The following is a 56,365-nucleotide window of genomic DNA, read 5'->3' as shown; positions in this document are numbered from 1 at the left end:
CACGGCGGACGGCTTCGCCTCCACCGGCGGCGGCACCACCGGCGGCGCCGCGGGCAGCACCGTGACCGTCACGACCTTCGCCGACCTGGTCAGGTACGCCACCTCGGACAGCGCTTACGTGATCAAGGTCGCCGCCGCGCTCACCGTCACGCCGTACGGCCACGAGATCCCCGTGAAGTCGAACAAGACCATCGTCGGCGTCGGCACCTCGGGCCAGATCGTCAACGGCGGGTTCTTCCTCGGCACCGGCGTCCACAACGTGATCATCCGCAACCTGACCATCCGGGACACCCGGATGACCGACGACGACCCGGACGACAAGGTCTACGACTACGACGGCATCCAGATGGACACCGCCGACCACGTCTGGATCGACCACAACCGGATCGAGCGGATGAACGACGGCCTGATCGACAGCCGCAAGGACACCAGCTACCTCACCGTCTCCTGGAACGTCCTCGGCGAGGTCAACAAGGCCTTCGGCATCGGCTGGACGGACAACGTCACCGCCCGCATGACGATCCACCACAACTGGATCCACGACACCAACCAGCGCAACCCCAGCGTCGACAACGTCGCGCTGGCCCACCTCTACAACAACTACCTGCAGAACATCACCTCGTACGGCAACCTGTCGCGCGGGGCGTCGAAGACCGTCATCGAGAACAGCTACTTCGACAACGTCGCCAACCCGTACAACATCGACACCACGGCCGCCTCGCTGACACAGTCCGGCAGCATCGTGGTCAACAGCACCGGCAAGCAGGTGACGAACGGCACGACGTTCACGCCCGGCTCGTACTACAGCTACACGCTGGACGCGGCGAAGGACGTGCCGGCGCTGCTCGCCCAGTACGCCGGACCGCAGGGCGGCATCGGGGGCTGACCCGGCGGCACGGTCCCCGGTCCCGTCGGGGGACGGGCCGGAGGAGCCGACCGGGCCCGGTGATCAGCGGGCCCGGTCGGCAGCCCCGCGGGCGGCGCCCGCGCCGTCGTGTCGGCGTGGCGGCGTGGCCGCCGTGCGGTCGTGCCGCAGTGCGGTCGTGCGGTCGTGTCGGGAGGCCCGCGTGTCGGCGTACCGTCGGGCCGTCGAGAACCGGCCGCACCGCGGCGGCGTGTTGATGCTCAGCGGCACCGTCCGGGCCGTGGGTCGGGGAACGGAGCCGGGGCTGTGACGGAAGTGGCGAAGGCCGTGCAGGAGGCCGGGGCGGAGACGGGCCGTCCGGGCCTGTGGCGTCAGCGGGACTTCCTGCTGCTCTGGAGCGGCCAGACCGTCAGCGAGATGGGCTCGGCGGTCACCCAGGTGGCCCTGCCGCTGCTCGCGGTCGTCTCGCTGCGGGAGAGCACGTTCCAGGTGGGGCTGCTGACCGCGGCCACCACGCTGGCCTTCGCGGTGATCGCCCTGCCGGCCGGGGCGATGGTGGACGGCCGTGAGAAGCGCTCCGTCATGATCGTCTGCAACCTCCTGCGCCTGGTGATCATCGGCTCGGTCCCGGTGGCGGCGGCGTTCGGCGTCCTGACGATGGCGCAGCTGTACGTGGTCGCGGTGGCGGCGGGTGTGTGCTCGGTGTTCTTCGACGTCTCGTACCAGAGTTACGTGCCGTCGCTGGTGCGCAGCGACGACCTGATGAGCGCCAACGGCAAGCTCGGCACCACGCAGGCGTTCGCGGAGCTCGGGGGGCCGAGCGTGGGCGGCGGGCTGGCCTGGCTGGTCGGCGCGGCGGGCGCGATGACGGCCGACGCGGTCTCCTACGCGGTCTCGGTGCTGTCGATCCTCGGGATCAGGACGCGGGAGGAGCCGCCGTCGGCGCGGCTCGCGGAGGAGACGCTGCGGCGCCGGATCGCCGAGGGGCTGACGTTCGTCTTCGGGCACGGCATCCTGCGCAGGGTGGTGGCGTGCACGGCCACCGCGAACCTGTTCAACGGCATGACGTCGGCGCTGGCGATGGTCTTCCTCGTCCGGGTGCTGCACGTGCGTCCCGCGCTGACCGGGCTGGTGCTGGCGGGTGCGGCCGTCGGCGGGATCGTCGGGGGCGTGTTCGCGGGCCGGCTCGTGAGGAGGATCGGTTCGGCGCGGATCATCTGGGTGTCGATGCTGGTGTTCGGCGCGCCGCAGGTCGTCGCGGCGGCCGCCTGGCAGGGCTGGGGGGTGCTGCTGTTCCCGCTGGGCTGGGGCGTCGCGGGCTTCTCGGGGATGGTGTACAACGTCGCGCAGCTCAGCTACCGGCAGTCGGTGACGCCGCCGGAGCTGATGGGCCGGATGAACGCGGCCGTGCGCTGGGTCGTGTGGGGCACGCTGCCGGTCGGCGGCGTGCTCGGCGGGGTGCTCGGCACGCTGGTCGGGGTGCGGCCGGCGCTCGCCCTGTCCTTCGCCGGTGCGTGGGCGGCCGGCTGGTTCGTGTTCTTCTCCCCGCTCCGCCGCCTGCGCGACGTTCCGCCGCCCGCACCCGCACCCGCACCCGCACCCGTACCTGCGGCTCCCGGTGTCGTGCGGTGACGGTCGGCGACGACCCCCCGGGGGCGGCTCAGGGGCGGCGTCCCCAGGCCGTGATCAGCCCCGGCGACAGGTCGTCCGCGGTGCCGGAGGCGAGGGCCTCCTGCGCGGCGGCGAACTGCGCGGCGTCGACGAGCCCGGTGGCGAGCATGGCCTCACGGGAGCGGGCCCAGGTGTCCAGCCAGAACGCGGCGATCGGGCTGCCCGCGGCCAGCGGGGGCACGTGGACCTCCGCGGCGACCCCGGTCAGGCCGGCCCCGCGCAGCAGCCGCGGGTAGCCGGGCGTCCAGTCGACGTCGGTGCCGATGGAGGTGCGCAGCGCCCGCCACATGGCGCGCATGGCCAGCCGGTAGGGGGAGTCCGGGGGTGCGGCGGTGGTCAGGTCGATCGCGTCGCCGAGGACGAGGTGGCCGCCGGGCACCAGCAGGTCGCGCAGGCGCGCGATGGTGCGCTGGGGGTCGGGGAGGTGCATGAGCACGAACCGCGCGTGGATCAGGTCGAAGCGGCCCGGGTCGAAACCGGGGTCCGTGACGTCGGCGGCGAGGGTGCGCAGCGCACCGCCCGCGTGCGGCTCCAGGAAGCGGACGTCGCGGTCGACCGCTAGGACGTCGCCGGCCCCGGCCTGTCCGGCCAGCCAGCGGGCCACCGTGCCGGTGCCGGCGCCGATGTCGAGGCAGCGCGTGTCCGGTCCGACGCCGACGGCCCGTAGCCGGGCCCGGGTGACGTGGTCGTACGCGAGCGAGCCGAGGTCGATGCGGTCGCCCTCGCCGGGTTTCCACGGCTCGAAGAGGGACTCCCCGTAGCCGCCGGTCCCGTCCGGTCCGGCCGCCGTGCGGTCTGCGGGCATGGCGTCCTCCTGTCCGTCCGCCTGTCCGTGCGTCGTCCGTCCGTCCTCCGCGGCCGCTGGGTGGTGCGCGTGGTTCGGGACGGACGTTCCGAGCGTATCGACGATCCCCCGGACCGGCGCCCTCGGCTCTGTCCGGCCGATCTCGGGCTGTGGGAGGATGCCGTCCATGACGTGCATCCGAAGGGGCCGTGCCTCGTAGAACACCGGCTTCACTTCGGCCGCGGGAACACGGCCGGGGCAGACCCTGGGTGCGGTATCGCGATGTCCCAGGTCTGTGGGGAGCGGCGAACGCCGCTGTGCGCGTGCTCGAACGGGAGCGGTTGTCTCCGGGCATCGTGGCGGTGGCGCTGAGCGTGTGGTCCGTGCGCGTCCACGGCACGAGGCGCCGGTGGAGGCAGTGGGAGGCGGAGTTCACCTGCGCCTGCTGCGGCGACAGTTGGGCCCGGGACAGGCTGCAGGATGCTCTGTTCATGCTTCCGCCGAGGGCCGCCGGCGAACTCCGGGTGCAGGTCGAGCGCCTGGACGCGGTGCTCCTCGGGCGAACGCATCACGAGCCGACGGAAGACCCGGAGTCGGCGTGGTGGCGTCGCAGATGCTGACCGTACCCGTGTCGCCCACTGGTTCGCTGCTTCCTGCGTGACCGGGCGGGGGGATCCGACAGGGGCGGAGTGGCGACGTCTGGAGCCGCTCCTGCCCGCGGGCGACAACCGCTGCGCCGCCCTCAGGCCGGGTCGGCGGGCGGAGCTGCGGACGGGCGGGCTTCGACTCGCATGACCGTCTCGGCGACGTGGTCGAGGATTTCGTCGCGCAGTTCGCCGGCGAGCGGGCCGTTCTCGTAGGCGGCCTTCGCCTCGCCGCTGCGGAACACCCGGACGTGCAGCATTATCTTGCGCCCGCGGACGGGTGAATTCCGTTCGGCTGGAGGTAGCTTCGGCAGCCTTCGAGCACCGCACGGCTGCCGGGGCACGGGCCTGCGGACACACGGCGGCCGCCCGCGGCCCCGCGTCGCGCTGCCCGTCAGCACCACGGCCCACCACCACCCGGGATCGCGGCCGCCGTCGCCGTCGCTCCCGCCCTCCTGCCAGAAAGGCCCGGCCCCATGCCTGCTTCCGTCCCCCCGCGGAGAGCACTCGCCGCCGCCGTCGCCGCCGCCGCCCTGGTGCTCGCCGGCTGCGCCTCCCGTCCGGAGAGCACCGGCTCCGGCCCGCTGGTCCTGGGCTTCGTCAACGGCGCCGACACGGAGTTCCACAGGTGTCTGCAGAAGGCCGTCGAGCAGACGGCGAAGGCGGAGGGCGTGCAGGTCGTCACGGCCAACTCCGCACAGAACCCGGCGACCGAGCAGACCAACGTCGAGGACATGATCGGGCGCGAGGTGGACGCGCTGATCGTGCAGACCGTGAGCTTCGACGGCCTGGTCGGTGACATCGCCGCCGCCGAGGACGCGCACGTGCCCATCTTCCTGACCTCGGTGGTGCCCGACGACACCACGGGAATCCTCGGCGCCGCCGTGGTCGACCTGCAGAAGGTCGGTGCCCTGGACGCCGGGTGGATCGGCACCGACGCCCACGGCCGGCAGGTGCAGGTCGCCGTGATCTCGGGTTCCCCGGGGGCCGCCTCCACCCTGCTGGTCAACGGTTTCATGGCGGCGCTCCCGTCCAACGCCAGGGTCGTCGCCAACAAGCGGGCGATGTTCAACCCCGCGACCGCCCGGGAGGTGGCCGCGGACATGATCAAGGCGTACCCCGGCCTCGGGTACGCGTTCGTCGCGAACGAGGGGATGGCCCTCGCCGCCCGCACGGCGTTCGACGCCGCCGGGGCGAAGAACGTCAGGATCGTCACCGTCAACGGCACCGACGCGGGCCTCGCCGCCGTGAAGGACGGCCGGCTGTCGGCCACCGTCTCCAACTCGGCGCTGTCCACCGGGCAGTTGGCCGTGCACCAGGTGCTCGACCTGCTGGCCGGGGAGAAGACCGAACCGATCGTGCAGAGCCCGGTACTGCTGGTCACCGAGAAGAACGTCGCGCAGGCCCCGCCCTACTGCCCCTGACGGGCGGTACCGCTCCCCGCCACCGCCGAGGGGAGGCCGTCAGGTGCCCGCCGCGCCGCCGCCCGGCCGGCCGCGTCGTGTCCAGCCCGGTTCGACGGCGGCCCATTCGGCCTCCCACGCGCGGTCGGCGGCCCGCTCGATCGACCTGCGGCGGAGCATGTACGCACCCGCCACCGCGCCCGCCATGCCGGTGAGCGCGGTGAGCCCGTACACGCCGGCGGCGAACTGCATCGCGGTGTGTCCGCGCGGCGCGGAGGCCCGGACGCCGGTGTCGTCGACCCAGATCGGGACGGCCGTGCCGGCCGGGGCGCCGCCGGGCACGCCGATCGGGCCGCTCTCCCGCTGTCCGGCGGGGTACTGCCAGACGGCCTGCGCCTGGGCGGGCCGGATACTCCGGCCGGGCGTGTCGACCGCGTCGGCGACCGTGGTCGCGGTCACCCGGTGCCGGTGCAGCGCCGTCTCGGCGGCCTCGGTGCGGATGCCGTTCAGGAGCACCACGGCGACCACCACGGCGGCCGCCAGCGAACCGGCCACGGCGACGAGCACGGCCAGCCGGAGCCGACTGCGCGCCAGATCGAACCGGCGGCAGAGCGGGTTGTGTTCCAGACCGACGGCCCGCCGGACGAAGTCCAGGGCCGAGACGTGCGGCAGCGGCCGCCCTCGCGGTGCGGACGGAGCCGACATGGCGCGCCTCCTCGGCCGGGCACCCGCGCCCGCCCACCGTCGCCGGCGGGGTGCCCCTCCATTCTATTCGGGCGTGGCGGCCCCGCCCGGGCCCGGCGGCGGGACGGTGGAGAGCCGCCCCGGCCGGGCCCGCGGAGAGCCGCGCCCCGGTCGCGCGGTGTACGGCGTGCGGTTACGGCCGGTAGGTGACGTCGGCCGCGGTGTAGAGGCAGGACGTGCCGTCGGGGCCGCTGCCGGACTCCTTGGGCTCACCGCTGGTGACACCGGTGAAGCGCTGGCAGACGGTGATCTTCTTGCTGGTGTCGCCCACGATGGTGAGGCGGGTGATCTTCGCGGTGTCGCCGAGGTTGGAGTTGATGCCGACGATCTTCTTGCCGGGCACGGTGGCCATGACGTTGTCGATGACGACGTGGCGGGCGTACTGCGTCTTGCAGTTGCCGCAGGAGCGGTAGAGCTTGCCGAAGTCATCGACCCGGAAGTTCTTGATGACCATCGTGCCGGGGCCGTTGTGCTGGAAGACCTTGTCGTCGGCGCCGCGTGCGCCACCGCCGTCGATGGTCATCACCTGGGAGGCCGAGGTGCCCTTGAAGGTGGCGGCGTCCTCGCCGACGTTCTCCCACCAGACGTTCTTGAGGGTGCAGGTGCCGCCGCAGTGCACACCGTCGGCTGCCGGGTCGCCGAGCACGACGTTCTGCAGCACGGCGCCGTCGGCGAGTTCGAACAGGGCGGGCTGGCTCTCGGACTGGTCGCCGCTGCCGAGCGCGCCCTTGCCGACGTAGCGCTTGCCGCCGCCGTCGAAGACGCCCGTCACCTTCTGGGTGGCGGTCAGCGGAACGTCCACCGTCGGCGTCGGCCAGGCCGAAATCGATCCGGTCGCGGTCGCGGTGGCCGATGCGGTGGCGGTGGGCTTCGCCGTCGCCGTCGCCGTGGCGGTCGGCTTGGCGGACGTGCTCGGCGTCGCGGACGCGGTGGCCGTGGCGGTGCCGCTCGCGGTCGGTGCGGCGGTCGCGGCGGCGGCCTTGAGCGCCCAGCGCTTGGCCGGGGCGGAGTCGCAGGAGTTCTGCTGCACCGGCGTGCCGGGCGCGGCCGAACCGTCCTTGACGGCCAGGCACTTGCCGCTGCCGCCGTTGACGAGGCGGTAGCCGCCGTCGACGGCGGTGAAGGTCCACGTCTGCGCGGGTGCGCCGGTGGTGCACGCCTCCTGCTGCACCGCGGCACCCGCGCCGGTCTTTCCGTCGCGCACGGCCGCGCACTTGCCGCTGTGCGCGGCCACCAGCGTGAAGCCGCTGCCCGCGGCGGTGAGCCGCCAGGTCTGCCCCGCGCCGCCGCACGCGTGCTGGGCGAGTTGGACACCGTCCGCGCTGCTGCTCCCCGGCACGTCCAGACACAGGCCGCCGACGGCGTTGACGAGGGTGTAGGTGCCCGCGACCGGGGTGGGCGCGGCCGCGTCCGCGCTCGCCCAGATGCCGCCCGCCACGCCGGCCGCCGCCAGGGCCGCCGCACTGCCCAGGGCCACGATCCGGCCGCGCTTGGGGCGTATGGCTCGCTTGCTCACGTCTCACAGTTCCTTACCGCTGCAGGGACAGGGAGCGGGGCCGCCCGGAAATGCCGGGGCCCGCCCGAGCGCGCGGCCTGCGGGATGACGACCCGTCGGCCCCGTGCTCGTCCCCTGGTCGCCGCCCGGCGGAGGAAGGTTGCCGCGGTCGCGGAAATTTCTTTTCCCGGGCCCGGGACCGCCGTGCGGGGGCGCGCCCGGACCGACGGAAGGTCAGCCCAGCGGATCGGCCAGACCCCAGCCCCGGGCCAGCAAGGTGTCGACCTCGGCGAGTGCGGCGGCCAGCCGGGCGGCCCGGTCGCCGCGCAGTTCGCGCCAGGGTGTGCCCGAGGCGGCGAGCACCTCGCGGAACCGGCCGGTCATCCACGGCCTCAGGTGCTCGCCGTCGCGCAGGCCGTCGTCGGCGAACGCGACGTCCTCGTGCGAGGTCAGCAGGTAGAGGGCGCGGGGCGGCACGGCGGCGGCCAGCCGGTGCACCGGCCCGGTGGCCCGGCCGGTGTAGCGCTCCTGCCAGACCGTGGTGGCGAGGGTGTCGGTGTCGCACACCAGCACCGGCCCGCCGTCGCGGGCGGCGCGGTCCTCGGCCTCGTTCTGGCACCGGCCGACGGCGGTGAAGTCGGCGTCCGTCCAGTCGAGGTCGTGGACGGTGGGCGGGGGCCCGTCCGGTGCGGCCAGGCCGCGGGCCACCGCGAGCTTGGCGACCGTCAGTTCGCGGCCGTACTCGGGCACCCAGCGGGTACGGGCGTGCGGGCCGCCGCGTCCGCGCAGGGCGGCGGCGAGGTCCCGGGCGAGCGTGGTGGTGCCGGTCGACTCCGCGCCGAGCACGACGACGCGACGGGCCAGACCGCCGCGCACGGGCGGTTCGAGCTCGTCCCAGTACGCGACCGGGTCGGCCCGCACCTTGGTGCCGGAGACGGCGAACGTGTCGCGGCCGGTGTCGAGCAGCACCGGGGTGGCGCCGAAGCGGCGGGCCAGTTCGGCGCCGTACGGCTCGGAGCTGAAGGCGGCGTCGACCGGCGGGGCGGGCGGGCCCGCGGCGACGGCCTCGCGCATCAGCGCGACGTGCCCGGCCCAGGCGTCCTCGCTGTCGTAGTCGACGGGGAGGTCGTCCGCGATCCCGACGACGGCGACGTGCGGCTCGGCCGACCAGCGCTCGCGTATCCAGGCGACGCGGTCCGCGAGCGGGACGGACTCCTGCGAGGAGGCCATCACGACGACCGTCACCCGCCGGCAGGCGTCCGCGGCGGCGCGGATCAGGAAGTGGTGGCCGGAGTGCGGCGGGTAGAACTTGCCGATCACCAGGCCGTGCGCGAAGGCGCCGCTCATGCGGGCACCCCCACGGGTGCCGCCGGGCGGTCGGCGGCCGTCTCGCGCCACCAGGCACGCAGTCCGACCAGGCACATGCCCAGGAACAGCGTGTAGACGACGGCGGTCAGTTGCAGCCCCTTGGCGGCGTACAGCGGGATGTAGACGAGGTCGGCGGCGATCCAGAAGTACCAGGTCTCCACCTGCTTCGCGTTGAGCAGCCACTGCGCGGCGAGCGAGAGGGCGGTGGTGAGGGCGTCCCAGAACGGCGCGCTGTCGTGCGCCCGGGTGAGCAGCAGGGTGAGTCCGGCGGTCACCGGCACCATGAGGGCGAGCAGGACGAGCAGGGTGCGGGTCGGGGCGCGGCGGACGGGCCGGGCCGTCAGCCGGTCGCGGCCGCGTGCCCAGCGCAGCCAGCCGTGCGCGGCGAGCAGGAGGAAGACGACCTGGAGGGCGGCGTCGGCGTAGAGGCGGGCGCTCCAGAAGAGGACGAGGAAGAAGACGTTGTTGGCGATCCCGACGGGGAAGTTCCAGGCGGTGGCACGGACGCAGAGCCAGACGCAGACGGCGCCGGTGGCGAAGCCGAGGAGTTCGGCCCAGGTGACGGCGTCGTTGCCGAGCAGGAACAGCTGGTGGTTGAGCGGCTCGACGAGCCCGCTGAGTGTGTCGGCGATGGACACGTGGTCCCCCTTCGCGATTTGTGTCAGAGTGACGATAATCGGCGGAAGGGAGCGGCGCAATGGCGTTGAGCTGTGGATTTCCCGCCGCACGGCAGCTCGGGGCACGGCCGGCGGGCCGCACCCGCCCGGGCCCGACCGGCGGCGCCGCCCGCCGCGCGCCGGGGCCACCGGCCCGCGGCCGCCGCACCACTGCGGCAGACGCGGTTGTAGGCCCGAATACCGGCCGCTACGCTGCTGCGCATGAAGCAGCTGAACGTCAGGCTCGACGACGACGCCCACGAGGCGCTCGCGCAGCGCGCCGAAGCGGCGGGGATGACCCTGCCCGACTACGCCCGCTCGGTACTCGCCGAGGAGGCCGACGAACGCCGGCACCGCTTCCTGACCGCCGCCGCGCACTTCTCGCAGGCGTGGGGCCCCGCCTTCGAGGAGGAGTTCGGCCCGTACGCGGCGCGCACCACCACCCGCGCCCAGCGGGACACCGCCGCGTGATCCTCCACATCGACCGGGCCTGGCTCCTCGACATCGCCCACGAGTTCCTGCCGCACGACCCCGACGTCACCGACTACGGCTCGCTGGCCGCGGCGGTCGCCCGGCACGCCGACGCGGTCATGGAGGTGCCCGTCTACGGCGCCCCGCACCAGCGGGCCGCCGCCCTCATGCACCAGCTCGTCCGGGTGCCGGCACTCGACCACGGCAACGAGCACTTCGCGGCCGTGGTCGCCGCCTCCTACCTCGCCGCCAGCGGCGAGATCGTCACCGCGGAACCCAAGGCCGCGGTCGAGCTGGCCCGCCGCATCCGCGACGAGGCGCTCGACGTGCGCAGCACGGCCGTCGCGATCCGCGGCTGGCACCGCTGAGCCCGGGGCGCACGGCGCCCCGCGGCGGCACCGCTCTTCCCGGGCCCCGGGCGGGCGGGACCGGATCGCCGCGCCCGTCCCGCGGGTGGGGCGGTCAGTAGTCCACGGTTGCCGCTGTCCCGCTGCCGGCGTTCGGAGGCGTACACCTCGCCGCCGGTGGCGATCACGCGCAGCGCGGGCAGTCCGAGGGCCCGGGCGACGACGTCGGTGAAGGCGCGTGAGCCCTCGTCGGTGATCTCGACGCCGGGCGCACGGGCGCGCAGTCGCACGGTCACCCGGACGGAGCGAGAAGGTGCGGACCGCGTCCATGATCGTCGGGTAGCGGGTGACGATGTCGCGGTCGGCGAAGGTGAACACCGTGTCGAGGTGCATCCCGGAGCCGAGCTCGGGCATGCCCGCCACGATCACGTGCTCGGCGGCGCCCCGGGCGCGGGCTCCGCGCGGAGGGCCGGGTCAGGGCGGCAGCGGCGCCGAGGCCGTGGGGACGAGATGGAACCAGACCCACTTGCCCTCCCCCACCGCGAGGCACCCCCAGTCCTCGCTCAGCGTCCGGATCAGTGCCATGCCGCGGCCGGACTCGGCCAGCCCCTCGGCCGGCACGTGCCGCTGCACCGGACGCGCCGGCTCGGCGTCGAACACCGCGGCGAAGAGCCCGCCGGTCCGCTCGTCGCGGGCGAGCACCACCTGGAGGTGCGTACCGGAGGCGTGCTCGATGGCGTTGGCGACGGCCTCGGTGACCAGCAGGTGGCCGCGGTCCGCGAGGTCCTGGTCCTCCAGGTCCATGGCGCTCACCACGCGCCGGGCCTGCCCGGCGGCCTTGGGGTGGCGCGGCAGCGTGAGGTCCGCGGCGAAGTCGGAGCGGGGTTCGGTCATCAGCATGGGGATTCCTTCCACGGTGGCGGCGCCGCATCGACGGCGTGGCGGATGGCGGGTGCCGGGCCCGGGCCGGTGCGGCCGGGAGCCGGGAGCACGCGGGGCGGGCAGGCACGGGCGGGTGGTGCTGCCCGTGCCGCTGCCCCCACGCTACGGAGCGCCTCGCACCGGACGTATCGGCCGCGCAGCCATCGCGCACCGGCCGAAAGGACGAGTCCCGCCGTCCCCCTCCCCGCTCCCCGCTCCCCGCTCCCCGCTCCCCGGCGCCCGCTACCCGGGCTCGTGCTGCTCAGGCTCGGGCTCGTCGGGCTCGTCGGGCTCGTCCGGCAGGCCGCTCGCCCAGGCCCAGGCCGCGATCTCCACGCGGTTCCGCGCCCGGAGCTTGGCCTGGACGTTCGCGAGGTGCGACTTCACGGTGGAGAGCGACACGAAGAGGTCCGCCGCGATCTCGGCGTTCGTCCGTCCGTGCGCCAGGCGCCGCACCACGTCGCGCTCGCGCCCGGTGAGCGGCTCGGACGGCTCCCGCGGCCCGGCCCGCCGCGCCGCGGGCCGCAGCTCGCGCAGCAGCCGTACGGTGATGGCCGGGGAGATCAGGGCGTCCCCCGCGGCGGCCGCGCGGACCGCCTCGACGAGCATCGCCGCGCTGGCGTCCTTGAGCAGGAAACCGCCGGCGCCGTCACGCAGCGCGGCGGCGACGTACGCGTCCAGGTCGAAGGTGGTGACGATGACGATCCGCGGGGTGTGCCCGCGTCCCGGCGCGTTCAGCCGGCGGGTCACCTCCAGCCCGTCGACCCCGGGCATGCGGATGTCGAGGAGCAGCACGTCGGGCCGGAGGCGTTCGGCCGCCTCCAGCGCGGCGACGCCGTCGGCCACGTCGGCGAGGACCTCGATGTCGTCCTGGCTGTCGAGGATCATCCGGAAGCCGGCCCGCACCATCTCCTGGTCGTCCGCGATCACCACCGAGATCGCCATGGCCGCCGCTCCTTCCCCGCCGCCGGCGCTCCCGCAGGTCCGGCACAGGCCTCTTCATCGCAACGGACGGCCTGCCGGCCCGCAACCCCGGGCCGCGGGGGCAGGGGGTGCGGACCGGCGGTTGCGGGGCCGGTGGGCGCCCCGTCCCATGGGAGGGCCGGTCCGTGCGCGACCGGGCGCGGACCGGGACGGAGGAGGGCCACGATGACGCCGTGGAGACGCCCGCGGGCCGGGGCCGCCGCCCGGACCGCCGCCGCCGCGCTGCTGGTGACCCTGGTCAGTCTGGAGGGGGCGCTGCTGGCCGGCCAGCCGACCGGGCCGCACGTGCTCGTGTGGGTCTGCGGCGTCCTGGTGTGCTGCTGCGCGATCCCCCTCGCCCGGGTGCCGCTGACCGTACGGGCCGGCGCGGCCGCGGCGCTGTCGTGGTCGGTGACGCTGACCCTGCTGCTGTGGGACCCGCCGCTGTCGGTGTGGGGCGCGGGCGAGGCCGCCGCGCTGCTGGTGCTGCTGGCCGAGGTGCTGCGCGCGGCCCCGCCCCGCACCGCGGCGCTGCTGGGTGCGGCCCTGGGGGCCGGTGCGGTGGGCGTACCGCTGCGCGACGAGGACCCCGGACCGTTCACGCTGGTCTTCGCCGTCCTGACGGCGGCGGTCACCGCCGCGTGCCTGCTGCTGCGCGCGCAGGACGGCAAGCGGCTGCGTGACCTGGCCGCCGTGCGCGAGGCGGAGCGCAGGGAGCTGGCGAGGGAACTGCACGACCTCGTCGCGCACCACGTCACCGGCATCGCGGTGCAGGCGCGGGCCGCACGGTTCGTGAGCGCCGACGCCGGGCAGGCGCAGGCCGCGCTGGCCGGGATCGAGGCCGCGGCCGACCGGGCCCTGGCCTCGATGCGGCGGCTGGTGGGGCTGCTGCGCGAGCAGGGCGCGCCGACCGCGCCCGTCGCGGGGCTGGCCGAGGTGCGGGCGCTGGCGGACGCGTTCGCACGCACCGGCCCGCCCGTCCGGCTGCGGATCTCGCCCGACCTGCCGGATCCGCTCTCCCCCGAGCTCGCGGCGGCGGTGCACCGCATCGTCCGGGAGTCCCTGACCAACGTGCGCAAGCACGCGGCCGGAGCGACCTCGGTGTCCGTGGCCGTGGAGGCCCGCGCGGGTGCGCTGGAGGTCACCGTGACCGACGACGGCGCGGACGCGGCGGCGCCTCCGACGGAGGCCGGTGCCGGCGGCGGCTTCGGCCTGGTCGGTCTCGCCGAACGCGCGACCGTCCTCGGTGGCACCCTCACGGCCGGTCCCCTTCCGGAGGGCGGCTGGCAGGTCACCGCGCGTCTGCCACCGGCCGCCTGACCGGGCCGGGCCCCGCGCTGCTCCGGGTCCCGGGCCGGACGGCGGGTGGTGCCGGGCCGGACGGCGAGTGGTGCCGGGCCCCGCGCTGCTCCGGGTCCCGGGCCGGACGGCGAGTGGTGCCGGGCCCCGCGCTGCTCCGGGTCCCGGGCCGGACGGCGAGTGGTGCCGGGCCGCGCGGTTCAGATCCGGCGGGACGCCGGCGAGAAGAGTCCGACGAGGGCCACGGCCGCCACGGCCATGCCGAGGCCGGCGGCGAAGACCACGACCGCCAGGGAGACAACCGCCACGAGCACCATGGATCCGACCTCCTGTCGCCGGCGCCGACCGAGTGGCAGGCGTCCCGTTCGGGTCGCCGTCTGCCCGCGCCGGTGCGGGCCACACGCAGCGGGTGGCCCGCGCCCGGGCCGCGCACGCGGGGGGCGTCCCTGCGCCGTCCCCGTCCGCCCCGCCCGACCGGGCTGAAACGAACATCGCCGTAGACAACTTGTCACAGACCGATCAAATCTGACGTTTCGTCACCTCGGCTGCGCGGGGCGTACCCCGGGCGGCCCCATTGCGCCGGAGCGACCTGGCCGACCACGCGCCCGCGCGGCGCGGACGGCGGTGAGGCCCCGACCGAACCCGGCCCCCCGGGGCCCGGGACCAGGCCCGGAAGGCATCGCGCGGCTGGTCACCGGTCGCGCCCGGGGTGCGCGGAGTCCCCCGGAGCACCGCGCACGAACAGGGCGTGACGGCACCGCACACGTGCGCCCGGGCCGCGCCCTGCCCGGTGGACGACGGCCGAACCTAGCGTTCACCTCGGCGGAAACCGGACCGGCCCGGAGCACGAACGGCCGGCGGCCCGCCCACGGACCCACCCCTACGGCCACGTTGCGGGGCTCCACCGCCCCCGGGGAACGCGCCGCCGGCCCGGCACCCCAGCACCCGCCCACCTCGGACACACCTGCCTGCACGGCGCCGGACGTCTCCGGTGCCGGCGCCGCGATGCGCCGGGCACGGCACCCGATCCGCCACCCCACGCGACCTCTGGAGGGTCCTGATGGACATGCGATACGAGGCGTACTCCTACGCCGACAAGCTGTTCTACGACTCGCCGGTGCGATGGGCCGCCCTGGAGGAGTTCTCCGCGGCGGGAGAACCGGTGCCGCCCGGATGGGTGCGCAACGTCCGCGAGGTGTGGGTGGGCTTCCATCCGGCCGCCGAGACCCTGCCCGACCAGGGCTGGAAGATCCACGTCTCCGCGTGCCTGGACAACGCCGAGCACATCCTCGCCGTCGTACGGGACCACTGCCTCGGACAGCGGGTCGCGTTCAAGTTCCTGCGCAGCCCCGCGCTGGTGCAGACCCAGAACGCCAAGTACGCGTCACGGGGTTCGAGCGGCAAGTTCATGACGCTCTACCCGCGCGACGACGCGGCGCTGGAGCAGTGCCTGCACGACCTCGACGCGGCACTCGACGGCGCACCCGGCCCGTACATCCTGAGCGATCTGCGCTGGCGGAACGGGCCGTTGTACCTGCGCTACGGCGGTTTCACGGAACAGTTCTGCCGTTCGGAGACCGGGGAGCTCGTGCTGGCCTTCCGGGAGCCTTCGGGCCGGCTCCGCCCCGACGTGCGCCGCGCCGTGTTCGAGGTGCCGGACTGGGCCCCCGTGCCGGACGTCCTGCGCGAGGCGCTCGCCGGATCCGCCACCACCAGCACCGACGCCTTCCCGTACACCGTCGAACGCGCCCTGCACTTCTCCAACGGTGGCGGCATCTACCTCGGCCGACCGTCGGGCGGCGGCCCGCAGGTGGTGCTGAAGGAGGCCAGGCCGCACGCCGGCCTCGACCAGCGCGGCGAGGACGCCGTGCTGCGCCTGGGCCGCGAGCACGACGTGCTCCGGCACCTGGAGGGGGTGGACGCCGTACCGGCGGCCCTCGGCCATCTCACCGCCTGGGAGCACCACTTCCTCGTGCAGGAGTACGTCGAGGGCGAGCCGCTGCACCGCTGGTTCGGGCGGAACTACCCCCTGATCCACCCCGATCCCGCGCCCGGGACGGTGGCGGCCTACCGCGAGGACGCGCTGCGCATCATCGACGGCGTGGAGCAGGGACTGCGGGCGATCCACGCGCGGGGCATCGTCTTCGGCGACCTCCACCCGCGCAACCTGATCGTCCGGCCGGACGGCAGGGTCGCCTTCGTCGACTTCGAACTCGCCTCCCCCGTCGACCGGTTCGTCCGCCCCGCGCTCGGCGCGGCCGGGTTCGCGGCGCCGCCCGAGCTCACCGGCACCGCCGTCGACACCTACGCGCTGGCCGCACTGCGGCTCTGGATCTTCCTCCCCCTGCTGCCGCTCTCCGCGCTCGCCCCCGGCAAGGCGGAGGCGCTGGCCGCGGCAGCCGAGGAGCGGTTCGGCCTGCCCTCCGGGGCGCTGCGGCCGGGCGGAACCCCGGCGGCGGGCCCGTCCGCGCCGCCGTCCGAGCCGCCGTCAGCGACACGGGCGTCAGCGCCGACCGCAGCACCGTTCGCGGAGCCGTTCGCGGAGCTGCTCGACGGTGACCCGACCGGCTGGCCGGACCTGCGCGCGGAGCTCGCCGCGGCCGTCGCCGCGAGCGCCTCACCGGAACGCACCGACCGCCTCTTCCCCGGCGACCCGGGGCAGTTCACCCACGACGGGCTCGGCCTGGCGTACGGCGCGGCCGGGGTGCTGTGGGCCCTCCACGCCACGGGTGCGGCGGTCGACGAGGAGCACGTGCAGTGGCTGCTGGACGCGGTCGCCCGCGAACCCTGCCGACCCGGCCTGTTCATCGGCGGGCACGGCGTCGCGTACGTCCTGGACCTCCTCGGACGGCGACCCGAGGCGATGAACCTGCTCGACCGCCTCCTCAAGGACGACCCGGAGGGCCACGGCCCCGACCTCGCGGGCGGCCTCGCCGGGATCGGGCTGACCCTGCACCACTTCGCCCGGGCCACCGGCGACCACGCCCTGCACCTCGCCGCCCTCGACGCGGCCGAGCGGGCCGCGGCGAAACTCGGGCTGACGGCGGGCGGCACCCCGGCGGCCGCCCCGGGCGCCCGCGCGGGCCTGCTCCACGGCGCCTCGGGGACCGCCCTGCTCCTCCTCCACCTGCACGGGACCACGAGCGACGACGGACTGCTCGACCTCGCCGGTCAGGCCCTCGCCCGGGACCTCACCCGCTGCGTGACCGCCGAGGACGGCACCCTGCAGGTGGACGACGGCACCCGGGTGCTGCCGTACCTGGAGTCCGGCAGCGCCGGCATCGGCGCGGTGCTCCACGCCTACCTGCGGCACCGGCCCGACGCGCAGGCCGCGGAGCGGCTCGCGGGCATCCGGGGCGCCGCCGAGCCCGAGTTCATCGTCCAGTCCGGCCTGTTCAACGGACGGGCCGGTCTGATCGCGCTGCTCCGACTGCTGCAGGGTGACACCGCGGCACACGCCGACCCGATCCGCCGCCACGTCCGCCGGCTGGCCTGGCACGCCGTCCCGTACGAGGGCCGCCTCGCCTTCCCAGGGGAGCAGCTGCTGCGGCTCTCGATGGACCTCGCGACCGGCTCCGCCGGGCTGATGGCCGCGCTCGGGTACGCCTTCGCCGGCACCGACCCGCTGCCGTTCTGGCCCGGCCCGGCGACCGCGCCGCCCGACCGCCGTCCCTGACCCCTCCACCCGCCGGCCCCGCGCCGGCGGCCCCCACCGCGGCGGGAGGACCCGCCGCCCACGAGTTCCGGCAGACCGCCGGGAGCACGGTTCCACGACCCGATGGGAGTTCACCATGTCGATCCTGAGCCTGCAGGCGCTCGAGACGCCCGAGGAGACCACCGAGTACCAGTCGGTCCTCAGCTCGCTGAGCGCCGTCAACTGCACCAACAGCACGGTCAGCACGCTGCTCTGCCTCTGAGCGGCAGCGGGTCCGCCGGTCGGCGCGCCGACGGCTGACCCCTCGTAGGAACCGGCCCGGGCGGCAGCGACCGCCCGGGCCGGCCTGCACGTCCGCCACCCGCACGCCCGCCCGCCTGTCCGCCTGTCCGCCCGTCCTGCCGCCCACGGCGCCCGTGCGCGGCCCGCCGACGTATCCGGAGGACCGCATGGCCGCAGGACGCCACGCTCCCGGTGCCGGGCCCCGGCCTGACCCTGGAACCGACACCCACACCCACACCCATACCGGCACCGGCACCGGCATTGGCACGACCGCGCGGCCGGCCGCGGACCGGCGCCGCCTGCTGCTGCACGGCCGCCGCTGGTCCGCAGTGCTCGCCCTCGCGGTGGCCGGGAGCACCACGGCCACCCTCCTCCTCCCCGCGGCCCTCGCCGGCGCCGTCGACCGGGCCCTCTCCGGCCACGGCGCGGCGGCCGCCGCCCCGCTGCTCGCCGTCCTCGCCCTCCTGGCAGGCGCCGAGTGCGCGGGCCAGTACGCCGGGCCGCGCGCCACGGCCGACGCCACCGCGCACCTGCGTGCGGCCATGGTGCGCCGGGTCGTCGCGGCCGGCGCCCACCCCGCTCACCGGCTGCCCGCGGGCGACCTGGTGGCGCGCCTGACCGGCAGTGCGCCGGAGGCGGCTCTCGCCGCACCGGCCGTGGTCTGGTCGGCGGCCCAGCTGCTGATGGCGGTCGGCGCCGTCGCCGCCCTGGCGCTGCTCGCGGTGCCGCTCGCGCTGGCCTTCCTGGTGAGCGCTCCGGCCGCGCACTTCCTCGTCCGTGGTCACCTGCGGCGCACCGCACGCCTCGGCGAGGGGTACCAGCGGGCGCAGGCGGCGGTCGCGGCGGGCCTGGTGGACGCGCTGAGCGGGGCCCGCAGCATCGCCGCGTCCGGCACGGCCGACCGGGAGATCGAGCGGGTGCTGCGGCCCGTCCCGGAGCTGTCGCGGCACGGCCGCGCGCTGTGGGAGAGCCAGCGGCGCGTCGCCTGGGCCACGGCCCTGCTCGCCCCCGCCACCCAGCTGGCCGTCCTCGCGACCGCCGGAGCGGAGCTCACCGCGGGCCGCCTCACCGTGGGCGGGCTGCTCGCCGCCCTCGGCTACACCGGCATCGGCCTCAGCGGCTTCGGGACGGCGCAGAGCCTCCTCGACCTCTCCCGGGCGCGCGCCGGGGCCGCCCGGGTGCGGGACGTGCTGGAGGCCCCGGTGCCCGCGGCGGGCACCCGTCCGCTGCCGGACGGCGACGGCCGCCTCGACCTGCGCGGCATCGTGGTGCGACGGTCCGGTGCCGCCGTCCTCGACGGGCTCGCCCTCACCGTGCCCGGCGGCGCGTGGGTGGCGGTGGTGGGGGTCTCCGGCTCGGGCACCTCCCTGCTGGCCGCCCTGGCCGGCGGCCTGCTCACCCCCGATGAGGGCGAGGTGCTGCTCGACGGCGTCCCGCTCCGGGAGATCCGCCCCGAGGCCCTGCGGACCGCCGTCGCCCACGGCTTCCCGGACCCCGTGCTGCCGGGCCGCACCGTCGAGGACGCGATCGGGCTCGGCCCGGTCCCCGTGTCCGGCGGGGTGGTGCGGCGGGCGGCGGAGGCCGCGCAGGCCGACGCCTTCGTCCGCCGCCTCCCGGCCGGCTACGGGACGGCCGTACCGCTCGTCCCGCTGTCCGGCGGGGAGCGCCAGCGCCTCGGCCTGGCCCGCGCGTTCGCCCGGCAGGCGCGGCTCCTCGTGCTCGACGATGCCACCTCCAGCCTCGACACGGCCACCGAGACCGCCGTCCTGCGCGCCGTCGCGGACGGGCGCGCCGGGCACACCCGGCTCACGGTGACCCGCCGCGCCTCGACGGCGGCCCGCGCGGACGCCGTCGCCTGGCTGCACGAGGGACGCATCCGCGCTCTGGCCCCGCACAGGGAGCTGTGGCCGGACCCGGCCTACCGGCGCCTCTTCGGCGGCCCGGCCGACACGGACGCCGCCCCCTGACGTCCGGGCACCGCCCTGCGGAGCGAACGACACCCCGACCAGTGGGAGGACACCCCGGATGCCCCCAGCCACCACCGGCACCACCGACACCAGCGACACTGCCGGCACCACCGACACCACCGACCCGGCGGACGCGACGGCCGCCACCGGCAGGGCGGGAACGGCAGGACCAGCGGGAACAGCAGGCCCGGCGGGAACGGCAGGCCCCGGTGCGGCCGACCGGCCGGCGGCCGGGAAGCCCGGTGCCGCACCCGGCCGGGCGGCTGCCCGGCTGCTGCGCTCCGCCCTCGCCGACAGCCGCCGCGCCGCCCTCCGGCTCGCCCTCTGGACGATGCTCTCCGCGGCGCCCGCCCTGGTCTCCGGCAAGGCGCTGGCCCTCGCCGTCGACCGCGGCTTCCTCGGCCACCGGCCAGGCCAGGCGGCACTGTGGCTGGCCGTCTTCGCGGCCGTCACCCTGCTCGGGGCCTGGGCGTCCCGGCAGACCTACCCGTGGCTCGCCGAGATCGTCGAACCGCTGCGCGACCGCCTGATGCGCGCCGTGGTGACGGGCACCCTGCACCGGACCGTCGCGGCCCGCGGCCGCCGGGACGGCTCCGCCGCCGTGGCCGTCGCCCAGCTCACCCGCCAGGTGGAGGCGGTCCGCGACGCCGCGGCCGGGCAGCTGCTGGTCGTCTCGCACTTCGCCCTCACGGCGGTGGCGGTCGTGGCCGGCACCGCCGCGCTCGCGCCCGCCGCGGTGCCGCTGGTCGCCGGGCCGCTGCTGGGCTCGCTGCTGGCGTTCGCCGCGCTGGCCCCGGCCACCGTCCGGCGGCAGCGGCGGGCGTTCCTCGCGGAGGAGGAGCTGGCGCGGCTCTGCGTCGACACCGTGCAGGCGCTGCGCGACCTCGTCGCGTGCGGGGCCCAGGGGCGGGCCGAGCACGAGCTCGTGGCGGCCGTGGCGGCGAACGCCGCGGCCGGGCGGGCGCTGGCCCGGGTGGCGGCGGTCCGCCGCCTGGTCGTGGCGGCGGGCGCCCACCTGCCGCTGCTGCTGGTGGTGCTGGCCGCTCCCGCACTGGTGCGCCGCGGCATGACCGCGGGCGAGGTGGTCGGCGTCCTCGCGTACGTCACCGGCACGCTGGAGCCCGCGCTGCGGCTCCTCGTGCAGGGCGTCGGCGCGTCCTGGCTGCGCATGGCGGTGGCCGCGGAGCGCCTCGCCGACGCGGCCCGCCTCCCGGAGGCGGAGGGCCTGGAGGCGGAGGAACGGGCGGAGGGCCTGGAGGCGGACGGCCCGGAGGCGCGACCGGCGGACGGCTCGGTCGTACTCGCCGGCGTCACGTTCGCGTACGGCGCGGCACCGGAGCCCGTCCTCGACGGGCTCGACCTCGCCCTGGCGGACGGGGAGCACCTCGCCGTGGTCGGGCCGTCGGGGATCGGCAAGTCGACGCTCGCCGACGTGCTGTGCGGCATCGTGCCGCCCGGGCGGGGCCGGGTGCTGCTGGGCGGGGTGCCGCCCGGTGCGGTCCCCGAGGCGGTGCTGGCCCGCAGCCGGGTGCTGCTGCCGCAGGACGCCTATGTGTTCGCCGGTCCGCTCGGCGAGAACCTGCGCTGGCTCGCCCCGGACGCGTCCGCGGGGGCCGTCGCCGCGGCGGTCTCCGCGCTCGGTGCGGACGCTCTGGTGGCGCGGGCCGGCGGCCTCGACGGACAGCTGGAACCCGCCGCCCTGTCGGCGGGCGAACGGCAGTTGGTCGCCCTCGTCCGGGCCTACCTCTCACCGGCCCGCCTCGTGGTGCTGGACGAGGCGACCCGCCACCTCGACGCGGCGGCGGAGCTGCGGGTCGAGCAGGCGTTCCGCGGGCGGCCCGGCACCGTCGTCACCGTCACCCACCGGCCGGGGCCGGCCCGCCGCGCCGACCGCGTCCTCCTCCTCGACGGCGCGGCTCCACACCTCGGCACGCACGCGCAGCTGCTCGCGACGGTGCCCGCCTACGCCGACCTCCACGGCGGCCCGGCCGGTGACAGCAGGCCGGATGGCGGCGACGGGCCGGACCACGACGGGCCGGATGGCGGCGACGGGCCGGGCGGGGTGTGGCGCCCGGTCGGCGCGGTCAACAGCCCGGACGGATCATCAGATCGCTGAGCGTGCCGTCCCGCGGCAGGTCGAGGGCGGTGGCCACCGCGGCGGCGACCGACTCCGGGCGGATGCAGGTCCGCGGGTCGTAGGGCAGCCCGAGCCGGTCGTGGAGCCTCGCCTGCATCGGCGTGTCGACCTCGCCCGGGTAGACGGTGGTGACCCGCACACCGTGCCGGTGCTCCTCCGCGCGCAGTGCCTCGGCCAGCGCTTTCAGGGCGAACTTCGACGCCGCGTACGCGACCAGGCCCGGCGGGGCGTGCAGGCCCGCACCGGAGTTGAGGAACACCACGTGCCCGCCCGCGGCCCGCAGCGCGGGCAGCAGCAGCCGGGTGAGTTCGGCGGGCGCCAGCACGTTGACGGCGAACGTCTCCTGCCACGGGCCTGCCGCCAGGTCGGAGACCGCGCCGGGCTCCATGACGCCGGCGACGTGCAGCAGCGAGTCGAGTCGGCCCGGGCGCTCCTGGCCCTGCAGGGCCGCCGCCAGACCGTCGGGCGCGGCGAGGTCCGCGACGAGCGTCCGGCTGCCGGGGTACTGCTCGCGCAGCTGTGCGGCCCGCACCGTATCCCTGGCCAGGAGCCAGAGTTCGTCACCGCGCTCCGCGAGCAGACCTGCCGTCGCCGCGCCGATGCCGGAGCCCGCGCCCGTGATGAGATGTGTGCCCATGTCATCGCGTGTACCCGCAGCGGTGGCGCACCAGAGCCGATTTCCGGCCGACGTGCACCAGGCCGTCCCGTACCCGGACCGTCCTGTACCGGACCGGCGTGCACCCGGTCCGCCGTGGGCCGCACCGGTGGGGCCGGGGGCGGAGTCCACAGGGTGCCGACAGCACGGAGCGCCCGGGACTACCCTGTCCGCATGACGAAACCCGATGGGCTGCTTGTCGACATCGCCGCCATGGTGGAATCCGGGGGAAGCAACCAGATGCCCCTCACCGTGGTCGTCCCAGGCGCCGTCATCACGGGCAGGCTCGCGCCGGAGTCCGTGTGGCGGCAGCGGGTGGCCGAGGTGCTCGAAGCCTCCGAACATCTCAAGCCGTTCGCCTCGCTCTTCGCAGCGGACGCCACCGGACCGAACGCCCGCACGGCACCGGGCGCCGGGCCCACCTACCTGCACCTGCACGTGGCGCGGATCCTGCAGGGCAGTTTCGGCCTGCCCCACACCGGCGGCATGTACCGCATCGCGATCGCCGACATCAGTAGCTGGACGGTGGGCGACCTCAGCTACTCCGACCAGTGACCGCCCCCGACCCCCGCTGACCGGCCTCGGCTGACCGACTCCCGATGAGCTGACCGACTCCCGCTGACCGGCCTCGGGCCCGCCGCTGCTTGCGGCGGGCCCGAGGCCCGATCCGGGCGACTACGCGGTGCGGGTGGGGCGACGGCCGCCACGGCTGCCGGCCGCGGCACCGCGGGCGGGACGGCTACGGCGGTCGCGGCCCGGAGCGGCACTGCGGCGCGGCCGCTCGACCACCGGGTCGGCGATCACGACCGGCACCCCGGTGGGCACCCGGGCACCGGTGATGCGGGTCAGCTCCGCGTCGCCCGGCTGCACCCGCGCGGTCGCGGGGGTGATGCCGGCCGTCGCCATCATGCGGCTCATCTCACGGCGCTGGTTGGGCAGGACGAGCGTGACCACGGTGCCCGTCTCCCCGGCCCGGGCGGTACGGCCGCCACGGTGCAGGTAGTCCTTGTGGTCGGCGGGCGGGTCCAGGTTGACGACCAGGTCGAGGCCGTCGACGTGGATGCCGCGGGCGGCGACGTTGGTGGCGACGAGCGCGGTCACCCGGCCGGTGCGGAACTGCTCCAGGGTGCGGGTGCGCTGCGGCTGCGACTTGCCGCCGTGCAGCGCCGCTGCCTTCACGCCGTTGGCCAGCAGGTCGCGGACCAGGCGGTCGGCGCCGTGCTTGGTGTCGGTGAACATGATCACGCCGCCCTCGCGGGAGGCGATGTGCGCGATCGTCGCGTCCTTCTCGTGGCTCTGCACGTGCAGCACGTGGTGCTCCATCGTGCTCACCGTGGCGGCGGACGGGTCGACGGAGTGCGTCACCGGGTCCTTCAGGAACCGGCGCACGAGCCGGTCGACGTTCCGGTCCAGCGTGGCCGAGAACAGCATCGTCTGGCCGCCCACGGCGACCTGCTCCAGCAGCTCGGTGACCTGCGGCAGGAAGCCCATGTCGGCCATCTGGTCGGCCTCGTCGAGCACCGTCACGGCGACCTCGCCGAGCCGGCAGTCACCGCGCTGGATCAGGTCCTTCAGCCGGCCGGGCGTGGCCACGACGACCTCGGCACCGCGCTTGAGCGCCTGCGCCTGGCGGCCGATCGACACACCGCCGACCACGGTGGCGAGCCGCAGCCGCACCGAGTGCGCGTACGGGGTCAGCGCCTCGGTCACCTGCTGGGCCAGCTCACGGGTGGGCACGAGCACCAGCGCCAGCGGCTCGCCGGGCTCGGCGCGGCGGCCCGCGGTGCGGGCCAGCAGGGCCAGGCCGAAGGCGAGCGTCTTGCCGGAGCCCGTGCGGCCGCGGCCGAGCACGTCACGGCCGGCCAGCGAGTTCGGCAGCGTGGCGGCCTGGATCGGGAAGGGCTCCGTGACCCCGTGCCGGGCCAGCGTGGTGAGCAGCGCGGCGGGCATGTCGAGCTCGTCGAACGCCTCGACGGCGGGCAGCCCGGGCGTGGTGTCCACGGGCATCGCGAACTCCTGGCGGCCGGCGGGCGCCTGACGGCCCCTCGACGGGGCCGGGCGGCGGCCGGAACCGCCGGAACCGAAGGAGCTCGCGCCGGAAGCGGGGCGCGAGCGGGTGTTCTGGTACGGCGAACGGCTGGAACGGTTCATGCGGAGACCTTCCTCGGGGCGGCACGTCGCAGGGAAGGCTCCGCGGGCCACGGCCGGACGGAGTTGCCAGAACGAACCGGGGGACGGGCGCCCGGCACGGACGGTGGAACCGTCCGGGGCACCCCCTTGCGGTGGGCAGCCGCCGGCGTACGGGCGCGGGCCCGCGGACCGTGTGCGACCTCGCACGGCCCCGCGCACCGCGGCCACCGGGAGTGCCCGGCGGTGCACGGTGCGCGAACACGCTGTGGGCCCCCGCACGGCGGGGGCCCACAGCGACAGGACTAGAGCGGACGGATGTTCTCCGCCTGCAGGCCCTTCTGGCCCTGCACGACGTCGAACTCGACCTGCTGGCCCTCGAGCAGCTCACGGAAGCCGTTGGCGTTGATGTTCGAGAAGTGGGCGAAGACGTCAGCGCCGCCGTCCTGCTGCTCGATGAAGCCGAAGCCCTTTTCCGAGTTGAACCACTTCACAGTGCCGAAAGCCATAAAAGAAATCTCCTTCGAGGGGGCTATGCCGAGGTGCGCACCACGCGCACCACGCGTCGCCGAGATGATGGCCCACCCGGAAAGAGCCGGGAAAAAACAAGACACCCGCGAGTAATCAGCAGGCGCACACAGAGTTCATGGGAACCACAACTGCAACTGCATCGACTGTAGCAGGCAGCGGCCCCGCACCCTCACCGTCCGCGCCGGTCACACCCTGTGCCGACCGTCACGCGACCTGCCGGAACGGCCCCGTCACAGCCCGTGGCGGGCGGGCGCGGACCGGCTGCGGAGCGCGTCCGCAACGCCCCGTCCCTCGGTACCGGCGGCATCGCGGGGCCGGGTGGACACGGCGGCGGACACCGGATCGCAGGACCGCGGAACCCGATCGGATGACGGGCCAATCCACGCGGTGTGCTGCGTCGAATGCGGGGTGCAGTCGGGCGGGTGTTTCTCAGGCAGGCGCCGGACTGCGGGGCGGAACCGTCGGCACGCGGGTCGTGGCGGGCGGTTCCGCCTTCAGCTCTGTCGGGGACAGGGCTTCAGGTCGTACGGGCGGAGCGGGTGGAGCGGCTCGCTCGCGCCGTCAGCGGCGCGGGCGGGAACGGGAACGGGCGGGCGGGCGGGGCGTTCAGTCCTGGCCGATCGGTACGGCGATGTCGACCACCCGGTCGTCGGCGCCGAAGGTGCCGAGCGCCACGGCACGGCCGGTCAGGACGTCGACCCGGTAGAAGGACCGCTGTCCGTCGACGCCCAGCGCGGCGTAGCCGTGGTTGCTGCCGTGGCTCGCCGAGTAGTAGACGTCGAAGCCCGCGTCCGGTCCGGCGTCCACGCCCAGGCGGCCGGTGGGGGCGAGGGTGCCGGCGTTGGCGGGCGACTGCAGGGAGATGCGGTCGTTGGCGGTGTCGAGGGCGAAGAGGGTGGTGGCGGTGGCCGGGTCGAGGTCGTTGTTGGTGTAGGCCGCGCCGGTGACGCCGGTCGCCGTGGTGGGGGTGGTCGCGGGCGGGACGGCCGGGTTGCCGAGCACGCCGTCGACGGCGGTGGTGCCCGCGGCGGGCGCGCCGTTCGGGTCGTCGATGTTGTGGCGGAGGTTCTGCCCGGTGTCCGAGACGATCCGCAGCCGGTTCGCGGCGGGGTTGAAGTCGACGCCGAAGTACGTGCCCTGCAGGGCCACGGAGAGCTGCGAGACCTTGGTGGAGCAGCCGCTGGTGTCGTCGATCGTGTAGATGCCGCCCTGGTCGCCGACGCCGTAGAGCATGCCGTTCTGGACGCGGTAGTCGATGCCGATCAGGCGGGTGTCGCCCTGCAGTCCGTCGACGGCGCCGATCGTCCGGGCCTGGTCGGGGTGGACGACCGGGAAGGCCACGAGCCGCTGGTCGTCCGTCAGGCCGACGGAGCGCAGGTCGTCCCGGACCTTGCCGTCGGCCGGCCTGGCCGGGCGGTGCGCGGTGGATCCGGGGACGGCGGCGCCCGGCGCGGCCGCACCGTGGGCGGGCAGGGCGGCCACGGCGGTGGCGGCGAGTACGAGCGTGGTGGTGAGCAGTGTCCTGCGCAAGACGACTCCTGTCGGGGTCCGCGGCGCCCGGGTGGCGACCGCTGACCCAAGGAACACACACGCCGGCACCGGACGAACGTTCGCAACCCCGGGGCCTCACCCGCACGGCGCAGGAGTTGACGCGCCGTCGGCACGGACCGGCGGCCCACGCCGGGAACGGCCTCTACGGCGGACCTCCCCGGGCGCCTGTCGCGGACCTCCCCCGGGCGCCTGCGGCGGACCTGCCGGGGCTGGCCGCCCGGGGCGGCCCTTGCCGCCTTCGGGCGGAGCCAGTAGGTTCTCGCATCATCCGTTTCCCGTGGCCCTGTGGAGGCGCCCATGGCCGACGGTGCACCGGGCGGTCGCGACGGCTCGCCCGTCCTGGTCGGACGCGCCGAGGAACTCCACCGCCTGACCGAGGCGCTGAGGTCCGCCCCGGCCGTGGTCCTGATCGAGGGCGAAGCCGGCATCGGCAAGACCCGGCTCATCCGCGAGGCCCTGCGGCGCCCGCGGGACGGCGCCGTCCCGCAGCGCGGCGCCCGCGCCGGGGGAGTCCCCCGGGCGGCCTCGGGGTGGTGCTCGCCGGGGCCTGCCCGCCGCTGCGCGAACCCTTCCCGTACGGGCCGTTCTTCGACGTGCTGCGCACGCTGGAGGGTGCGCTGCCGCTCGGCCTCAACCCCGTCTGCGGTGCGCTGCGGCCGTACCTCCCCGAGCTCGCCCACCGGCTGCCTCCCGCACCGGAGCCGCTCGCCGACCAGGCCGCGCACACGCACCGGGTGTTCCGCGCGGTCCGCGAACTCCTCGGCGCGCTCGGGCGGGTCACCCTCGTCGTGGAGGACCTGCACTGGGCCGACGACGGCACCCGCGACCTCGTACGCTTCCTCGTCGACGCGCCACCGCCCGGGCTGGTCACCGTACTCAGCCACCGCCGCGAGGAACTCCCCCGCGCCGGGATGCCGTTGGGCCGCGCCTACCGCCATCCGCCCGGTGTCGCCTCGGTGGTGATGCCGCTACGGCCGCTCGACGCCGAGGGCGTCCGCTCGCTCACCGCGGCGCTCACCGGCCGGCCCGTCGGCCCCGCGCTCGCCGCCCGGCTGCTGGACCGCACGGCGGGCATCCCGTTCGTCCTGGAGGAGACCGTCCGCGCGCTCCCGCGGGACGGCGACGGGCCCGGACCCGTCGGCCTCGACACGATGGCCGTGCCCACACTGCTGCAGGAGGCCATGGCCGACCGCATGGCCTCCCTCTCGCCGTCCGCGGTCGACGTCGTGCACGCCGCCGCCGTGCTGCGGGTCGCCGCCGACGACGACCTCCTCGCCCTCGTCTCCGGCCACCCGGGCGAGGCCGGGCTGGACGCACTGAGCGAGGCCCTGCACGCCGGAGTCCTCTACGACCACGGCGACGACCGCTACGGCTTCCGGCACGGCCTCGCCCAACAGGCCGTCCACGACCAGTTGCTGCGGCTCGACCGGCGCCGCCTGCACCGCCGGGCGATCGACGCCCTCGCCGCGCAGGAGAAGCCGCCCCTCGTCCAACTCTCCTACCACGCACAGCAGGCGGGCGACCTGCCGGCCTGGCGCGAGTACGGCGAGGCGGCGGCCGAGGCCGCCCGCGCGCTCGGCGACACCGCGCTCGCCGTCGAACTCCTCGAACGGCTCCTCGACGACGCGTCCCTGCCCGACGCCGACCGCGGACGGCTCGCCGTCCGGCTCAGCCGCCTCGCCATGATCGGGCTCACCCACCGCCGGTCGAGCCGTCTCCTGCGCCGCATCGTCGACGCGGGCGACCTCCCCGACGCCGTCCGCGGCGAGATCCGGCTCAACCTCGGCCTCCTCCTCAACAACCAGGCGGGCAACCACGAACAGGGCCGGGCCGACACGGCCGTCGCCGTCGAGGAACTGCACGAACGACCCGACCTCGCCGCCCGCGCCCTCGCGAGCCTGGCCATGCCCACCTGGGGCACCGACCCGCAGCCCGTGCACCAGGAGTGGATCCGCCGCGCCGAACGGCTCGCGCGGGCCCACGGCAGCGGCGCCCTGCGGCTCGCCGTGCGGGGCAACCACCTGGCACTGCGGCTCAGCGCCGGCGACCCGGCGGTACGGGCCGAGGCGGAGGCACTCCTCACCCGGCCCGCAGAGCCCGCCGAACGCCTCGAACTCGCCCGCATGTGCGCCAACCTCGCCGACCAGGCCGCCTGGCTCGGCCTCCAGGAGGACGCCGCACGCTACGCCGACGAGGGCCGCCGCCTCGCCGCCGCCAACCGGGCGCCGTTCCTCGCCGGCATCATCGAGGGCACCGCACTGCGGCTGGAGTGGAGCCACGGCCGGTGGCCCGGACTCGCCGAACGCGCCTGGCACACCGTCGACATCGCCGAGGGCCCCTCCGACATCCGCTCCGACGCCGGGCTCGTGCTGGGCCTCCTCGGCGCCGCCCGGGGCGAGTGGCAGGAAGCCGCCGACCACTTGGAGGCCGCCGCCCTGGCCGACCCCGACAACGCGCCGACCCCCCTGCTGGCCGCGGCGTCCGGCGCGATGGTCCGTATCCTGCTCGCCCGCGGCGACGTCCCGGCAGCCTGCGCCGAGGCCGAACGCACCGTCGCCCGGATCCGCCGCAAGGCGCTCTGGGCCTGGGCCGCCGACCTCGTCCCCGCCGCGCTGACCGCGCTCATCAGGGCCGGTCGCACCGCCGACGCGACCGCGCTCGCCGACGAGTTCGCCGCCGGAGTCGACGGCCGCGCCCTCCCCCTGGGCCTGGCCGCCGTGCCCGTCTGCAACGGGCTGCTCGCCCGCGCCGCGGGCCGGGACACCGACGCGGCCGAATGGTTCACCCTCGCCGAGGCACGCTACGCCCGGCTGCCCAAGCCGTATCCGGCCGCACGCTGCGCCGAGGCGGCCGTCCGGAGCCGCAGGGCGGCCGCCCCCGAACCCGGTGGCCCCGGCGCGGGCGTGCCCGCCGCCGATGACCTCGACCGACTGCGGTCCCTCATCGAGGAGTTCGACGCGCTCGGGGCGGTGCACGACGCGGCCCGGTGCCGCCGTACGCTGCGCGCCGTCGGCGTGCCCACCCCCTCGCGCCGCGGACGGCGCGGGTACAGCGGCCTGCTCTCGCCGCGCGAACAGGAGGTCGCCCGGCTGGTCGCCACCGGCGCGACGAACCGCGAGATCGCCGAGACCCTGTTCCTCTCGCCCCGCACCGTCGAACAGCATGTCGCCAAGGTGCTGCGGAAGTTGGACGTGGCCGGCCGCGGCGGGGTCGCCGCAGCGCTTGCCGTGGTGCCACTGCCGGACGAGGTGCCCGCGGGGCACGCCTGATCTCCGGCCGCGCCCGACCCCACGCCGCGCCCGACCCGACGCCGCGTCCCACCCGACGCCGCGCCCGGCCTCCCGCCGCGGGCCCACGCTACGCGGCGGACGCCGGCCCCCACCAGGCCCGGCGGTACGTATCCACCCGGCCGCCGGGCCGTACGCACGAATGCGTACGCCTACCCATGCCCCTACGGATTGTTCCGGCACTGCACGGGCACCGAGGCTGATCGGCGTCACCGCGGCGGCCCCCGATTCCGCCGCCGCGCAGCACCGGTGACGTCCCGAACAGAACAGCACGGTCCCTCGACGGGCCCGCGCACCCCCACGCCCCAGGAGCACGAGCATGCGAACGCCCCCCGCACCGACCCCCACACCACTGCGCGCGATAGGCACCGCCGCGCTGGCGGCCCTGCTCACCCTCACCGGTGCGGCCGCCGCGACGGCCGCCCCCGCCCCGACACCGGCCCTCGGCGAGATCCGGGGCGTGCAGGACGCCGATGCGGTGCCCGGCCGCTACGTCGTCGCGATGGACGGAACGCCCTCCCCGGCGGCCGCCGCCTCCGACGTCCGCAGTCGCGCCGCCGAGCTGGTCGCCGCGCACGGCGGCGCCGTCGGCCAGGTCTACTCCAGCGCGCTCCGCGGATTCGTCCTCTCCGCCACGGAGGCGCAGGCCCGCCGCATCGCCGCGGCGCCCGGCATCCGGTACGTGCAGGCCGACAAGACCGTGCACCTGACGGGCAGTCAGGCCAATCCGCCGTCCTGGGGGCTGGACCGCATCGACGGTGCGAAGGACAGCACGTACACCTACCCCAACGACGGCTCCGGCGTGACGATCTACGTCGTCGACACCGGCGTCTACCTCCAACACCCCAGCTTCGAGGGCCGGGCGACCTCGGGCTACGACTTCATCGACAACGACTCCGACGCGAGCGACTGCCAGGGCCACGGCACCCACACCGCCGGCACCACGGGCAGCAAGGAGTACGGCGTCGCCAAGAAGGCGAAGATCGTCAGCGTCCGGGTCCTCAACTGTTCCGGCACCGGTACGAGTTCGCAGATCGCCGCCGGCATGGACTGGGTCGCACGCAACCACTCCGGCCCCGCCGTCGCCAACCTCAGCCTCGCCGGCAGCGCCGACACCGTGATGGACGACGCGGTGACCGGCGCCATCAACGCCGGTGTGACCGTGGCGATCGCGGCCGGCAACGACAGCAAGGACGCCTGCTCCACCAGCCCCGCCCGGGTCGCCGCCGCCATCACCCTCGGCTCGACCGACAGCAACGACGCGCGCTCCAGCTTCTCCAACTACGGCAGCTGCCTCGACCTCTTCGCCCCCGGCGGCAGCATCGTGTCGACCAAGAACGGCGGCGGATCCGCCACCATGAGCGGCACCTCGATGGCGACGCCGCACGCCGCGGGCGCCGCCGCGCTGTACCTCTCGGCGCACCCCGGCGCCACCCCCAAGCAGGTCCGTGACGCCCTGGTCGCCGCGGCGGCCTCCGGCGTGGTCACCGGTGCGGGCAGCGGCTCGCCGAACAAGCTGCTGATCGTCAACGGCCTGGGCGGCACCACGCCGCAGCCCGGCAACCCGGTGGCCGACTTCACCGCCACGTGCGCGAACTCCGGGCTCGGCTGCGCCTTCGACGCCTCCGCCTCCACCGACGCGGACGGCTCGATCGCCTCCTACGCCTGGGACTTCGGCGACGGCACCACCGGCACCGCGGTCAAGCCCTCGCACACCTACGCCGCGGCGGGCACGTTCACCGTCAAGCTGACCGTCACCGACAACAGCGGCCTCACCGGCAGTACGTCCAAGCAGGTCACGGCCGGCAGCACGCCCCCGCCCACCGGCAACGCCCCGAAGGCCTCCCTGGTGGCGTCCTGCTGGTACCAGGACTGCACCTTCGACGCCACCGGCAGCACCGACCCCGACGGTGACATCGCCTCCTACAGCTGGAAGTTCGGCGACTCCACCGGTGCGACCGGGGCCACCGTCTCCCACCGCTACCCGGCCGGGCAGGGCACGTACACCGCCCAGCTGACCGTCACCGACCGGACCGGCCTCACCGGCACGACCACCCGCAGCATCGCCTGCTACCCCATGGGCGCGAGCGCCCTCTGCTTCGCCGGCTGACAGACGGCGGATCGGACGACGCGCCGGGCGGCGGGCCGGACGACGGACGACGGGAGCGGGCCCGGTCACCACGACCGGGCCCGCCCTCGTATGTCCGGACGACCGCTCCGGGCCGCGTCGGGCCGCCCCGGGCCGCGTCGGCGGCTGTGTCAGTGCGCCCGGGTGAGCCTGCCGGGCTTGAAGCCGTCCTGGGAGCAGGTGACGCTGCCGTCGGGGTTCAGCTTCAGGGCCACCTCGACCCCCACCAGGCCGTTGCACCCGTTGCTGCTCGCGGGCCACGACTCCGAGACCACCAGGGTGTCGGGCGTCGCGGAGATCAGGATCCCGGTGCCGCCGCCGCAGGTGATGCTCATGCTGGGAAAGGCCGTCGTGGCGCGGCTGACCGTCTCGCCGATCCGGCCCTGGAACAGCTGGACGCGGTAGGTGAGGGTGTTGCCGGAGCCCTTGCCGCGGCTGGGCACCACCGTCCCCTCCCAGGTGCCCAGGAACACCGCGGGGACGGCACCTTCGGCGATCGGCTGAGCCGTGGGGGAGGGTGACGGGGACGGTGACGGGGACGGTGACGGCGAGGCGGACGGGGACGCGGACCGGGACGCCTCAGGCGCCGCGCCCGGTGTCCCGCCGCCGGCCGGGGAGCCGGACAGCCACAGGGTCAGCCCGGCCGTCGCGAGGACGGCCGCCATCCCGGCCGCGACCGGCACCAGCCGGCGGCGGGCGGCGGGGCCCGGTGCGGCGACCACGTCCGCGGTCGCCGCGGCGGCGGCACCGGTGCCGCCGGTGCCGCCCGGGTGAGCCGTGTCGGCCACTGCGGCCGCCGGTGCCGGATCGCCCACGGCCCGTACCGTCCCGGGCGCCGTGGGGGTGCGGCCGTCCGCGCCGTCGTCCCGTGCGGACGGCATCGCGCCGCCGCCGTCCCCGGCCGGCCCCTGATCGCCGTCGGCACCGCCCGGGCCGTGCGGGCCGCCCGGTTCCGCACCGTCCGGTTCCGCACCCTCCAGGTCGAGGCTCAGGAGGTCGACGGCGAGCCGGGCGACGGACTCGGAGACCGCCGCCGGCAGCCAGCCGCTCCGGCCGAGCCGCACGGTGCCGCCCTCGCCCGCGCGGAGGCGCTCCCGCAGGGCGGCCGGGGTCGGCCGGTCACCCGGCGCCTTCGCGAGGCAGTCGAGGATCAGTGCGCGCAGCTCGCCGTCGAGCTCGCCGAGCTCCGGCGGTTCGTGCAGCACGCGGTAGAGCAGGACGGCCGCGCTGACCCCCTCGCCGAACGGTGCGATCCCGGTGGCGGCGTACGCGAGGACGGCGCCGAGGGCGAAGACGTCGCCGGGCGGTCCGGCCGGGCGGCCCTGCGCCTGCTCGGGCGACATGAAGCCGGGCGAGCCCACGACGAAGCCGGACTGCGTGAGCGCCGTCGCCGCGTCGAGGGCCCGGGCTATGCCGAAGTCGATCAGCCGGGGGCCGTCGAGGGCGAGCAGCACGTTCGACGGCTTGATGTCGCGGTGCACCAGGCCCATGCCGTGCACGTGCTCCAGCGTCTCGGCCAGTCCCGCGCCGAGCGCCCGGACGACCGGGGCGGGCAACGGCCCGAACTCCCGGACGGCGGAGGAGAGCGGCGGCCCGGCGACGTACCCGGTCGCGACCCACGGGTGGTCGCCCTCGGTGTCGGCGGCCAGCACGGGTGCCGTCCACCGGCCGCCGACCCGCCGGGCCGCCGACACCTCCTGCCGGAAGCGGAGCCTGAACTCGCGGTCGGCCGCGTACTCGCCGCGCACCATCTTCACGGCGACCGTCCGGCCGCCCGGGTTGCGGCCGAGGTAGACCTCTCCCATGCCGCCCGCGCCCAGCCTCCGGAGCAGCAGGTACTCCCCCACCTGCCGCGGGTCGCCCGCTCTCAACGACTCCATTGCCCCACCACTCCCCCACCGTGCCGGCGCCACCGTTCGGGCCGACCGTACCGGGTGCCGGGCCGCGCTGACGATCCGTCCGGCCGCCGGACCCGCCGGGAGCGGCGCGCGGACCTGCGGAGCCGGCGGTGGGCACGGCAGTGCGGGTGGGGTGACCGGGCCGGGACCGGGGCGGCCCCGGGTCAGCCCAGCCAGGCGGAGCTCTCGGTGTCTTCCGGGCTTCGCGCGGGCACCGGGCGCAGCTCCTCGGCCGCGGGCGGCCTGCGGAGCTCGTCCAGGGCCTTCTCGGCGGCGGCGATCACCCGGGCGACGGCGTCGAACGCGCCGTCCCGGTCGCCGCGCCGCCAGCAGTCGAGCGCCGTCGCGGAGAGGTCCGGCAGGGCGGCCAGCCCTGCGGGGGCGTCATCGGGCAGTACGTCGTCGAAGCGTTCGTCCATTCGACCACCCTGACCCGCGACGCCCCCGCTGCACCAGTCGACGGGCCGTGTCCGCCCGTGATACGGCCGAACGGGGCACCGCAGCACCCGTCCGCCCCGGCCCGTACGGCCGCGGCTCAGCTCCGGGGCGTCAGCACCGGGCTGTTGTGGTAGGCGGCGATCAGCCAGCGGCCGTCCCGCCTCTCGAAGACCCAGGTGGCGTTCACCTTGCGCGGCTCCGGCACCTCGGTCTCGCCGGCGAACAGGATGCCGGATTCGCTGACGACGATCGCGCCGTCCTCGCCGATGAAGCGGATGCCGAGCTGCCTGTTGCGGGTCGAGCTGCCCTTCAGCGGCCCTTCGAAGTTCAGGGCCATGCTCCGGCGGATCGCGTCACGGCCGTCGCGGAGCGAGCCGGTCATGATGGCGGTCGCGTCCGCGGTGTAGTCGGCGACCATGGCGTCGGCGTCGCCGGCGTCCCACGCCTTGTAGGACTCGACCAGCACGGCCTTGATCGCGGCCTCGTCTTCCGCACGCCTGTCCGACATCGGGTTCTCCCTTGTGAACGGTCCGCCCGGGGTGTTCCGGCGGACTCGTCGATACATACCGGCGGGCGGGCCGGAACTCATCGCGCCCGCGGTCGGGAAACGGCGCGGCCTACCGGACGGGCCCGTGCCATGCCGGCCGGGGCGTCCCCGTGCGGGCCGTACGTGCCTCGGCGAACCGCCGCGAACTGTCAGACACGCCCCAGGACCGCCCCGAACACGGCGCCCGCCACGAGCGTGCCGAGGGCGGTGCCCGTGACGACCTGCGAGAGCGTGTGTTCGCGGACGGTGACGCGGGCCCAGCCGACCGCCGCGACGAGCGCGAAGCCGGCGCACCAGCGCAGGTCGTAGGCCTGCGCGAGCATGGCGACGCTGCCGGCGGCGACGGCCGCGTGCACGCTGATCTTGTACGCGGCGAGGACGGTGACGGGCCAGATCGCGGTGATGGTGGCCCACATCGCGGCGGTCATCGCGAGCAGCGGCCGCGGGGCGCCGGTGGCGGCCAGCAGGGCGAGCCCGACGGCGACCGACGTGCTGATGACGGGCAGCACGGTGATCCGCTGGCGGCGCTCGGTCAGGTGGCGTCCGGCCCAGCCGGCCTCGCCCGCGACGCGGACGATGTACGTCATCGGCAGCACGGCGGCGAACACGATCGCGACGACCGCCCAGCCGAGGCCCTTCCAGCCGTGGAGTCCGCAACCGATCACCAGGCTGACGCCGACGATGGTGTTCTTCGGGTCGACCCAGTCGGAGAGCCGCCGGGCGATCCGGTGGGCGGTGCGGTGGGCGGTGCGGTGGGCGGTGCGGTGCGCGGCGTCGCTCGGTGCCGGCGTGGTGGTGGTCATCTGCGGGCCTCGGTCGGGTGGCGTACGACCGTCGTCGCCGGCGGGGCGCCGGGGGTACGTGGTCGCTCACGGGTCGGCCGCCGTCCACCGGGTGCGGGTCCGTCGCTCCGCGGGTGGACGGCCTTCGGCCGGGGCGGGATGCCCGGCGGTCAGCGTAGCGGGTCGTGATCTTGCGGCGGGCGTCCGGTCCCGGTGGCCGTGGTGCCCGCACGGCCCGGGGCACGGGTCGGCGGATGCCGCGGGCGGGGAATGCGAACGGCGGCGGAGCGTGGTGCTGCTCCGCCGCCGTGGGCGCACGCTCGGCACCCGGCCGCAGCCGGGTGCCGGACCGTCACGCGGAGGCCGTGCCCGCCTTCGCCGCCTGCTCGGCGGCCGCCAGCTTCACGCAGGTCGCGACGCCCCGCATCGCCGTCCGCACCTCGTCGACCGTCGGGAAGGACGGGGCGAGACGGATGTGGCTGTCCCGCGGGTCGTGCCCGCCGGGGAAGGCGGCGCCGGCCGGGGTGAGCGCGATGCCGGCCTCCTTGGCGAGTCGCACGACCTCGGAGGCGCAGCCCTCGGGGACGTCCAGGCTGACGAAGTAGCCGCCCCGGGGGGCCGTCCAGGTCGCGATGCCCAGCGGGCCGAGTTCGCTCTCCAGGGCCTCGTAGACGGCGGCGAAGCGCGGGGCGAGCAGGGTGCGGTGACGCTCCATGTGGGCGAGCACCGCGTCGGTGTCGGGGAGGAACCGGGCGTGACGGAGCTGGTTGACCTTGTCCGGGCCGATGGTCTGGGCGGCGGCGAGCTTGGCGTACCAGGCCATGTTGGCGGCCGAGGAGCCGAGGAACGCGACGCCCGCGCCGGCCAGGGTGATCTTGGAGGTGGAGCCGAACACGAACACGCGGTCCGGGTGGCCGGCGTCGGCGCAGGCCGCGAGGACGGGCAGGATCTCGGACTTCTCGTCGGCGAGGTGGTGCACCGCGTACGCGTTGTCCCACAGCACGCGGAAGTCGGGGGCCGCGGTGGTCATCGCGGCGAGGCGGCGGACCGTCTCGTCGCTGTACGTCTCACCGGTGGGGTTGCTGTACTTGGGCACGCACCAGATGCCCTTGATCCGCGGGTCGGCGGCGACGAGCTCCTCGACGACGTCCATGTCGGGGCCCTCGCCGGTGAGCGGCACGGGGATCATGGTGATGCCGAACCGGTCGCACAGGGTGAAGTGCCGGTCGTAGCCGGGCACGGGACACAGGAAGCGGACCTCCTCCTCCTGGGCCCAGGGCCGCTCGGCGCCCGGGAGGGCGGTCAGCATGGCGTGCGCGATCACGTCGTACATGACGTTGAGGCTCGCGTTGCCGCAGGCGAACAGCTGGTCGGCGGGCACCTGGAGCAGTTCGGCGAAGGCGCTCCGCACCTCGGGCAGGCCCTGCAGGCCGCCGTAGTTGCGGACGTCGGTGCCGTCCGCCGCGCGGACGTCGCCGGGCTGCAGGATGGTGAGGAGGTCGTCGGAGAGGTCGAGCTGCTCGGACGAGGGCTTTCCGCGCGTGAGGTCGAGGCGCAGGCCGAGGGCGAGGAGCTTCTCGTACTCGGCGCGTGCGTCCGCGAGATCCACGGGGTGCTGTCCGACTGCCTGTGACGACGACGACACGACGGGTACTCCTCCGATGAGATGCGGCGCCCATGCGCGGCGCCACGGCACCTGCCAACCTACCAGCGCCGCCGCATCCGTCCGCGGGCCGCCGGTACCCGGGACACGGCGGCGCGCGGCCGGGCCGGGCGGCGCCGGGGTCAACTCCGTTCCGGGCCTTTCGGGTTCGCCCTTCCAGCAGGTCGGCGCGCGGCTGCCGCCCCGCGGGTGCGGCGGTGGAGTGCCGTTGACGGACAGCCCGGGCGCGCCGTGGACGGTCCTCCCCCGAGCACCACCTCACCGCCGGTCGACGCCGCCTCGGGGCACAACTCCCCCGGGCTGCGGCCGCCCTGGCCGCCCTGGCCGCGCTGGCCGTCACCGGAGGCATCCCCCGCGGCACCGCGCCTGCGCCGGTCACCGCCGGGCTCCGAGTGACTCATCCTTCCTCTTTTCTCCCCATCAGTCCCCATCATGGGGAAGGATGACGTACGATACGGATCGATGGATACCACTGATCGCGAGCTGTACTCGGTCGGCGAGGTCGCCGAGCTGCTCGGACTGCACGTACGGACCGTCCGGAGCTACGTCCGCGACGGGCGGCTGAAGGCCGCCCGGATCGGCAAGCAGTACCGGATCACCCGGGCGGACTTCGAGGCCCTGACGGGCCGTCCCGCCGCACCGCCCGCGGCGCCGCCGGCCCCGGCCTCCGCCCGGGGGCACGTGGAGGTGTCGAGCATCGTGCAGATCGACGGCATCGACGCCGGGGCGGCGGCCCGGCTGAGCACCCTGCTCACGGCGGGGGCGCAGTCCCGGCAGGCCACACCCGACCCGTTGCGCATCCAGACGATCCACGACAGGGAGCGTGCACGCATGAAGATCGTGGTCCTCGGGCCCGCCTCCGCCACCGCCGACCTCCTCCTCCTGCTCGACGGCGTCCTCGGAGCGGACAACGGCATGACCGGCCCCGCCGGACGGGAGCCGGCACATGGCTGACCGGGTGGACGAACTCCACGGCGTGCCGGTGCTGGTCTGCGACGCCGACGGCGCGCCGATCGCCACCGAACAGGACGCCCTCGACCACCTGGTGGGCGTCGCCTTCGGGCGGGCCGAGGTCGTGGCGGTGCCGACGGGCAGGCTCGACGGGCGCTTCTTCGACCTCAGCAGCGGCCTCGCCGGGCAGGTCGTGCAGAAGTTCGCCACCTACCGGCTGCACCTGGTGGTCGTGGGCGACATCTCCCGTGAGCTCGCGGCGAGTTCGGCCCTGCCGGACCTCGTCCGCGAGTCGAACCGCGGACGGCACGTCTGGTTCGTCGCCGACCTCGACGAGCTCGCCGCCCGGTTCGCGTAGCGCCACCGGCACGGCGGAGGCCCGCTCCCGGCGGCGCGTCGGGGGTGACGCTCCGCGGAGGCGGGCCGTTGTACGGACCGGCGTGTCAGCAGGAGAAGTTGATGAGCCGGAAGGTCACGTAGTGGTCCGAGGTGTAGTAGTCCTCGTGGTAGACCTTGCCGGTGACGATGCGGCGGGCACCCCTGGTCGAGGAGCCCGGGGTGACGACGGTGTACTCGTGGTAGTAGCCGGTGGACTGGGCGGGCAGCACGCCCTCCCGGTTCTGGAAGACGGCGCCGTCCTGCGAGTAGGGGTAGGGGCCGCCCTTGGCGATCAGGGCGAGGGTGGTGTCCGCCTGGTCCGGCAGGACGGAGAGACACACGGTGCCACTGACGGTGGCGTGGGCCTCGGTGCCGTTGACCACGGCGGGGGCCAGGGTCAGCAGGGCGACGGCGGCGACGGTGGCGGCGCGGGTCTTCCACGCGCGTAGAGTGTTGGCCATGCCCAGCAGTGTGACGGCCTGCGGGGCGATTCCGAAAGTGACATGACAAGACTTCATCTGTCGGTAACTGACATGGAACGCACCCGACTTGCGCCGTCCGCCGACCACCCGCGCGCCGCCCGGCCCCGCCCCGGCCCGCCCCGGCCCGCCCCGGGCCGGGCGCACGGCCCGGCCCGGGGCGGCAGGCGGACGCGGTCTCAGCCGACCGTCACCGGGTGCCTGACGACGGCTCCGAAGAGGTACCCCTCCCGGTTGAACACCGCCGTGTCCGGCTGCGTGTGGCCCGCCCGGTCGGTGGCCCGCGCCAGCAGCTCGTACGGGCCCGGCGCGGCCGGCCGCCAGTCGAGGCTCCACCGGGTCCAGCCGTGACGTCGCGGCACGTCGCGCAGCCGGGCGCGCCGCCAGACCTGGCCGCCGTCCGTGCTCACCTCCACCTCCCGGACGGGCGCCGTGCCCGACCACGACCTGCCCTCCAGACGGTGGACACGGTCCGGTGCGAGGACGGCACCACGGCCCAGCTCGAACGCGCTCTTCACCACCTGCGTGGTGAGCGGCGCACTGCCGCCCTCCGGGTGGTCCGGGCCGAACAGCCGGTAGAAGTCGGTGTTCCACGGCGAGTACAGCGGCTGGTCCGACACCTCGATCTCGCCCAGCCACTTGATCGACGCGATACCCACCCAGCCGGGCACCACCAGCCGGGCCGGCGCACCGTGGTCGGCGGGCAGCGGCGCACCGTTCATCGCGTACGCCACCAGCACGTCGTCCACGGCCTTGCCGATCGGCAGCGGCCTGCGCACCCGCCCGAGACTCACGCCGTCGGCCCCGCGGTACTCCGCGTCGAGCCCGGACGGCATCACGTCGACGGCCCCGTGGGTGAGGCCGGCCCGGCGCAGCAGGTCGCCGAGCCGTACCCCGCGCCACTCGGCCGATCCGACGCCGCCGAGGGTCCACGGCGTGCCCGGCACGGCCTGGCCCTGCTGGGAGGCGTAGAAGCTGCGGCCGTTGCCCGCGCACTCGACCAGGGCGCTCAGCCGGTGCGAGGGCAGCCGGTGCAGGTCGGCGAGCGAGAACTCCGCGCCGCCGCCGCGGAGCCCGCTGCCGTGCACCCGGAGCCGCCAACTCGCCTGTTCTATCAGCGGGGTGGCGGTGTGGTTGCGGACGAAGAACCGCTCGTTCGGCGTGTGGAGTCCGGTGCCGGGCACGGCGTCCCACCGCATCTCGGCGTTCGTTCCGCGCGGCACGAACCACTCGGCCGGCAGCGGCTTCACGATCCCTGGCACCGGCCCGGGGGCCGCCGGGGCGGTCCCCCCTGCGGCTGCGGCGGTGGCCGCGACGGCGCGGGTCGGCGGCAGCAGGGCGGGTGCGGCCACCACGCCGGCGGCGGCCAGCATGCGCAGCAGTGTGCGGCGGTCCACGCCGTCGGCGCGGGCCTCGCCCGCGAGCCACTGGCGGCGGCGCAGGCGGTCGTAGGTGAGCTCGTTCATGGTGCACCATCCGTTCGGCAGGAGGGTGCGCACGCCGGGACCGGGCAGAGCGGATGCGGCCGTGACCGCCCGCGGCCGGGCGGACGGGCGCACCGGCAGGGTCAACGGCAGTACGGGCGACACGGACAGGTGGCACCGGCGCAGGGGCGACGGGTGCGGCCGTGCTGCGATGCGGACGGCGCCAGGAGTCCGGTCATGCCCGGCATCCTAGTGTTCCGACCGCACGGGTTCGGCGGGTTCGGCAGGTTCCGCGGTGCAGGGCCCCGGGGGACCGGGGCCGGGGGCCGCGGACGGCCTACGGCGTCGTGCTCTCCCGGACGACGAGCCGGTGGCCGGCGTGCCGCACCTGGGCGGGTGACGTGTCGCCGCCGATCCGGCGGAGCAGCGCGTCGACCGCGAGGCCCGCCAGCTCGTGCTTGTCCGGCGCGATGCTGGTCAGCGAGGGCACCGAGTACTGCGCCTCCTCGACGTCGTCGAAGCCCGCGACGGCGATCCGTCCCGGCACCGCCACACCCCGGTCGGCGGCCGTGCGGAGCGCCCCGGCGGCCAGCAGGTCGTTGAAGCAGAACACCGCGTCCGGGGGCTCCGGCAGATCGAGCAGCGCCCGCATGGCGTGGGCGCCGTCCGCCCGGTGGTAGGCGGTGACGTACGGGGCGAGCGCCGGGTCGAAGGGCACCCCGGCCGCGTACAGCGCCTCCTGGTAGCCGCGCATCCGCTGGTGGGCGGTGGCCGCGGCGATGCCCCGCTGGTTGCCGACCGCGGCCACACGCCGTCGGCCGAGCGCCAGGAGGTGGGCCGTCACCTCGCGGGCGGCCGCCACGTTGTCGATGAGCACGTGGTCGGCGGCGAGGTCGTACTCGCGCTCGCCGAGCAGGACGAGCGGCACGCGGCGGCTGCGGCCGAGGAGCGCGGCCTGGTCGAGGTTGAGCGGGCTCAGCAGCACGCCGTCGATGAGCGGCTCGCCCAGCCCGGAGGCGATGCGCAGCTCCTCGGCCGGGTCGCCGCCGGTCTCGTCGATCAGCACGGTGCAGCCGCGCGCCTTGGCCGCGGCGATCACGGCCGCGGACAGCTCGGCGAAGTAGGGGGCGCTCAGCTCGGGCAGGGCGAGGGCGACGATGCCGCTGCGGCCGGTGCGCAGGTGCCGGGCGGAGGCGTTCGGGCGGTAGCCGAGCTCCGAGACGGAGCGCATGACCCGCTCGCGGGTCGACGGGGCGACGGCCACCTCGCCGCGGACGACGTTGGAGACCGTCTTGATCGAGACACCCGCGTGCTCCGCCACGTCTTTCAGGCGCACCGTGTCCATCGCCGTCTCCACTCCGTCCCGCCGGGGGGATCAACCTACCTCCCTCCCGTTGCAGGTCGGCGCCGGGTCCCATGCCCGCCGCACCGCCGCCCGCCCCGGCCTGCGGGGGCGGGCCGGGGCGGGCGGGGGTCGACGGTCGCGAGGGGCCGGAGGCCGGGTCAGCGCACCGCGTAGGCGTCGGTCACGGTCTGGGTGACGGAGGCGCCGTCGGCGGCGGTGAGGGTGACCCGCAGGCTGACCTTCCGGCCGGCCGCGCCGGTGTGGTCGGGGGTGGCCGTCCAGCCGGCGGCGGTGCGGGCGGTGGGGGCCTTCGTCCAGGTGGTGCCGCCGTCGTAGGAGTACGAGAGCGTGGCGGCGGTCAGGGCGGCCGGGGTGTAGCCGGCCTGGCCGGTGGCGGTCAGGGTGATCCTCGGATGCCCGGCGGCGACGGTGTTGGCACCGTCGACGTCGAGGGCGTACGCGGGGAACAGCAGCGGCAGCGCCTGCGAGTACGCGGCCGGGTCGCCGTGCGAGCGGAAGGCGAACGCCGTGGTGACGGCCGTCGAGCGCTGCCACAGGTCGAGGTGGTGGAAGCGTTCCTGGTCGAGCGTCAGCACGTACGCGTGGTCGCCGGCCGGCAGCTCCCAGACGTTGAACGGGCCGTACCAGGAGGCGCCGAGCGAGGTGCCGTCGGCGGCGAGTTCGACGGTCGCGCCGTCGCCGAAGTAGGACTGGGTGCCGGTGTGGTCCGGGTCGGCGTCGCTCCACAGGGACTGCGAGAAGTCCACGCCGATCAGGTCGGCCTGGCGCTCGGCGACGAGCGGCGCGGAGCCGTCGGCGGTGAGGCCGGCGGTGGGCCGCACCACGCCGCGGTACCACTCCTCCGTCCGCCGCTGCCCCGGGCTGTAGGTGCGGGTGCGGTCGAGCTGGAACTCGGCGAACGGCCAGCTGCTCTGGGCGGAGTGCGTCCAGGCGGTGCCGTCGGCGGTGTAGTAGGAGGTGCGGGTGCCGGGGGTGGCGACCAGGCCCTGCGCCACGGGCACGGCCGCGGCGGCGTTCCACGGACGGCCGGCGTCGACGTACTCGGACATGCGGGTCGCGGTGCCCATGGAGTGCCACTGCTCGGTGGTCCGCGCGAGGTCGGCGTCGCGCACGGTGCGCGACTGGCGGCCGGCCACCCTGCCGGTGTCGTGGTAGGCGAGGTTGTAGACGTACGGGCTGTCCGGGGTGGACGTCCAGCCGAGGGTGACGGGCCCGGCCGCGAGCTTCGCGGTGAGCGCGGCAGCCTCGTCGCGGGTGATCTGCAGGACGGGGGCGGCCTGCGAGATGTCGTTCTTGCCGAAGCTGCCCGGTGTCGGCCGGTAGGTCAGCACGCCGACGGCGCCGGCCTCCTGCGCCCGGGTGGAGACGGTGTTCGCGCTGGTGCCGTCGTCGGGTACGAGCACCAGTCGGCCCTTCACCCCGGCCGCGGCGAGGTCCTCGGGCGTGGAGCCGCGCGCGGCGACGAGCCGGGCCGACCCGTTCGCGGGGAGGTGCGCCTCGTCGGCGTAGGCGGAGTAGTGCGGGCGCAGGGTGACGCCGGCGCCGGTGAGGACGGCTTCGGGCGCACCGAGCCGCAGGTAGGTGTCGGCCTCGAAGCCGCCGGTGGTGGCCTTGCCGTCACCCCCGAGGTAGAGGTCGACGGGCTGGCTGCCGACCCTGGCGCCGATCGAGTCGACCCACTTCTCGCCCCACCAGCGGCCGAGTTCGAGCACGCCCGCCTGCCGGGCGAGCGGCCGGTCGCCCTGCACCTCGACCCTGGCGGCGCGGCGGGCGTCGAGCGTGATCACGGTGTCCTCGGTGAGCGTGAACTGCGGCCTGGCGAGGGCGGTGACGGAGAGCGGGGCCGCCTCCCCGGTCGTGTCGCGGGCGTCGGGCGTGACGACCAGACCGGTCAGCGAGAACACGCCGGGCCGCAGGCGGTAGACGATCTCGCCGTTGGCGTCCGGGACGTCACGTGTGCCGGTCGACTGGCTGATGTCGATCATGTCGACGGAGCTGCCGCTGCCGGCCGTCGCCGGCCGGCCGTCACGGTCGATCAGCCGGACCCGCACCGCGAGCGACTCGGGCTCGACGTACGCGTTGAACGGGGTGCTGACGGTGGATCCGTCACCGGCGGTCGCGACCACCCGGCCGGTGACGTCGCCGTACTGCGCGCCGGTGAGCCGCGCGGTCGGGTCGAAGGTCAGCGGCACCTGCACGGTGGCTCCGGCCGCCACGGTGACGCGGTCCGCGCCGAGCCCGGCGATCGTCGAACGGACCGCCGAGTCGTCGTCGCCGTCCGTGCGCTGCACGGCCAGGGTCAGGGTGACGGGCCGCGATCCGGTGTTGGTGTAGGGCAGTTGCACGGTCCGGGCGTCGGCCCGGCGCTGCGGCCACGCGAACGTGCCGAACTGCGCGGCAGGCGTACCGAGGACGCGTTGGGTGACCGCCGCGTCGGCGCGCAGCCGTCCGCCGCCGGTCTGCTGGACGTCGCCGGGCACGGACGGCAGCGCGGAGGAGACCAGCGCCGCCTTGAGTCGGGCGCCCGTCCAGTCCGGGTGCTGCTGCTTGAGCAGCGCCGCGGCGCCCGCGACCAGCGGGGTGGCCATCGAGGTGCCCGACATCGAGGTGTACGCGTAGACCCCGCGGCCTCCCGCGGCGGCACCGGTGACCTCGACGCCCGGCGCCGCGATCTCCGGCTTCAGCGTGTGCGCGACGGTGACCGAACCGCGGCTGGAGAAGGAGGCCGTGCGGTCGGCGGAGTCGACGGCGCCGACGGTCAGCACGTCCGGGGCGCAGCCCGGCGAGGAGACCGACTGGTAGCGGCCGAGGTTGCCCGCGGCGACGACGAAGAGCGCCTTGCCCTCCCGCGCCATCGACTGCGCGGCGACCGACATCGGGTCGGTGCAGTCGGTGGGCTCGGCGCTGCCGAGCGACATCGAGACGACGTCGGCGCCGGAGTCGAGCGCCCACTGCATGCCCGCGATGATCTGCGAGGTGCTGCCGGAGCCGGAGTCGTCCAGCACCTTGCCGACGAGGAGCTGCGCCGAGGAGGCGACGCCGCGCTGCGCACCGCCGGAGGCGGCGCCGCTGCCGGCGATCTCGGAGGCGACGAAGGTGCCGTGGCCGACGGAGTCGTGCACGTCGGCGTCGGGTGTCTCGGCGGTGAAGTTGCGGGAGTCGACGACGCGTCCGGCGAGGTCCGGGTGGTCGGCGTCGACCCCGGTGTCGAGGACGGCGACCCTGACGCCCTGGCCGCCGAGGCCGAGCGCCCAGGCGGCGGGGGCGCCGATCTGACGGGTCTCGCTCTGCAGCGCGGCGCGGACCTTCTGGTCGAGCCACAGGCCGGTGAGGCCGGAGCGTCCGTGGCCGGTGCCGTCGACCAGGGTGTCCCAGGTGCGGGCCGCGGCCTTCTTGTCGGTGCGGAAGGCGACGGCGTGGGCGGCCTTCAGGCTGCGGGTGCCGGCGGCCCGGCTGCGGGCGGGCGGGCTGGTGTCGGCTGCCTGCTGGTCGCGGTAGACGGCGATGACGGGAAGGGCGGCGGCGGCCGTGTCGTCGTAGCCCTGGCGTATGAGGGCGCTGATGTTGAACAGGCCGGTGTCGACGGCTCCGGCCGCTATCGCCGCGTTGGCGCGCTGCGGGAAGACGTACTGGTCACCGTTGACCTGCCGGGTGAAGTAGACGGGGACGGCGCCGTGTTCGTCCGGCCGCAGGGAGACGCGGGTGCGTCCGGCGGCGTCGGTCACCACGTCCACGGTGTCGCCGGTGATCAGGGTGACGGCGTGCCGGCCGGCCGTGGCGGCGGTCCGGTCCGCCGCCGAGCCGGTGATGGGGGCTGCACTCGCCTGGGCCGGCGTCAGCGCGGTGGCGCCGAGCAGGCCGACGGCTGCCAGTGCCATCGCGGCGCGGATGCGCGTCGACGATGTCATGGGCACCTCCGAGAGTCGGGTATCTGGCCGGTGAGCCTGGCAGACACGGCGGCTGACCGGCCATGACGTCGGCTGGCGGAGATCCGCCTGGGCAGCAAACCGCCAACTCCCCGGCCGGGCCACGGCTGTGCGGGCCGGATTGTCCGACCCCGGGAGGAGGATGCCGGGTATGGAGAAACCCACGATCGTCTCCGCCGACGAGTGGCGGCTCGCCCGGGACGAGTTGCTCACGGCCGAGAAGGAACTCACCCGCGCGCAGGACGCGTTGGCGGCCCGGCGTCGCCGCCTGCCGATGGTCCGGTTCGACACCGCGTACGCCTTCGCCACACCCGACGGCACGAAGAGCCTGCCGGACCTCTTCGAGGGCCGGAACCAGCTCGTGGTCTACCAGTTCATGAAGGGCGGCGCCGACCACATCTGCCCGGGCTGCACGCACTTCACCGACAACGTGCCCGCGCTCGCTCCCGGCCTGCTCGCCGGTACCGGCGTGACCTGGGTGACCGTCTCGGACATGCCGCTCGACGTGATCGAGGCCCATGTCGCCCGCAGGGGCTGGACGCTCCCGTTCGTCTCGTCGCTCGGCACGTCCTTCTCGGACGACTGCGGCGTGGGCGGCGGGTTCCAGCTCAGCGTGTTCCTGCGCGACGGCGAAGAGGTGTACCTGACCTACACCACCGGCTCCCGCGGCGTCGACCGGCTCCTGTTCACGCACAACGTCCTCGACCTGACCCCGTACGGCCGCCAGCAGGACTGGGAGGACTCCCCGCCCGGCTGGCCGCAGCGGCCGACGTACGGGTGACCACCGCACGCGTCACGGCGGTTCGGCGGCTCGCGGCACCACGCGCCCGGCCCCCGTACGGGCTGTCGGCGGCCCGTGCCACAGTGGCGCCATGCTGAAGATCACGGTGGTGGCGGAGCGCGGCCCGCGACGGGTCGGGGTGAGTGCCGAGGAGCTCGACGGACTCGTCCGGCGGATCGGGGACGAGGGTGACCGGTTCCTCGTCGTCCAACGGATCCCCGACCTGCCGGACGTCTTCGTCCAGGTCTGGCACGAGGCCGGGGGCGACTACACCCTGGAGTACCGCGACGGCGCGCCCGACCGGCACTTCGAGACGCGCCTCGACGGCCCCGGCCCCGTGGTCGCGGCGATGGCGGGCTGGGCGCGCCAGGAGGACCGCTGGCAGGACGGCCCGGTGTGGACGGCCCTCGACCTGGGCCCGCTCCCCGCCCCCGTCCCGGCGCTCGACCTCGCGGACGACGATCGCGCGGCGCTGGAGGCCCGGGTCCGCGAGGTGCTCGTCGCCGGCTACGCCACCCGTGCGGAGCTGGCCGAACTCGCGGAGGAGTACCTCGTCTCCGACGGCCACCGGCCGGTCTCCCCCGAGCAGGCGCGGCTGCTGGCCGACCGGCTGTGGCTGGACCGCGTCGGGGAGGAGCACGGGTGGGAGGGCGAGACGGACCCGGAGCGCCTCACCCGCGCCTTCGCCGCCCTGGAGGCGTCCGGCATCACCGCACGCGAGAACTTCACCTGCTGCCGCACCTGCGGGCAGGCGGAGATCCGTTCGGAAGGTGCCGCGGACGCTCGCGGCTTCGTCTACTTCCATTCCCAGTGCACGGACTCCGCGGCGTCCGGGCAGGGCCTGATGCTGCTGTACGGCGGGTTCGACGGCACCTCGGCCACCACTGCGGCCGTCGGCCGTGAGGTGGTGGCCGCGCTCTCCGACGCCGGACTGCCGGTGGTGTGGGACGGCGACCCCGACCGGGCCGTCACCGTCACCCCGCTGGACTGGCGCCGCCGACTCGTCGGCTGACGGGTCGGCGGGAAGCCCGGGGGGCGCCGCCGGGCCGGAGCGTCAGCCGGAGATGCCGCGAAGGTGGGCGAGGTAGGCGGCTGCGTCCGGGTAGGGGTGGTCCTGCGCGCCGTGGCGGTGCAGGGTGAGCCGGCCGTCGGAGTGCAGGCGCAGGGTGGTGGTCGCCCGGCGCCGGGCGGACGGCTCCACGGCCGGGCCACCGGCCGCGGCGGCCTCCCGCGTACTGGACTCCGGCACTGCGGACTCCGGCGGTTCGGCGACGGCCAGCACGGCTGTGTCCGCGCCGAAGACGGCGACCGCCTCGGCGGTGTCGGCGGCCGGCGGGTGGCCGGTGCGGTTGGCACTGCTGACGTACAGCACCGGGAACGCGTCGAGGAGTGGGCGCAGCGGCTGCCACCGGGCGCCGAAGAGCAGCGTCCAGCCGTCCTTGCTCGCCGGGGCCAGCCACGCCGGCCGGCGGGCGGCCGGGCGCAGCGGCACCAGCAGGGTGAGGAGTTCCTCGGTGAGCAGGTGCCGGGCGCGTGCGAGGGCGGTCCGGTCGAGGTCCAGGGCGTCGGCGACGTCGGCGAACGTGTCGGGGTGGTGGGCCCAGAGGGCGACGGGCTGGTCGGCGGGGCGGTGTTTGGCGCCGTTGACGGCGGCAGGGTCGGTTCCGGCGACGACGCAGGTGAGCGGCGCCGGGTTCGGCAGCACGACGGCGGTGCCGGCGGCGAGGGCCTGCCGGGCCCCGGCGAGTCCGACGGTGCCGGTCGGCCTGCGGTCGGCGTTCACCGGGCACCGTCCGCGGCCGAGGCGGTCAGCGCCGTCGGGGCGGTCGAGGCGGTCAGCGCCGTCGGGGCCGTCGCGGCGGTCAGGTCGGCGTGGGCGGCCGCCGAGGTGAGGCCGTCGAGGTAGGCGCCGAATGCCTGGTCGTCGACGACGGCCCGGCCGGTGCGGTACGCCTGCGTCTTCACCCATCCCATGGCGGCCCGGGCCTGTCGGCGGTCCAGGCGGTGGCCGAGGCGGCCGGCGACGGCGGTCACGACACGGGCACTGGCGAGGTGGGTGAGGACCACGCCGGGTGCGAGGCCGAGCAGGGCCTCGGGGTCGTAGGGCTGGAAGAGGTCGGGGCGGACGAAGGGGGTGCCGGTGGAGATGGTGGCGACGCCGGTGCCGACGATCGGCGTCGTCACGGCGAGGGGCACGCCGGTGCGGTCGGACACCTCGCGGGCGATCCCGGGCAGCCGGGTGAGGTCCGGGGGCGTCCACCAGAGGTCGTCGCCGGTGCGGCTGCCGGTGAGTTCGCCGGTGCGGCCGGGGTCGTGGGCGAGCAGGAAGAGCAGTTGCTCGGTGGCGGCCAGTCCGGCGCGTTCGGCGATGCCGAGCCAGGAGGTGGAGACCACCCTGGTCCCGGCCTTGAGGGCCTCCAGGTTGTTGGCCAGGCCGAGTCCGAGGTCGTTGTGGAGGTGGGCGCCGAGCACCACGCCGTCGCCGGCCAGCGCGGCGACCCGGCTGAACATCTCGGCTGCCTCCCCGGGAAGTTGACGGCCGACGGTGTCCGCGAGGATCAGCGTGCCGGCGCCCGCGGCGGTGGCGGCGCCGGCGTGGTCGGCCATCAGGGCGTGGTCGGCCCGGGAGGCGTCGGCGAGGCAGACGTCGACGGCCACCGCGTCGTCGAGGTCGCGGGCCCGCTTGACCAGGTCGACGCCGCGCGCCAGGGCCTCGCGCGCGCCGCTGCCGACCATGACGTACGCCATCGCCTCGGAGGCGGGCACGACGACCATGACGCGGGCGTGGGCGCTGCCGCGTACGGAGGCGACGGCCTGGCGTACGTCGTCGGGGGTGGCACGGCAGACGGCGGCGACGCCCACGGCTCCCTCGGCCTCGACGGCGACGCGGCGTACGGCCTCGAACTCCTCGCCGCAGACGGCCGGGAACCCGGCGGCGAAGACCACGTGACGCGGCCCGTCGGCGCCGAACATCCGGCCCTGCGCGCGGGCCAGTCGCACCCGGAACGCGGCGTCCATCAGCGTCTTGGCCTGTGCCCCGTCCCGCGCGGACTCCTCCCACACCACCAGCCGGCCCGCCGCCGCGGACTCGCGCACCAGGTCGCCCGTCACGGGTGTTCCCATCGTCTCCCCCTCCCTGGCACACCGCCCCGTCGGGGCCGTGCACCGCTGCCGGATCACCGCCGGTGCGCCGGGGCGCAGGGCAGGCGTAGCGATCGTTCCAAGGCCGGGGCTCCCGGGTCAGGACTCCGCCCCCGGATCACTCGTTCGGGCGGAACGCGGCGTCAGATGCACCGTGGACGGCGGACACGGGAGATAGTCACCCTCCGCCGTTCCGGATGTGCCGGGCACGGACTTGTCGGCGGCACCTCCCAGGCTCGGTGTCCGCCACCGTCTCCGCCGCACGCCGAACGGGCGGGCCGGGGCGGCTGCGGGAGAATCGTCCGGTGACCCGCCCCCCGGACCGCACCCGCTCGCTCGACGAGCTCGAAGGCGCCTGGCCCGCCCCGCTGCCCGGGGCGACCCGCCTCGTCACGGCCGTGCACGCCGCGCGGCGACGGCCGGTCGGCGACCTGTCGGTCGAGGAGCTGCGCGTGCTGATCGGCCAGAACGTCGGCCTGCCGTACGTCCTGCCGCTCGCCGTGGCGGTGCTCCGGGACGACCCGACCGCGGAGGGCGACCTCTACCCGGGCGACCTGCTGTCGGCGGTCGTGACCAGGCACCCGGCGGTCTGGGCGGCGTTCCCCGATCTGCGGCACACCCTGCGGCTGGCGCTCGCGAGTCCGACCGCCCCGCTGCCCGCCCTGCCGCCCGCCCTGCGGGCCGGGGTCGACGAGTTCCTGACACCGCGACACCTCTGACCGGGCGGGCAGCACCGCCTGCCGGGCGTCCGACCGGGCATCCGACCCGGGCGTCCACGACGTCCACGACGGACACGACGTAGCTGTCCGCGGTCCGATCCGCGGTTCGATCCGCGGTCCGACGAGGGCCCGCCCCGCGACGGCGGCGACGACGCGCTCCCGGAGAGCGCCTCCGCACGCGGCTGCGGCTGCGACCTGGGGTCCGCGGCGTCGTGCTGCCTCTTTGACATGAATGGAATCCTGTTCCACCATGGAACTGGAACGACATTCCATAGCAGTCCGGCCGGAACCCACCGGACGCCCCAGCCCCGAAGGAACCACGATGCGCACTCCCGTCACGATCATCGGCGCCGGCCTCGGCGGCCTCACCCTCGCCCGCGTCCTGCACGTCCACGGCATCCCCGCGACGGTCTACGAGGCGGACGCCTCGGCGGAGGCCCGTACGCAGGGCGGACAGCTCGACATCCACGAGCACAACGGGCAGCTCGCGCTCGAAGCCGCCGGTCTCACGGAGGAGTTCCGCGCGATCATCCACGAGGGCGGCGAGGCGCTGCGCGTGCTCGACCGGCACGGCGCGGCGCTCTACGACGAGCCCGACGACGGCACGGGCGGGCGTCCCGAGGTGCTCCGCGGAGACCTGCGCCGGATCCTGCTCGACTCGCTCCCGGCCGGCACCGTCCGGTGGGGCCACAAGGTCACCGGCGTCCGGTCCCTCGGCGACGGCCGGCACGCGCTGGCGTTCGCCGACGGCACGACCGTGACCACCGACCTCCTCGTCGGCGCCGACGGCGCCTGGTCGAAGGTCCGCCCGCTGCTCTCCGACGCCGTGCCCGAGTACGTCGGCACCTCGTACGTCGAGACCTACCTCCTCGACGGCGACACCCGCCACCCGGCCAGCGCGAAGGCGGTCGGCGGCGGGTCGCTGTTCGTGCTCGCGCCGGGGAAGGGCATCCAGGCCCACCGGGAGAGCGGCGGCACCCTCCACACCTACGTGGCGCTCTCCAGGCCGCAGGACTGGTTCGCCGGTATCGACTTCGCCGATCCTGCCGCGGCCTGCGCACGGATCGCCCGGGAGTTCGACGGCTGGGCGCCGGAGCTCACCGCGCTGATCACCGACGGCGGGACGCCACCGGTCCTGCGCCCCCTCCACACCCTGCCGACCGACCACCGGTGGGACCGGGTGCCGGGGGTGACCCTGCTCGGCGACGCCGCCCACCTCATGATCCCGTCCGGCGAGGGCGCCAACCTGGCCATGTACGACGGCGCCGAACTCGCCAGGGCCATCGCCGCGCACCCCGACGACGTCGAGGCCGCGCTCGCCGCGTACGAGCAGGACCTGTTCCCCCGCAGCGCCGCGGAAGCCGTCGAGGCCGTCGGCCTCCACGCGCGCATGTTCGGCGCCGACGCGCCCCACAGCCTGGTCGCCATGTTCACCGGGGAGCAGCAGGCCCCGTGATCCACGGGTCCCGGAGTCGACCCGCCCGTGCCGCCACCTGCGGGGACCACCCTCTCCGTCACCGGATACCGTGGCGGCCGGAGGACGGCCCGGACCGCACGGCGCCGGTCCCCGTCCACATGCGCTGGAGGAACCGGTGACGGGCTGGCGGCGATTCGAACTCCCCCATGGGCCCGGGTCCGGGTACCGGGAGATACGCCAGGAGGGGATCCGCTGCTTCCTCCGCTGGGGTGCGGCGACCACCGGCGGCAAGGGGAGCACGTCGACGCTGGACGACGAACGGCATGCCCGCCGCCACGCTTCCCGCAAGGTCGACGCATGGCTCCGGAAGGGCTTCGTCGAGGTCGACCGCCCGGCCGACCCGGCCGAACTCGACCGGCAGACGCCCGTCCTCGACGTGATCAGGGCGGGTGCACGGCCGCATGCGCCCGTCCCCGCCTACCTCCCGGTCGACGGCTTCGACGAGACGTACCACCGCAGCCATGCCCCGGATCACCCGAGGGGGTTCCACGAGTACTTCGTGCTGCGGGACGAGGGACGCGGCGCCGTTCGCTTCACGGTGCGGGAACAGTGCCACGACCCCGCCGCCGTGTCGTCGTTCCTGGCCTTCCTCGCCGACCGGCGCGACCTGCCCTTCGACGGGCGGTCCCACCACAAGGTGCCGCTGCCGGAGCCGGTGGGCCCCTTCGGGCACGCCCTGTTCTGCTCGCCGGCGCTCGGGCGGTCCTGCGTCGCGTATCCGGCCGTCGCGGCGCGCGTCGCGACAGCCTTCCCGATCTTCGACTGCGAGATCGGCGACGCGGATCCGGAGGTCCTCGTCGACGCACGGATCCACGGCCACGGTGCACTGCCCCACAGCGGCTGGAGCCGGCAGCCGCACCCGGTCGTCGACCTCAGGTTCGACGTCCAGCCGTCCTTCTACCGGCGGACGCCGACCTTCAAGGTCTTCGGATCCGCGGACCTCCGGATGCTCCTGGACGTACTCCCGGCCGCGGCAGCGCAGAGCTGGCTCGAAGCCCGCTCCTTCCGGGGCGAGACCAGGCGCTTCACGCCCGGCACGGCCGCACCGTTCGCCGAGGTCTCCGCCTTCCTCCACGGCTGAGCCCGCTCCCGGCCCCCTCCGCCACGCGCGCCCGCCTGCCCGCCTGCCCGTCTGCCAGGCGACCGCGGCGCCCCGGTGGACCCCGCCGGTCGGTCTACGCGTTCTGGATCGCCCGGACGAGTCCGGCGACGAGGTTCGCCCGCTCGGCCATGGCGTCGACCACCAGGTACTCGTGGTCGGCGTGGGCGCCGCCGCCGACCGCTCCGAGGCCGTCGAGGGTCGGCACGCCCAGGGCGGCCGTGAAGTTGCCGTCGCTCCCACCGCCGACTGCGACGCCTTCGAGGCCGGGCAGCAGCTGCCGTGCCACCGCGAGGAGCCCGGCGGACGCCGACTCGGGCATCGGGGGCCGGCCGACGGCGCCCCGGACGGCGATCTCCGCCCCGTCGAGGTGCGGGGCCAGCGCCGCGAACGCCGCTTCGACCCGCGCCTTCTCGCTCGCCGACTCGACCCGGACGTCGACGACGACGGTCGCCTCCGCGGGGACGACGTTGTCCAGCGTGCCCGCGGACGCGACGGTCGGGGTGACGGTCGTGCCGATGTCGGGCCGGCCGAGCGCGGCGATGTCCAGCACCTGGTGGGCCGCCTCGATCAGGGCGTTGATGCCGGCCGCCGGCTCGAGGCCCGCGTGCGACGCCCGCCCGGTGACGGTCACCTGGAACGTTCCGCAGCCCTTGCGGCCGGTCTTGAGGGCGCCCCCGTCGGCGGCACCTTCGAGGACGAGGACGGCGCCGCAGGCGAGGGCCCGCTCCTCCAGCAGGGCCCGGGAGGTGCGGGAGCCGACCTCCTCGTCGGCGGTGACCAGGATCTCCACGCCCGTCCGGTCGTCGAGCGTCGCGAGGCCGTGCACGGCCTGCACCAGACCGCCGAGCATGTCGAAGACGCCGGGGCCGGTGGCACGCCCGTCCTCGACCGCGAACGGACGGCGTTCGAGGGTGCCGAGCGGGAAGACCGTGTCGTGGTGGCCGAGGACGAGCACCTTGGGCTCGCCGCCACCCGACCAGTGGACGTGCGGCCCGGCCTCGCTCCCGACGAGGACGGCCCGACCGCCGAGGCGGCTCTCGACGACCTCGGCGACGACCTTGGCCGATGCCGTGAGGGCGTCGGCGTCACGCGACGGGGACTCGACCTCGACGAGCGCCTTGAGGTCTTCGATCATCGCGTCAACGCTCAACGGCGCGGTCCTGGGCATCGGCATGGTGCGAGGGTAGCCCGCACCCCGGGGCTCCGGCGGGACCGCCCCCGCACCGGGCGGTGGCGGGGAGTGCCCGTCGCCGCACTCCGGGGAGCAGCCCCGGCGGAGTGCGGCGCGGCCGCGCACCCGGTCCGCTGCACGACCGACACGACGGGCGGGGTCGCGGACGAACGGCGATGATCGGGAGGTCCCGCGAGCGGCTGCGGCGCCCGGTCCCGTCCAGGGCGGGCCTGGCTTCGAACTACCTGTACGGGGCCCTCCCGACGCCCCGTCCGCGAACCGTCCGCGAACCGTCCTCCCCCATTCGCCGCCCGCCGCCCGCCAGGAGGTGCCCCCGTGTCCGCCGCATCCGCGCCCCGCCGACCGGCACCCCGCCGACACCGCACCCGCCCGGACGCACCGCGCGTCCGCGGGCCCGTCCGCGGGCACGTCCCCGGGCCCGTCCGCAGGGGCTGCACGCGGAGGGCCGCGCGATGAGCGATCCCTGCCCGGCACCGGCCCGCCGGCCGGACGACCACCGCCTCCGGGAGCTGATGGCCGAGGTCGCCGTCGGCGACCACGACGCCTACCGGCTGGTGTACCGGTCGGTGGCCGGTCAGGTGTTCGGCCTGGTGCGCCGGATCCTGCGCGACCCGGCGCAGTCCGAGGAGGTCGCGCAGGAGGTGATGCTCCAGGTGTGGCAGGCGGCGGCGCGCTACCGGCCGGAGCGCGGCGAGGTGGTCGCCTGGGTGCTGACGATGGCGCACCACCGTGCGGTCGACCGGGTCCGTCAGGCGCAGGCCTCGGCGGAGCGCGAGGCCCGGGCCGCGGCGCACCAGCACACGACGGCCTTCGACGAGGTCGCCGAGAAGGTGCAGGACAGCCTGGAGCGCGAGCGCGTACGGCACTGCCTGAAGGCCCTGACCGAGGTGCAGCGGCAGTCGCTGACCCTGGCGTACTACCGCGGGCTGACGTACCAGCAGGTGGCCGAACTGCAGCACGCGCCGTTGAGCACCACCAAGACCCGGATCCGCGACGGGCTGATCCGCCTCCGCGACTGCCTGGGGGTGGGATCATGAACGACCCCGACCTGCATGCGCTCAGCGGCGCCTACGCCGCGCACGCCCTCCGGCCGGAGGAGCGGCTGGCCTTCGAGGAGCACCTCGCCGGCTGCGAGGTGTGTGCGGCGGAGGTGGACGGGTTCGCCGCCACCCTGGCGCGGCTGGCCGCCTGCGAGGCGTCCGCCGTCCCGCCCGGCGCGGAGGACCGCGCGCTGGCCGCGATCGGAACCCTCCGCCAGTTGCCGCCCGCCGGGGCGGCCGTACCGTCCGGGACGCCGAGGCGCAGGCTCGCGCACCCCCGGCGCTGGACCGGGCTCGCCCTGGCGGCCTGCCTGGCGGCGGCCGCCGTGCTCGGCGGGGTGGCCGTCCAGCAGCACGACGAGGCCCGGCAGAGCCGGGCGGAGGCCGGCCGCCTGCACACCGAGCTCGACCGGTTCAGCGCCCTGCTGACGGCCCCGGACGCCCGGACGGCGACCACGACGGCCGCCGACGGCGAGGGCACCGGCACCGCCGTCTGGTCGGAGAGCCGCAACCGGGCGGGTTTCCTCACGACCGGCCTGCCGGCGCTGCCGTCGGGCACGACGTACGAGCTGTGGTTCGCCGACGGCGGCGACTTCCGCCCGGCGGGGCTGATGGCGTCGGCCCAGGGCGCCCGGCTGCTGGACGGCCCGCTCGGTCAGGCCACCGGCATCGGTGTCACCCTCGAACCGGCCGGCGGCTCCCCGCAGCCGACGAGCGACCCGGTGCTGCTGGTGCCGGTGAGCTGACGGCGGCCGTCCGCCCGGCCAGGGCCGACACGGGCCGACACGGGCCGACACGGGCCGGGCAGGACGGGCCGGGGCGGCCGCCGGTCAGCGTTCCTCCTCGGGCCGGCCGTCGAGCTCCCAGCGGGTGTGGAAGGTGCCCTCCCGGTCGGTGCGCCGGTAGGTGTGGGCGCCGAAGAAGTCGCGCTGCCCCTGCACGAGCGCCGCGGGCAGGCGCCGGGCCCGCAGGCCGTCGTAGTACCCGAGGGCGGTGGAGAAGCCCGGGGTGGGCACGCCCAGCTGGGCGGCGGTGGACACCACCCGGCGCCACGCCGACTGGGCGCCGTCGAGCGCCGTGCGGAAGTGGTCGTCGGTCAGCAGGGTGGGC

The 56,365-nt window shown here is 75.6% G+C and carries 47 protein-coding genes and 2 pseudogenes (2 of these 49 cut by a window edge); 23 read left to right on the top strand and 26 right to left on the bottom strand.

The features are described 5' to 3' along the window. Together OG335_RS39620 and OG335_RS39615 are read left to right on the top strand one after the other, a co-directional pair. Window positions 1-886, top strand: partial view of an RICIN domain-containing protein gene (locus OG335_RS39620; RefSeq protein WP_405009004.1) — the 3' portion only. It extends 569 nt beyond the left edge of the window; the window shows 886 of its 1,455 coding nt (coding positions 570-1,455); its start codon lies beyond the left edge, outside the window; it ends in the stop codon at window positions 884-886. Between the two features lie 285 nt (window positions 887-1,171). Further along, the gene (locus tag OG335_RS39615) at window positions 1,172-2,497 is read left to right on the top strand and encodes an MFS transporter (RefSeq protein WP_405009005.1); all 1,326 of its coding nucleotides are present in this window, start codon (window positions 1,172-1,174) and stop codon (window positions 2,495-2,497) included. Between the two features lie 28 nt (window positions 2,498-2,525). Here OG335_RS39615 and OG335_RS39610 read toward each other — a convergent pair whose 3' ends face one another. Together OG335_RS39610 and OG335_RS39605 are read right to left on the bottom strand one after the other, a co-directional pair. Next, window positions 2,526-3,341 (bottom strand): class I SAM-dependent methyltransferase, encoded by an 816-nt coding sequence (locus OG335_RS39610; protein ID WP_405009006.1) that lies wholly within the window; start codon window positions 3,339-3,341, stop codon window positions 2,526-2,528. A 721-nt stretch (window positions 3,342-4,062) separates the two neighbouring features. Continuing rightward, a complete protein-coding gene (locus OG335_RS39605) occupies window positions 4,063-4,224 on the bottom strand; it encodes a hypothetical protein (protein WP_405009007.1) in 162 nt (53 codons plus the stop codon). Between the two features lie 216 nt (window positions 4,225-4,440). Here OG335_RS39605 and OG335_RS39600 point away from each other — a divergent pair, with 216 nt between their 5' ends. After that, window positions 4,441-5,388 (top strand): sugar ABC transporter substrate-binding protein, encoded by a 948-nt coding sequence (locus tag OG335_RS39600; RefSeq protein WP_405009008.1) that lies wholly within the window; start codon window positions 4,441-4,443, stop codon window positions 5,386-5,388. Between the two features lie 39 nt (window positions 5,389-5,427). Here the strand turns inward: OG335_RS39600 and OG335_RS39595 are convergent, their stop codons facing one another. From OG335_RS39595 to pnuC, 4 genes are all read right to left on the bottom strand, one after another. Next, window positions 5,428-6,072 (bottom strand): hypothetical protein, encoded by a 645-nt coding sequence (locus OG335_RS39595; protein WP_405009009.1) that lies wholly within the window; start codon window positions 6,070-6,072, stop codon window positions 5,428-5,430. A gap of 172 nt (window positions 6,073-6,244) precedes the next feature. Further along, window positions 6,245-7,627, bottom strand: a complete 1,383-nt coding sequence (locus OG335_RS39590) for a pectate lyase (protein WP_405009010.1) — start codon at window positions 7,625-7,627, stop codon at window positions 6,245-6,247. Between the two features lie 213 nt (window positions 7,628-7,840). Beyond that, window positions 7,841-8,953: an AAA family ATPase gene (locus tag OG335_RS39585; protein ID WP_405009011.1), complete on the bottom strand. Its 1,113-nt coding sequence runs from the start codon at window positions 8,951-8,953 to the stop codon at window positions 7,841-7,843. After that, on the bottom strand, window positions 8,950-9,612 hold the full coding sequence (gene pnuC, locus OG335_RS39580) for a nicotinamide riboside transporter PnuC (protein WP_405009012.1): 663 nt from the start codon (window positions 9,610-9,612) through the stop codon (window positions 8,950-8,952). Before pnuC ends, OG335_RS39585 begins: the two co-directional genes overlap by 4 nt. A 240-nt stretch (window positions 9,613-9,852) precedes the next feature. On the opposite strand from pnuC, the gene OG335_RS39575 reads away from it, so the two are divergent. After that, the gene (locus OG335_RS39575; protein ID WP_405009013.1) at window positions 9,853-10,101 is read left to right on the top strand and encodes a hypothetical protein; all 249 of its coding nucleotides are present in this window, start codon (window positions 9,853-9,855) and stop codon (window positions 10,099-10,101) included. Further along, complete coding sequence (locus OG335_RS39570; protein ID WP_405009014.1) at window positions 10,098-10,469, top strand: fic family toxin-antitoxin system, toxin component; 372 nt, start codon at window positions 10,098-10,100, stop codon at window positions 10,467-10,469. Before OG335_RS39575 ends, OG335_RS39570 begins: the two co-directional genes overlap by 4 nt. An 86-nt stretch (window positions 10,470-10,555) precedes the next feature. Here OG335_RS39570 and OG335_RS39565 read toward each other — a convergent pair. From OG335_RS39565 to OG335_RS39555, 3 genes and pseudogenes are all read right to left on the bottom strand, one after another. After that, window positions 10,556-10,898 (bottom strand): annotated as a pseudogene (locus OG335_RS39565) (arginine deiminase family protein); the annotation flags it as partial. A 24-nt stretch (window positions 10,899-10,922) separates the two neighbouring features. Further along, window positions 10,923-11,348 carry an ATP-binding protein gene (locus OG335_RS39560; RefSeq protein ID WP_405009015.1) on the bottom strand — a complete coding sequence of 142 codons (426 nt, stop codon included), beginning with the start codon at window positions 11,346-11,348 and terminating at the stop codon, window positions 10,923-10,925. Between the two features lie 264 nt (window positions 11,349-11,612). Continuing rightward, window positions 11,613-12,314 carry a response regulator gene (locus OG335_RS39555; protein WP_405009016.1) on the bottom strand — a complete coding sequence of 234 codons (702 nt, stop codon included), beginning with the start codon at window positions 12,312-12,314 and terminating at the stop codon, window positions 11,613-11,615. Window positions 12,315-12,518: 204 nt separating this feature from the next. On the opposite strand from OG335_RS39555, the gene OG335_RS39550 reads away from it, so the two are divergent. The 5 genes from OG335_RS39550 (at window position 12,519) to OG335_RS39530 (ending at window position 21,651) form a co-directional block, all read left to right on the top strand. Beyond that, window positions 12,519-13,652 carry a sensor histidine kinase gene (locus OG335_RS39550; protein WP_405009017.1) on the top strand — a complete coding sequence of 378 codons (1,134 nt, stop codon included), beginning with the start codon at window positions 12,519-12,521 and terminating at the stop codon, window positions 13,650-13,652. A 1,039-nt stretch (window positions 13,653-14,691) separates the two neighbouring features. Further along, window positions 14,692-17,307: a class III lanthionine synthetase LanKC gene (gene lanKC / locus OG335_RS39545; protein ID WP_405009018.1), complete on the top strand. Its 2,616-nt coding sequence runs from the start codon at window positions 14,692-14,694 to the stop codon at window positions 17,305-17,307. Window positions 17,308-17,422: 115 nt separating this feature from the next. Further along, window positions 17,423-17,548: a SapB/AmfS family lanthipeptide gene (locus tag OG335_RS39540; protein WP_100886905.1), complete on the top strand. Its 126-nt coding sequence runs from the start codon at window positions 17,423-17,425 to the stop codon at window positions 17,546-17,548. A gap of 187 nt (window positions 17,549-17,735) precedes the next feature. Then, entirely contained in the window at window positions 17,736-19,535 is a 1,800-nt protein-coding gene (locus tag OG335_RS39535) for an ATP-binding cassette domain-containing protein (protein WP_405009019.1), read from the top strand. Window positions 19,536-19,593: 58 nt separating this feature from the next. Beyond that, window positions 19,594-21,651 (top strand): ATP-binding cassette domain-containing protein, encoded by a 2,058-nt coding sequence (locus OG335_RS39530; protein ID WP_405009020.1) that lies wholly within the window; start codon window positions 19,594-19,596, stop codon window positions 21,649-21,651. Here OG335_RS39530 and OG335_RS39525 read toward each other — a convergent pair. Beyond that, window positions 21,620-22,309 carry an SDR family oxidoreductase gene (locus OG335_RS39525; protein WP_405009021.1) on the bottom strand — a complete coding sequence of 230 codons (690 nt, stop codon included), beginning with the start codon at window positions 22,307-22,309 and terminating at the stop codon, window positions 21,620-21,622. The genes OG335_RS39530 and OG335_RS39525 overlap by 32 nt on opposite strands. Window positions 22,310-22,501: 192 nt before the next feature. Here OG335_RS39525 and OG335_RS39520 point away from each other — a divergent pair, with 192 nt between their 5' ends. After that, on the top strand, window positions 22,502-22,882 hold the full coding sequence (locus OG335_RS39520) for a hypothetical protein (RefSeq protein WP_405009022.1): 381 nt from the start codon (window positions 22,502-22,504) through the stop codon (window positions 22,880-22,882). A 120-nt stretch (window positions 22,883-23,002) separates the two neighbouring features. On the opposite strand, the gene OG335_RS39515 is transcribed toward OG335_RS39520, so the two are convergent. The 3 genes from OG335_RS39515 to OG335_RS39505 form a co-directional block, all read right to left on the bottom strand. Further along, window positions 23,003-24,478: a DEAD/DEAH box helicase gene (locus OG335_RS39515; RefSeq protein ID WP_405009023.1), complete on the bottom strand. Its 1,476-nt coding sequence runs from the start codon at window positions 24,476-24,478 to the stop codon at window positions 23,003-23,005. 281 nt (window positions 24,479-24,759) lie between these two features. After that, a complete protein-coding gene (locus tag OG335_RS39510; RefSeq protein WP_405009024.1) occupies window positions 24,760-24,963 on the bottom strand; it encodes a cold-shock protein in 204 nt (67 codons plus the stop codon). Between the two features lie 628 nt (window positions 24,964-25,591). Then, a complete protein-coding gene (locus tag OG335_RS39505; protein WP_405009025.1) occupies window positions 25,592-26,515 on the bottom strand; it encodes a DUF4394 domain-containing protein in 924 nt (307 codons plus the stop codon). Between the two features lie 318 nt (window positions 26,516-26,833). Between OG335_RS39505 and OG335_RS39500 the strand changes: the two are divergent. From OG335_RS39500 to OG335_RS39490, 3 genes and pseudogenes are all read left to right on the top strand, one after another. Then, window positions 26,834-26,953: pseudogene (locus OG335_RS39500) on the top strand (hypothetical protein); the annotation flags it as partial. Window positions 26,954-27,066: 113 nt separating this feature from the next. Beyond that, window positions 27,067-29,805: a LuxR C-terminal-related transcriptional regulator gene (locus OG335_RS39495; protein WP_405015269.1), complete on the top strand. Its 2,739-nt coding sequence runs from the start codon at window positions 27,067-27,069 to the stop codon at window positions 29,803-29,805. 337 nt (window positions 29,806-30,142) lie between these two features. Continuing rightward, window positions 30,143-31,933, top strand: a complete 1,791-nt coding sequence (locus OG335_RS39490) for a S8 family serine peptidase (RefSeq protein ID WP_405009027.1) — start codon at window positions 30,143-30,145, stop codon at window positions 31,931-31,933. A gap of 149 nt (window positions 31,934-32,082) precedes the next feature. On the opposite strand, the gene OG335_RS39485 is transcribed toward OG335_RS39490, so the two are convergent. The 5 genes from OG335_RS39485 to OG335_RS39465 form a co-directional block, all read right to left on the bottom strand. Beyond that, entirely contained in the window at window positions 32,083-33,831 is a 1,749-nt protein-coding gene (locus OG335_RS39485; protein WP_405009028.1) for a serine/threonine-protein kinase, read from the bottom strand. A 182-nt stretch (window positions 33,832-34,013) separates the two neighbouring features. Next, window positions 34,014-34,268 (bottom strand): hypothetical protein, encoded by a 255-nt coding sequence (locus OG335_RS39480; protein ID WP_405009029.1) that lies wholly within the window; start codon window positions 34,266-34,268, stop codon window positions 34,014-34,016. A gap of 116 nt (window positions 34,269-34,384) precedes the next feature. Beyond that, complete coding sequence (locus tag OG335_RS39475) at window positions 34,385-34,795, bottom strand: SgcJ/EcaC family oxidoreductase (protein ID WP_405009030.1); 411 nt, start codon at window positions 34,793-34,795, stop codon at window positions 34,385-34,387. Between the two features lie 188 nt (window positions 34,796-34,983). Beyond that, window positions 34,984-35,637, bottom strand: coding sequence for a hypothetical protein (locus OG335_RS39470; protein WP_405009031.1), 654 nt, complete (start codon window positions 35,635-35,637; stop codon window positions 34,984-34,986). 331 nt (window positions 35,638-35,968) lie between these two features. Further along, the gene (locus tag OG335_RS39465; protein ID WP_405009032.1) at window positions 35,969-37,225 is read right to left on the bottom strand and encodes an aminotransferase class I/II-fold pyridoxal phosphate-dependent enzyme; all 1,257 of its coding nucleotides are present in this window, start codon (window positions 37,223-37,225) and stop codon (window positions 35,969-35,971) included. Window positions 37,226-37,741: 516 nt separating this feature from the next. Between OG335_RS39465 and OG335_RS39460 the strand changes: the two genes are divergently transcribed. Together OG335_RS39460 and OG335_RS39455 are read left to right on the top strand one after the other, a co-directional pair. Then, window positions 37,742-38,233 carry a helix-turn-helix domain-containing protein gene (locus OG335_RS39460; RefSeq protein ID WP_405009033.1) on the top strand — a complete coding sequence of 164 codons (492 nt, stop codon included), beginning with the start codon at window positions 37,742-37,744 and terminating at the stop codon, window positions 38,231-38,233. Then, the gene (locus tag OG335_RS39455; protein WP_405009034.1) at window positions 38,226-38,588 is read left to right on the top strand and encodes a DUF4180 domain-containing protein; all 363 of its coding nucleotides are present in this window, start codon (window positions 38,226-38,228) and stop codon (window positions 38,586-38,588) included. The genes OG335_RS39460 and OG335_RS39455 overlap by 8 nt, the downstream gene beginning before the upstream one ends. An 85-nt stretch (window positions 38,589-38,673) precedes the next feature. Here OG335_RS39455 and OG335_RS39450 read toward each other — a convergent pair whose 3' ends face one another. The 4 genes from OG335_RS39450 to OG335_RS39435 all read right to left on the bottom strand — a co-directional run bounded on the left by OG335_RS39450 (window position 38,674) and on the right by OG335_RS39435 (window position 45,785). After that, window positions 38,674-39,069: a ribonuclease gene (locus OG335_RS39450; protein WP_405009035.1), complete on the bottom strand. Its 396-nt coding sequence runs from the start codon at window positions 39,067-39,069 to the stop codon at window positions 38,674-38,676. Between the two features lie 197 nt (window positions 39,070-39,266). Next, window positions 39,267-40,553, bottom strand: a complete 1,287-nt coding sequence (locus OG335_RS39445; RefSeq protein ID WP_405009036.1) for a sulfite oxidase — start codon at window positions 40,551-40,553, stop codon at window positions 39,267-39,269. 295 nt (window positions 40,554-40,848) lie between these two features. Further along, window positions 40,849-41,856 (bottom strand): LacI family DNA-binding transcriptional regulator, encoded by a 1,008-nt coding sequence (locus OG335_RS39440; protein WP_405009037.1) that lies wholly within the window; start codon window positions 41,854-41,856, stop codon window positions 40,849-40,851. Between the two features lie 158 nt (window positions 41,857-42,014). After that, window positions 42,015-45,785, bottom strand: coding sequence for a S8 family serine peptidase (locus tag OG335_RS39435; RefSeq protein ID WP_405009038.1), 3,771 nt, complete (start codon window positions 45,783-45,785; stop codon window positions 42,015-42,017). Between the two features lie 169 nt (window positions 45,786-45,954). On the opposite strand from OG335_RS39435, the gene OG335_RS39430 reads away from it, so the two are divergent. Then, window positions 45,955-46,584 (top strand): DUF899 domain-containing protein, encoded by a 630-nt coding sequence (locus tag OG335_RS39430; protein ID WP_405009039.1) that lies wholly within the window; start codon window positions 45,955-45,957, stop codon window positions 46,582-46,584. 91 nt (window positions 46,585-46,675) lie between these two features. Then, window positions 46,676-47,596, top strand: a complete 921-nt coding sequence (locus OG335_RS39425; protein WP_405009040.1) for a DUF6891 domain-containing protein — start codon at window positions 46,676-46,678, stop codon at window positions 47,594-47,596. Window positions 47,597-47,638: 42 nt separating this feature from the next. Here OG335_RS39425 and OG335_RS39420 read toward each other — a convergent pair whose 3' ends face one another. Continuing rightward, window positions 47,639-48,367: a Sua5/YciO/YrdC/YwlC family protein gene (locus tag OG335_RS39420; protein ID WP_405009041.1), complete on the bottom strand. Its 729-nt coding sequence runs from the start codon at window positions 48,365-48,367 to the stop codon at window positions 47,639-47,641. After that, window positions 48,364-49,707 carry a 2-isopropylmalate synthase gene (locus OG335_RS39415; RefSeq protein WP_405009042.1) on the bottom strand — a complete coding sequence of 448 codons (1,344 nt, stop codon included), beginning with the start codon at window positions 49,705-49,707 and terminating at the stop codon, window positions 48,364-48,366. Before OG335_RS39415 ends, OG335_RS39420 begins: the two co-directional genes overlap by 4 nt. Window positions 49,708-50,030: 323 nt before the next feature. Here OG335_RS39415 and OG335_RS39410 point away from each other — a divergent pair, with 323 nt between their 5' ends. The 3 genes from OG335_RS39410 (at window position 50,031) to OG335_RS39400 (ending at window position 53,002) form a co-directional block, all read left to right on the top strand. Then, entirely contained in the window at window positions 50,031-50,444 is a 414-nt protein-coding gene (locus tag OG335_RS39410; RefSeq protein ID WP_405009043.1) for a contact-dependent growth inhibition system immunity protein, read from the top strand. Between the two features lie 322 nt (window positions 50,445-50,766). Next, on the top strand, window positions 50,767-51,900 hold the full coding sequence (locus OG335_RS39405) for an FAD-dependent oxidoreductase (RefSeq protein WP_405009044.1): 1,134 nt from the start codon (window positions 50,767-50,769) through the stop codon (window positions 51,898-51,900). Between the two features lie 136 nt (window positions 51,901-52,036). Further along, a complete protein-coding gene (locus tag OG335_RS39400) occupies window positions 52,037-53,002 on the top strand; it encodes a hypothetical protein (protein ID WP_405009045.1) in 966 nt (321 codons plus the stop codon). A 94-nt stretch (window positions 53,003-53,096) separates the two neighbouring features. On the opposite strand, the gene OG335_RS39395 is transcribed toward OG335_RS39400, so the two are convergent. Continuing rightward, window positions 53,097-54,197 carry a M20 family metallopeptidase gene (locus OG335_RS39395; protein ID WP_405009046.1) on the bottom strand — a complete coding sequence of 367 codons (1,101 nt, stop codon included), beginning with the start codon at window positions 54,195-54,197 and terminating at the stop codon, window positions 53,097-53,099. A 470-nt stretch (window positions 54,198-54,667) separates the two neighbouring features. On the opposite strand from OG335_RS39395, the gene sigK reads away from it, so the two are divergent. Both sigK and OG335_RS39385 read left to right on the top strand, forming a co-directional pair. Further along, on the top strand, window positions 54,668-55,252 hold the full coding sequence (gene sigK, locus OG335_RS39390; RefSeq protein ID WP_405009047.1) for an ECF RNA polymerase sigma factor SigK: 585 nt from the start codon (window positions 54,668-54,670) through the stop codon (window positions 55,250-55,252). After that, a complete protein-coding gene (locus OG335_RS39385; RefSeq protein ID WP_405009048.1) occupies window positions 55,249-56,001 on the top strand; it encodes an anti-sigma factor domain-containing protein in 753 nt (250 codons plus the stop codon). The genes sigK and OG335_RS39385 overlap by 4 nt, the downstream gene beginning before the upstream one ends. An 84-nt stretch (window positions 56,002-56,085) precedes the next feature. Here the strand turns inward: OG335_RS39385 and gndA are convergent, their stop codons facing one another. After that, window positions 56,086-56,365: the final stretch of an NADP-dependent phosphogluconate dehydrogenase gene (gene gndA / locus OG335_RS39380; RefSeq protein ID WP_405009049.1), read on the bottom strand. The gene runs 1,166 nt beyond the window's last position; only the last 280 of its 1,446 coding nucleotides appear in the window; the start codon falls outside the window, past its right edge; its stop codon occupies window positions 56,086-56,088.

This window comes from Kitasatospora sp. NBC_01539, assembly GCF_045040525.1.
In the GTDB taxonomy this organism is placed as follows: Bacteria; Actinomycetota; Actinomycetes; order Streptomycetales; family Streptomycetaceae; genus Kitasatospora.
This window is presented reverse-complemented; position numbering and strand designations above follow the sequence as displayed.

What these genes read in the sequence shown, in the direction of transcription:
- OG335_RS39455 (WP_405009034.1), top strand. Translation starts at nt 38,226, where the DNA reads ATGGCTGACCGGGTGGACGAACTCCACGGCGTGCCGGTGCTGGTCTGC.
- OG335_RS39605 (WP_405009007.1), bottom strand. Translation starts at nt 4,224, where the DNA reads ATGCTGCACGTCCGGGTGTTCCGCAGCGGCGAGGCGAAGGCCGCCTAC.
- OG335_RS39530 (WP_405009020.1), top strand. Translation starts at nt 19,594, where the DNA reads ATGCCCCCAGCCACCACCGGCACCACCGACACCAGCGACACTGCCGGC.
- OG335_RS39535 (WP_405009019.1), top strand. Translation starts at nt 17,736, where the DNA reads ATGGCCGCAGGACGCCACGCTCCCGGTGCCGGGCCCCGGCCTGACCCT.
- OG335_RS39470 (WP_405009031.1), bottom strand. Translation starts at nt 35,637, where the DNA reads ATGACCACCACCACGCCGGCACCGAGCGACGCCGCGCACCGCACCGCC.
- sigK (WP_405009047.1), top strand. Translation starts at nt 54,668, where the DNA reads ATGAGCGATCCCTGCCCGGCACCGGCCCGCCGGCCGGACGACCACCGC.
- OG335_RS39555 (WP_405009016.1), bottom strand. Translation starts at nt 12,314, where the DNA reads ATGGCGATCTCGGTGGTGATCGCGGACGACCAGGAGATGGTGCGGGCC.
- OG335_RS39515 (WP_405009023.1), bottom strand. Translation starts at nt 24,478, where the DNA reads ATGAACCGTTCCAGCCGTTCGCCGTACCAGAACACCCGCTCGCGCCCC.
- OG335_RS39445 (WP_405009036.1), bottom strand. Translation starts at nt 40,553, where the DNA reads ATGAACGAGCTCACCTACGACCGCCTGCGCCGCCGCCAGTGGCTCGCG.
- OG335_RS39595 (WP_405009009.1), bottom strand. Translation starts at nt 6,072, where the DNA reads ATGTCGGCTCCGTCCGCACCGCGAGGGCGGCCGCTGCCGCACGTCTCG.
- OG335_RS39485 (WP_405009028.1), bottom strand. Translation starts at nt 33,831, where the DNA reads ATGGAGTCGTTGAGAGCGGGCGACCCGCGGCAGGTGGGGGAGTACCTG.
- OG335_RS39385 (WP_405009048.1), top strand. Translation starts at nt 55,249, where the DNA reads ATGAACGACCCCGACCTGCATGCGCTCAGCGGCGCCTACGCCGCGCAC.
- OG335_RS39560 (WP_405009015.1), bottom strand. Translation starts at nt 11,348, where the DNA reads ATGCTGATGACCGAACCCCGCTCCGACTTCGCCGCGGACCTCACGCTG.
- OG335_RS39525 (WP_405009021.1), bottom strand. Translation starts at nt 22,309, where the DNA reads ATGGGCACACATCTCATCACGGGCGCGGGCTCCGGCATCGGCGCGGCG.
- OG335_RS39550 (WP_405009017.1), top strand. Translation starts at nt 12,519, where the DNA reads ATGACGCCGTGGAGACGCCCGCGGGCCGGGGCCGCCGCCCGGACCGCC.
- lanKC (WP_405009018.1), top strand. Translation starts at nt 14,692, where the DNA reads ATGGACATGCGATACGAGGCGTACTCCTACGCCGACAAGCTGTTCTAC.
- OG335_RS39610 (WP_405009006.1), bottom strand. Translation starts at nt 3,341, where the DNA reads ATGCCCGCAGACCGCACGGCGGCCGGACCGGACGGGACCGGCGGCTAC.
- OG335_RS39510 (WP_405009024.1), bottom strand. Translation starts at nt 24,963, where the DNA reads ATGGCTTTCGGCACTGTGAAGTGGTTCAACTCGGAAAAGGGCTTCGGC.
- OG335_RS39585 (WP_405009011.1), bottom strand. Translation starts at nt 8,953, where the DNA reads ATGAGCGGCGCCTTCGCGCACGGCCTGGTGATCGGCAAGTTCTACCCG.
- OG335_RS39575 (WP_405009013.1), top strand. Translation starts at nt 9,853, where the DNA reads ATGAAGCAGCTGAACGTCAGGCTCGACGACGACGCCCACGAGGCGCTC.
- OG335_RS39480 (WP_405009029.1), bottom strand. Translation starts at nt 34,268, where the DNA reads ATGGACGAACGCTTCGACGACGTACTGCCCGATGACGCCCCCGCAGGG.
- OG335_RS39600 (WP_405009008.1), top strand. Translation starts at nt 4,441, where the DNA reads ATGCCTGCTTCCGTCCCCCCGCGGAGAGCACTCGCCGCCGCCGTCGCC.
- OG335_RS39435 (WP_405009038.1), bottom strand. Translation starts at nt 45,785, where the DNA reads ATGACATCGTCGACGCGCATCCGCGCCGCGATGGCACTGGCAGCCGTC.
- OG335_RS39425 (WP_405009040.1), top strand. Translation starts at nt 46,676, where the DNA reads ATGCTGAAGATCACGGTGGTGGCGGAGCGCGGCCCGCGACGGGTCGGG.
- OG335_RS39405 (WP_405009044.1), top strand. Translation starts at nt 50,767, where the DNA reads ATGCGCACTCCCGTCACGATCATCGGCGCCGGCCTCGGCGGCCTCACC.
- OG335_RS39475 (WP_405009030.1), bottom strand. Translation starts at nt 34,795, where the DNA reads ATGTCGGACAGGCGTGCGGAAGACGAGGCCGCGATCAAGGCCGTGCTG.
- OG335_RS39490 (WP_405009027.1), top strand. Translation starts at nt 30,143, where the DNA reads ATGCGAACGCCCCCCGCACCGACCCCCACACCACTGCGCGCGATAGGC.
- OG335_RS39415 (WP_405009042.1), bottom strand. Translation starts at nt 49,707, where the DNA reads ATGGGAACACCCGTGACGGGCGACCTGGTGCGCGAGTCCGCGGCGGCG.
- OG335_RS39520 (WP_405009022.1), top strand. Translation starts at nt 22,502, where the DNA reads ATGACGAAACCCGATGGGCTGCTTGTCGACATCGCCGCCATGGTGGAA.
- OG335_RS39395 (WP_405009046.1), bottom strand. Translation starts at nt 54,197, where the DNA reads ATGCCGATGCCCAGGACCGCGCCGTTGAGCGTTGACGCGATGATCGAA.
- OG335_RS39450 (WP_405009035.1), bottom strand. Translation starts at nt 39,069, where the DNA reads ATGGCCAACACTCTACGCGCGTGGAAGACCCGCGCCGCCACCGTCGCC.
- OG335_RS39540 (WP_100886905.1), top strand. Translation starts at nt 17,423, where the DNA reads ATGTCGATCCTGAGCCTGCAGGCGCTCGAGACGCCCGAGGAGACCACC.
- OG335_RS39460 (WP_405009033.1), top strand. Translation starts at nt 37,742, where the DNA reads ATGGATACCACTGATCGCGAGCTGTACTCGGTCGGCGAGGTCGCCGAG.
- OG335_RS39430 (WP_405009039.1), top strand. Translation starts at nt 45,955, where the DNA reads ATGGAGAAACCCACGATCGTCTCCGCCGACGAGTGGCGGCTCGCCCGG.
- OG335_RS39440 (WP_405009037.1), bottom strand. Translation starts at nt 41,856, where the DNA reads ATGGACACGGTGCGCCTGAAAGACGTGGCGGAGCACGCGGGTGTCTCG.